The sequence below is a fragment of the Pseudoscardovia suis genome (assembly GCF_002797875.1).
In the GTDB taxonomy this organism is placed as follows: domain Bacteria; phylum Actinomycetota; class Actinomycetes; order Actinomycetales; family Bifidobacteriaceae; genus Pseudoscardovia; species Pseudoscardovia suis.
On record NZ_PGFC01000002.1, the window covers coordinates 115,343 to 173,013 of the forward strand.

Genomic DNA, 57,671 nt, shown 5'->3' on the forward strand with positions numbered 1-57,671 from the left:
TACCTGCCTCTGCCGTATGTCGCGGCGACAAAGCTTGCGGAGCGCTTGGCATATGTGCGCAAGAACGGCATAATCCCGCAGCTGCGCCCGGACGGCAAGACCGAGGTGATCGTGGAATACTCCGAGGATCTGACTCGTGCGTTGCGCTTCGACGCGGTGCTCATTTCCACGCAGCACAGCCCTGAGATCTCGTTGGAGGACGTGCGCAAGCGTGTGCATGACGAGGTGCTGGTGCCGGTGCTCGATCAGTTCGGTCTGGATTATTCCCGCGCCAATATCGTCATCAACCGCTCGACGTTCATCCACGGCGGCCCGCATTCCGATGCCGGCCTGACCGGTCGCAAGGTTGTCGTAGACACCTACGGCGGCATCGGTTCCCACGGCGGCGGTGCATTCTCCGGCAAGGATCCGCACAAGGCCGACCGTTCCGAGGCATACGCGGCACGCTGGGCAGCCAAGAACGTGGTGGCGGCAGGATTGGCGCACCGTGCGCAGGTGACGCTTGGCTTCGTGCTCGGCCAAGGTGCGCCTGCATCCATCGACGTGGAGACCTTCGGCACCGAGACCGTGCCGCGCCAGGCGATTCAGCGTGCAGTGGAGAAGGTCTTCGACTTCCGTCTGCTGTCGATCATCGACCAGCTTGACCTTGAGCGTCCGATTTACTACAAGACCGCGGCTTACGGCCACTTCGGCCGCAACGATCCTGACTTCACGTGGGAGCGCCTCGACAAGGCGGATGCGCTGCGTCAGGCCGCGCAGGAAGCCCTGAGTGAGGCTGCGGAAGTGGAGAACGCGGATGCCGGTGTTGCGGCTTCCGCCAAGTGATCCGCGGGCCATACCCGAGCATTCACGAGAGAAGCACAAGGAGGAGCGCATATGGCAGATTCGTCGAACAATAACCCATGGGACGTCGTTGCCAGCAACGATCCTGCGGGAAGCACTGAGAACACGGTGGTCGAGAATACAGCTGCGGAAGGCGCAACGGATTCCACGAGCACACCGGATGCACTGGGCGCCACGGACGCTGCGGGCACTGCGGGCACTGCCGCCAAGGTATCTACGAAGGCGACGAAAGTGCGCAACAAGCTGCTGGCGGCATTTGCGGCAATCATCATTGTCGCCGCCGGCTTGGTGATCACCGAGCATCGCATCAACGCGCAGGCGGATGCGGCGGCCGCGGGCACCACAATCGTGACGATCGGCATCACCGGCAGCGCGGACGAGCCCATCTGGCAGGCAGTGCAGGAAGAACTCGACAGCGAAAACGCAGGAATCACCGTGCAAATAAAATCCTTCGAGGATGGCACGACCATGAACACGCTCAACGCGACCGGCGAGCTCGACCTCACGGCATTCCAGCACTACGCTTACTTTGAAGACAACATCGCCCAGAACAACCTGGACCTCACATCGATCGGCGACACGTACATCATGCCGCTCAACCTGTATTCCGAGAAATACACCGATGTGAGCCAGTTCAAGTCCGGTGACAAGGTGGCCATACCATCCGACCTCACCAACTCGGGGCGTGCCCTCAAGGTGCTCGACAGCGCTGGGCTCATCAAGCTCAAGGACAACACAAAGGCCAGCCCGACGCTGCTCGACATCGCGTCCAACCCCAGCGGCATCGAAATCGTGCCCAACGACGCGCCGACCATCATCGGCCTGCTGCCTGACTACGCCGGCGGCATCACCAACACGAACCACGTGCAGGATGCCGGGTGGAGCGTGGACGACGCGATCTACCATGAGCCGGTGGACATCAACAACGAGGAATACAAGCCCTACATCAACCTCATCGCCACCCGCACCAAAGACAAGGACAACCCCACGTACCAAGCCGTGGTGAAGGCCTACCACTCGAAGCACGTGGCGGACGCCATCCTGCAGACATACAAGAATGCAGTGCAGCCGGCGTTCTCATACTGAGGTTGCTGACTCGTCTTGTCGCGGATTGCCCTGCGCTTCGTATAATGAGGCGCAGGGCAATTTTGTGCTGCGGCGTGACGATTCATGCGGCAACATGGTGACGCTACGGTGATGGTAAGGAGCAACATGACATCGATGGACGCACCGTTTTACGACGTGAACCTGAGCTACGAAGACAATTACGCCAAGGGGCCGTTCGGTGCGTTCGCGACAGCGCTGGCGCGTGAAGACGCCGCGGATTCGGCGGCTGGGGCTGTGGCGGCGGCTGGGGCTGCGGCTGCGGTTGGGACGACGGCGACGTTCCTTGGGATTCCCGTCGACCTGCCGTTCGGCATTCCTGCCGGCCCGCTGCTTAATTCGCGATACACGCACGCCGCGTTCCTCGAGGGCTTCGACATCGCCGTCTACAAGACGGTGCGTTCGCGGCCGTGGGCATGCAATGCCTTCCCCAACGTGCTTTCCGTGCATCCGCAGGGTGATTCGATCGATCCTGAGGGCACCGAGAAAGACGAAGGCGTGCTCGCCGACTCTGATTTCGGTACGGATGCGGCGCGCATCTCCATCTCCAACTCGTTCGGCGTGCCGTCACAGGATCCGGACATATGGCAGCCGGACATGGCGCTCGCTGTGCAACAGGCGGGTGCCGGGCAAGTGCTCGTCGGCAGCTTCCAAGGGTCGCGCACGCCTGGCATGAGCGATGACGCCTACATCGCTGACTGCGTGACGACCGCGCGTCTTGTGCAAGAGACCGGTGCGAAGATCATCGAGATGAACACGAGCTGCCCCAACGAAGGGCACAATCGCCTGCTGTGTCATAACCCTGAGCTGGTGGGGCGCATTTGTGATGCCGTGAAGAACGAAATCGGCGACACCCCGTTCATGATCAAGCTCGCATACCTGCCAGCCGACGAGCAGGTGGAAACGATGGTGCGCGACACCGCCGCTCATGGTACGGTGCAGGCGCTGTGCACGATCAACACGATTTCATGCAAGCTTGTCGATGCTCAAGGCGGGCAGGCGTTGCCGGGTGCCGGCCGCGATCGTTCGGGTGTGTGCGGCGCGGCGATCCGCCCGGCGGGCCTTGCGATGGTGCGTCGCGTGGCAGCGGTGCGTGAACGCCTCGGAGTGCCGTTCGACATCGTGGGCGTGGGTGGCGTGACGACGCCCGCTGATTATGAGGCGTACCGTGCGGCTGGTGCGGCGGCGGTGATGAGCGCGACCGGTGCCATGTGGAACCCCTCCCTCGCCCGCCAGATCAAGGTCGCGCTGGCATAGACGTTAACTTCGATAGACGGTAGTAACCCGGCTCTTGCGCTCCTGGTTGTGCTTGCGTGTGACACCACCAGTGGTGCAAGAGCCTTTTTTCGGCGTGGCCGTCCCGTCTTTTCTATACGAGTAGTCATATTGCTACTGTTTTTTGACGAATGTGCTATGTTGTATTAACACTGCAAGCGCCGAAGTCAATGGGAGCTTCAGCGGTCGGAGTTAATGGAGACTTCGATATTGGAAAGGTTGCCTCTGGAAAGGGAACTCCTATGAATGATATGAATGAAACAATGGGCTATTTGGCTCTTGTAGGCCAGCAGAAGTTGGATGCTGCATTGCTGCGTTACGACGCTTGGTGGCTTGTGCTCTTCGCCATTCTGCTTGCAGTTGGCGGGACTCTATTGATGGGAATGGCTGTCTGGTGTGTCACTAGGGGGCACGGTTGGTTCACTGGTCAGTGGCACTTTTCTTGGAGCGGCGCTTCCATTGATGTGCGCTGCCGTTCCTAGCGCAGAAGGATTTCGCTGATGAGTGATCGAAACGAGACATCGCTCGAATGCGACCTGGCACAGACGGTTCCTGCCTTGGACGTGCGCGGTGTCTCGTTTCGATACCCCCGTGCCAAGAACACCGTGCTGACGGATATCACGTTTCACGTGCAACCAGGGGAGCTCGTAGGGCTCATCGGGCCCAATGGCTCCGGAAAATCAACGTTGATTCGCACAATGTTCGATATCTACGCCGTGCAGTCCGGCTCCATCTTCGTCTTGGGCGTGGATCATGCGGATTCTCTCGCGCGCATGCAAAGCCTGTATCTGTCGACGAACGATGACCTGCCTGGCTTTTTGACCGGAGAGGAATACGTACAGCTGTTCGCGCAGATGTACGGCGTTGAGATAGACGCGACGCGCTTTTCGGCGTTGCTGAAACGCTATGGTCTTTCCGGGCGCGAGCATGATTTGATCGAGGACTATTCGCATGGAATGCAGAAGAAGCTTCAGCTCATCGTCGCTTTTCTTCTTCGCGTTCCGCTGACGGTCATCGATGAGACGCTGAACGGCATCGATATCGAGAGTCTGTTCTTCGCGGCTCAGGATCTGAGGGATCTGTGCGACGAGGGGCATGCGGCGCTTCTGTGCACACATGATTTTGCAATGCTGGAGCGCGTTGCCGACCGCGTCGTGTTGCTGTACAACGGTTGCATCGTCGAAGACTTGACGGTCTCCCACATACGCAACGAGTATGGCTCCATCGAAAACCTCACCATGGAAGTGCTGGGAGTGGAATGGGGTGACGATGAGCGTTGAGAAGCCTTCCAAGCCATCCGAGGCGAAACGCGTCCGGCTGATTGCGGGACTGTATTGTCGTTTTCTCACCCGAAAGGTGCTGCGCGCGGGCATCCTCAAGCAGAAATCGGCACGCCTCGGCATAGCGGTTCTGCTGGAGCTGTTCATGGTGATGGTGGGCATCGTGTCGTACTCCATGCTGGGGAACGTGAGTGCGCCCCTGATGGATGTGGTCTTGGATTCCTATGGCATCTCCGGTGTGCTGATTGCTTCGCTGATTTTTGCCATCGTCACGCTTATCTTCTCGAAGTCCTCTCAGTTGCAAGCGCTGACCATGCAATTGCCGGTGACGAACCGACACCGTGCCTCGGCGATGGCGGTGTTTGAGATGGGCATGCTGCTTGTGGGGATGGCTATCTTCTTCGGCCCCTATCTCGTGGCGCTGTGTCTGCGCACGGGCAGCCAATGGTTCGGCAGATCCATGCTCGCGTGCGTGTTCCCTGGGCTTTGCGTGTTCTTTCTGTTCGCGGTGGTTTATGCTGCGGCGGACCGGTTGCTGTTGTTCTTGCCATCACGTTGGCGCAGTGTGGTTTTGGAACTGCTGCTTGCCGCCGGATTCTTCGGGGTGTACAGGTGGCAGGTTTGGTCGATTGAGGCACTGGGAAAGAACTATGTGGATGGTGGTCACGAATTCATCGCATCGCGCTCGTTCGTTATGCTCGCCGACAGAACGAACGGTGCGGTTGCTGGGCTTGCCTGGCTCGCGCTGATTGCTGCGTGTTGTGTCGTCTATGTGCTCATCGTGCCGGATGCGGCAATACGGGACTTTCGGTATGTGAAGGTGCCTTGTATGCGTCTTGGGATGCAGTGGGGCGAATGCGCGGGGCAGCGGGGCAGATGGGCTTTGGCGAAGGCCTATGTCATCCGGTCAGTGCGCGCGTATGAGACGATTCAAGCGCTCGTGATGGCGGTTGCGCTCTATGTGGTGCTCGCGGTCAATCGCAATATGTCACCTGTGTATGCCGCGGATGTGATGCTTGTCGCGAGTCTGTTCGCATATGTGGACACGGAACCATTGCGGAATCTGGAGATCTGGGGGCGTGCTGTGTCGTTGCGCACGTCCGTGCGTCACTATCTGCTCATCCTTCTGGGGCAATTCATTCCGTCATGTTGCGTCTTCCTTGCGATGTGCGTGAGCGAAGCCGTGCTTACACGAAACGTGGCATGGGGAACGGACGCAATCGTCCTGGGAGTACTAGCTGCGAGCACATTGCTCTTCGTGCTGGCTGGGGTGCTGTTTCCCCCACATCGCGATAATCCGTTTTCTGTCGGCATCTCTCTGACAGTGGTAATGACATTGCTCATCGTGGTAGCGGTGAGCGTTGTCACCCTGCGTCTTCCATTGTGGGCAAAGACCGTTCTCGGGGCCTGTGCGGTGGGAGTCTGCCTGTATTTTTCGATTTATGGGATTTACGTCAATGAAAGGAACAAGAGAAATGAAGTACGTCACTAGGGTCATCGCATTGCTTTGTGGAAGCGCAGTGGTCACGATGGTTATAGCCGCAATGGGGGCGCTTGTGGCGATGTTCTCGACATCAGGGGATGGCGCTGCCCGTACCGAGGAGCTGTGGGGCGCGGTCTATTTCCAGGTCGTTCCTGCCGCCGATGGCGGCACGGATGTGGATGCCAGCATGGGCATTGCGAACGGCTGGATGCTCTTCGCGATTTTCGCCGTGCTGTTTCTTTTCATGCTGCTGGTGTCAGTCATCTACGACGCCCTGCTCCGCAGGAAACAATACTTGCTCGAAGCAGCGCGGAAAGGGCAGCATGACGTTCGATCAAACGCTGCAACAATTAATGTTGCGGATTCTAAAGCGACACAGAATCAGGTCGACCCTGGTCACAAGGTTCGTTGAATTCTTCTAGGAAAGATACAAAGACGGTGGTTGCACGGCCGAGACGGTGTTGTATTGCTGTGCTTGTGGGAGTCTTGCTGTCTAGTTGTATTGCAGTGATAATGCCAGCTGCCATCGCGGTTCTTGCTGTTGTTTTTGCTGCTATGTCAGCGGATTTGGCGTATCGTGCGATGTGCCCAATCGTTGAGGCGTGGTTGTGGTGGCTGGTGCTGCCCTATTGCATTCATGAATGGATGCATATCTTGGCATTGTCGGCGAGGGGAGGATCCCAAACACTGGAAACACAGGTCACGTGTTATCGCATTTCTGTGCGCCCAACAGAGTCGGTGACTATTCCCAGGTCTTGTCTTGTTGCAATTTCGGGGCCAATGGGAACGGCCATGATGGGTGTGTTTTCATTGCCGATAATCCAGTGGCTGGGCTTCCCTTGGTGGGTGAATCTCCCTTGGTTGTATCATGCTCTATTTCTTGTTCCGTTATTTGGTGATGGGAAGAGTCTTGTGACGGGACTCAGGGCTCTTAAGCAGGTCTGAGCGATGGGTGGCGGGTGGCTTTGCGGATGATCCATCACGCTGGCAGCGAACTTCACCGAACCGCCACACACGTCACGGCACACAGCAGGTAGAGTACGATAACTACCGATGAACATCCTCGGTTTGTAGCGCTATTTCGAATGGGAGCGCCTTGCCGCATTGCGCGGCAATATGCCGGGGAATCGAGAGCAAGGAACAATTGTGAGCGACGTGAACGCTGATAACGATGTGCTGCGCGTGGTGGGCGGCAAGCCTCTGAGTGGGCAAATCAAGGTGCGAGGCGCCAAGAACTTCGTGAGCAAGGCGATGGTGGCGGCCCTTCTGGCGCCTGGCACTTCGGTACTCAAGAACGTTCCGGAAATCCGCGACGTGCGCGTGGTTTCCGATTTGCTGCGCTTGCACGGCGTGAATGTGAACTTCGATGACGCCAAGGGCATCATCACCATCGACGCCTCGCATGTGGACCTGGCGGATGTGGCGGATGTCGATACGCTCGCGGGTTCGTCGCGCATTCCGATTCTGTTCTCCGGCCCGCTTGTGCATCGCTTGGGCGAGGCGTTCATCCCCTCGCTGGGCGGCTGCCGTATTGGTGACCGGCCGATTGACTTCCACTTGGAGACGTTGCGCCGTCTGGGCGCCACCGTTGACAAAGAGCATGCCGACGGCATCCATATCACCGCTCCCAACGGATTGCACGGCGCCAAGATTCACCTGCCGTACCCCTCGGTGGGCGCAACGGAGCAGACGCTGCTCGCCGCAGTGCTCGCGGACGGCAAGACCGAACTGTCCGGCGCTGCCATCGAGCCTGAAATCATGGATCTTATCTGCGTATTGCAGAAGATGGGCGCCATCATCTCCGTCGACGTCGATCGCACGATTCGCATCGAGGGCGTGGAGAAGCTCAAGGGCTACGAGCACACGGCCCTGACCGACCGCATCGAGGCCGCGAGCTGGGCGTCCGCCGCCCTTGCCACGCGCGGCGACATCTTCGTCAAGGGCGCCACGCAGCCCGAGATGATGACCTTCCTCAACGTCTTCCGCAAAATCGGCGGCGAATTCGAGGTGCGCGACGACGGCATCCGCTTCTGGCACCCGGGCGGGGACCTTAAGCCCGTGGCCATCGAAACAGATGTGCATCCCGGCTTCATGACGGACTGGCAGCAGCCGCTCGTCGTGGCGCTGACGCAGGCCAACGGCTTGAGCATCGTGCATGAAACCGTGTACGAGAACCGCTTCGGCTTCACCAAACCCCTTGTGCAGATGGGCGCCACCATCCAGCTGTACCGCGAATGCCTCGGCTCCCTGCCCTGCCGCTTCCAGCAGCGCAACTTCGAACATTCCGCGGTGATCTTCGGACCCACGCCACTCACGGGCCAGGACATCGACGTGCCCGACCTGCGCGGCGGCTTCAGCCACCTCATCGCGGCGCTCGCGGCGTCCGGCCCCTCCACGGTGCACGGCATCTCCCTCATCGACCGTGGCTACGCCGACTTCCGCGGCAAGCTCCGTGCCCTCGGCGCGGAGATCGAGTAGGCAAGCGGCTGACGGTGCGGGTGCGCGCCGGCTGTGGCGTGTGGTTGAGCTGTGGCTATGGCGAAGTAGTTGCGCGCCGTCAGGACTTATGCTGAGCTGACTATGTAAGGGCTTGTAGCAGGAAGAATCCTGCTACAAACCCTTGTTGTTTCTGGTTGTCTCTGCACAATTGTTGTCTCTGCACAATGCCGTGCAGTCGCGACGTTCACCTGACCCCGTCGATGCTTGTTCGGCTGCAAAGAGGTTTCTGTGCTTCAATGCGCGAGTGGTGGCTGGCACATAGGTGGGTTAGGTGATGTGTTTGGTTTGGGGTTTGGCTTGTTTGCTGGGGTTGTGGTGCGTGGGCCTGTCGGTTTGGCTGTTATGTGCACGTGGTGACTCGCACATTAGCGGCAAGTTTGTGTGCCGCTTTGTCGTGTTGCGCAAATCGCATGGGGAAGCGACATGGCACAATGGGAGCATGGCATCCAAAGGCAAACCATCGCCGCGTTCCGCGGTCTCGCCGTTGAGCGACGCTCAGGTCAAGCGCTTGGCAGCTGAGCATACGCTAGTGAATCCGTGCAACAACCATCCGTGCGGTCCTCGCGTCGACAATATCGAGGAGATTAACGCGCAGAATCCCCGTGCCACAGCGGTGCTGCGCGATATGGTCAAGTGCGATTTGCGTTCCCACTCGCGCAACTACGCATGGGGCCTCGAGAACGTGCCAGAAACCGGCCCCTTCATCACCGCATGCACGCATATCACGCTGTATGACGTGTTCATTCCCATGATCGGCCTGTTCGACCAGGGCCGTCGTCCGCGCTTCATGGCCAAGGCCGAGATGGCGCACTGGCCCATCGTGGGCTGGGGCCTCAAAACCGTGGGAATGCAGCCGGTCAAGCGCCATTCGGGGCAGGCCAGGGCCATCGAGGAGGAATCCATCTCCATCATCACCTCCGGCCGGCCGCTCACCGTGTGGCCCGAGGGCACGCTGACGCGCGACCCGAAGAAATGGCCCATGACGTGCAAGAACGGCGCCGCGTACATAGCGCTCGAATCCAGCCGCCGCCTGGGCTACCAGGTGCCGCTGTTCCCGTGCGTCACGTGGGGCGCGGCGAGCATCAACCACCTGTTGCCGTGGCCGCGCAAGAACGTGGTGATGCATTACGGTGACCGGCTGGACTACGCCGATTTGCTCGAAGGCAGCGAAAACTGGGGCGAGGAGCCGCCGTCCGTGAACGTGGAGGTGCTCACCAACCGCATTCGCGCGGTGCTGGAGGCGAATGAGGCGGAGATTCGCGGAGAGGAGCCTCCGGCGGAAGGCGTGTGGGATTATCGTCTGATGCAGCGGGTGCCTCGCAGCCAGTTCCCCGCGGCGCTGGATTAGTTGAATCGGCCGGTTGGTTGAACTTGCCGGTTGACTGAACTGGCTGCTTTGCTGGGAAGCCGAGGCGGGTGGCAAGCTGCTGCGCAATGTGCCAGTGGTGGCTGGCACATTGGTGGGTTGGGTGGTTTGTTTGGCCAGGGGTTTGGCTTGTTTGCTGGGTTTGTTGTGTGTTGGGCTTCCGGTTTTGCGCCTATGTGTGGGTGGCGACTGGCACATTGGCTGGGTGAAGGCTGGCTGTGGTGCAATGTGTGGGTGACGACTGTCACATTGCGGGGGTGGATTGTTGACGGTGACGTTATGTGCGGGTGGTGGCTGGCACATTGCGGGATGGATTGTCGGTGGCGGAGCCGGGCTGATTGGCTCACTCGACTTGGCTGAGGTGCGGGCAATGGGGTGATTGTGAAGCGTGGTGATTTGCGGTTCGCCTAGAGTTTTCTTGGGGCTGTTCTGCATGAATCCGGCTTGAGAATGAGCATGAGAGTCGGCTGACCATTAGCCTGACTATTGTTGACCGGAGAATTATTGCGTCAATAACTATCCGAATTCAAATCGGCCAGAAGGAGCGTCGCATGACCAATGTCACCGTGTTGGGAGCAGGAGCCTGGGGAACCGCATTCGGGCAAGTGCTCGCAGATGCTGGCAACCGCGTGACCATGTGGGCCATCGAACCTGAAATCGTCGAAGGCATTAACACAAACCATTGCAATGACGTGCGCCTGCCAAGCGTCACGCGCCTGCCCGATGCCATGACCGCCACCGGCGATCGCGCCCAGGCGGTCGCCAATGCGCAGATCATCGTTGTGACCATCGCCGCGCAGCATGCACGCGAGGCCTTAGAGCAGTTCAAGGAGCTCATCCCGGGCGACGCCATCGTGGTGTCCCTCATGAAGGGCATCGAACGAGGCACGTACAAGCGCATGGATGAAGTGGTGCGCGAATCGCTGGACTTGCCGGCGAATCGTTTCGCATGCCTGTCGGGCCCCAATCTTTCCGCCCAAGTGGCGGCACGTGAACCGGCCGCAGCTGTGGTGGCCAGTGAAAACCCCGAGGCGGCGCGCTTCGTGGCGCAGACCTGCACCACGGATTACTTCCACACATTTGTGTCGAAGGACGTGCCCGGCGTTGAGATGTGCGGGTCGCTCAAGAATGTGACGGCTCTCGCCGTGGGCATGGTGCGCGGCGCCGGTTATGGCGACAACACCGCTGCCATGGTGCAGACGCGAGGCTTGGCTGAACTGTGTGCGCTTGGTCGTGCAATGGGCGCGGATGAGCGCACGTTCTTCGGGTTGGCTGGCGTGGGCGATCTCATCGCCACGTGTGGCAGCACGCTGAGCCGCAACTTCACGTTCGGCGCGAACCTCGGCAAGGGCATGAGCGTGGACGAAGCTCGCGAGGCGAGCAACGGCGTGGCGGAAGGCGTGCCGACGACGGATGCCGTGGTGGCGCTGGGCAAGCGTTACGGCGTGCCCACGCCGCTTGCCACTGCGATGAGCCATGTGCTCGCCGACGGCATCAGCTGCGAGCAGATGTTGCACGAAATGTTCGGCAGCGGCATCACCGAGGAATGAGGTTTTGAGGATTGCGCGGGTTTCGATCCGGCTGGTACGGATGCTGTGTGACTGAGGCTGTGTGACCGAGGATTGCGCGGCTGAAGATCGAATGACCGAGATTCGCGCGGCACAGACTCGTCCAGTCGGAATCCGCATAGTCGGAATCCGCCCAGCTGGAATCCGCGCAACCGGATTCCCGGTCGGACTCCGCGCAACCGCAATCCGCTCCCATCGGAATTCCTCGTAATCTGAATCCTTCATAATTTTTACGCAACAATCACTCCACTAACAAAGCCCACCAATAAACCCCTACAATCCAATCGCCGCCACCGCGCTTTCGCGCGGCAGGCAGCCATCACCGCCGTGCGCACCGCGCAGCGGCAATCGGAAGGAAACCATCATGGCCAAGAAGCGAATCGTCGTGCTGTACGGCGGCCGCGCTGACGAACATTCCATCTCCTGCGTCTCCACCGCCGGTGTGCTCAACGCATGGAACAATGACAAGTTCGAGGCGATTCCCATCGGCATCACCAAGGACGGCCACTGGGTCTACGGCGGCACCGACCCGCGCACGTTCAAACTGGACGGCGCGCATATGCCGACCGTCGAGATCACGCCCGAATCGCGCCCCGTCGTGCTCAACATCGGCCAGGGACGCGACGGCTTCCTCATTGGCGAGCACGAGGGTTTCACGACTCCCGGCGCGAGCGAGGACCTCGAGTCACTCGGGCATATCGACGCAGTATTCCCCGTGCTCCACGGACCATACGGCGAGGACGGCACCGTGCAGGGCTTGCTCGAAATGATGGGCGTGCCTTACGTCGGCTGTGGCGTGTTCGCGTCCGCCGCTTGCATGGACAAGCATTTCACCAAGACGCTGCTCAAGGCTGCGGGCATTCCCGTGTCGCCGGGCATCACGCTTGACACGCGTTCCTATGATGCGCCGAGCGGCTTCAAGGCCAACGGTGCGGCACTGCTGGACGCGGTGCGCAAGGCCGGCCTAGAATATCCGCTGTTCGTCAAGCCCAGCCGTGCTGGAAGCAGCTTCGGTGTGACGAAGGTCGAGGAGGAATCCGCCGACGCGCTCGCCGCCGCCGTGTTTGAGGCAAGCCACCATGATTGGCGCGTGCTGGTGGAGACCGGCATCACCGCCCGCGAGATTGAATGCGCGGTGTTTGCGCCGAAGCCCGGGGAGACGCCTCGTCCCGCATGGCCGGGCGAAATCGTGCTCGATCACGCTGCGGTCGAAGACCAGTTCTATGACTACGACAGCAAATACACCGATGCCAGCGCTTCGCACGTGGAAGTGCCGGCGAAGCTGCCTGAAGAGCTGCTGCGCAAGGTGCAGCAGACTGCTGTGCGTGCGTTCGAGGCTGTGGATGGTGCCGGCCTGAGCCGTGTTGACACGTTCGTGAAGCCCGATGGTGATGTGCTGGTCAACGAAATCAACACGATGCCTGGTTTCACGCCGATTTCCATGTATCCCAAGGCATGGGAAGCCAGTGGCATTGCGTACCCTGACCTCATCGAGGCGCTTATCGAAGGTGTGCTTGACTGATTAGTCGTGTGGCTGACGGGCTGTGTAGCTGACGGGACGGTTGCCTCTCGGATCGGTTAGCGGACGGATCGGTTGGCTGACTGGTTGTCTGGGTGGTTGGTTTCACGTGGAACATCGGTCTCGTGCGAAACCATTGATTTCGCGCGGCGCATTGGTTTCACGTGGAACATCCGTGACGCACATCCCCATCAATCTCGAACGACGAACGCCCAGCGGCTGGAATGGCCGTCGGGCGTTCTGTATGTCTTCAGCGCGCGGATGTTTCAATCCTTGGGCGTGGGGGCGGCTGCCGATGCCTCCACCGACGCCGCACCATCCATCACCAGGCAATCGAGACCGTTCATCGCGCGCGCCACTTGGTTGCGCACCACCGAGGGAATCAGGCCAGGCTTGGCGAAAATCACCACATTGCCTTCCGCGCCGTATGGTGAGAATCCGGTGTAACGCACCTGGCACGGCCGGCCGTCGAGGCGAATATCTTCGGTGCCGGCATTCGTAGCACGTTCGATTTCGAGAGCTGTGGCATTCAGATCGCGGTCGCCGCGGGCAGTGAACGGCACGGTTATGAATGCCTCGTTCGCTTCCGTCATCTTCGTCAGTCCTGCGGTGTTGAGCACGGAGTTCGGAATCCAGAATTCGTTACCGTCGCGCGAGATGACGATGGTGTTGCGCCACGTGACATCCTTGACGATGCCTGAATAACCGCTCACGGTGATTTGGTCGCCAGGTTGCACGACCTTGCCAGCCATGAGTCCAAAACCGCCGATGATGTTCGAAATCGTGTCTTTCAGGCCGAAAGACAACGCGATGCCTGTGACGCCCAAGGCGGTGACCAGCGTCGTGGGCTCCACGCCGAATACTGGTTTGAGCACAATGAGCAGCCAGAAAAACCAAATGAGGATGCGCGCGCAGTTGACGAAAATCGATGCGCTGGGAATGTTGGACTTGTCGAGTGCCTTTCGCAGGGCCTTGCATACGATTCGTTCAGCCACCCACGCGACGGCGATGGCGACTACGAAGAAGATGATGCGGCTGAGGTTGTTGGTGAGCCACGTAATGGCGATGTTCGTGTTGGTAACGACGGTGTTTGTGGTGTCCATGTCGCTGACAATAGCGGAATTTCTGGGGGAGCGCGTTGGTGTTTTCTGTGGGGGTGGGTTGGTGCTTCCTGTAAGGGGCATGTTGGTGCTTCCTGTGACTGTGCTGGCAGATGAGGTTTGGGCTGGACGGCTGGGGTTCGCTGCGCTGTGCCTGGATGTTTTGGGCGGGGCGGGGTGGGGCTGATGCGGGCGGGGAGGGGGCGCTGCGCTGTGCCTGGACGTTTTGGGCAGGGCGGGGATGGGCGCTTAGATGGGCGAGTGGACGGGCTCGTGGATGGGCTGTGCTGGCGGTTGGGGCAGGTGGCACCGGGGCGGAGTCGCGGGCGTGGCTTGATTTGCGAAAAGTCGTCGGATGCGTTAAAATGCTGAAGTTGTGTGTTCAAGCTCTGCTTGAATGCAGCAGACGTAAGGTTTCAACCGCAAGGTTAACAAGAGGAGTCCATCATGGCAGCTCGTTGCGCAGTGTGTGGCAAGGGTCCGCAGACCGGTTTCAGCGTATCCCATTCCCACATCCGTAATAAGCGCCGTTTCCTGCCGAACCTTCAGACTGTTCGCACCAATGCCGCTGATGGCACCACCGTCAAGGTCCGCGTGTGCACGTCTTGCATGAAGGCTGGCAAGATCCAGCGCGCCAAGGCGTGAATTGCTTTTTGCATTACGCTTCAGCCCCGGGTTCCCGGGGCTTTTTCATTTCCATTCCACATCCCGCTGCCGCAGTGGTAGGTTAAGTGTCCGATTTTTGAGGCGTAACTTCCCTCTTCGGCGAGTGGTTCGTGGGTCGCCGAAGGGGGAGGTTGGGAGTCCTTTTTAGGGGTGTGTAACGTCCATCTTCGGCGACCCTTGAATTTGTCGCCGATGGTGGAGGTTGTGCGGGCTGGGGGTGACGTTTAACGTCCGTTTTCGGCGAGTGGTCCGTGGGTCGCCGATGGCGGAGGTTTGGGTCTCCCTTTAGGAGACTGTATCCTCCGTCTTCGGCGACCCTTGAATTTGTCGCCGAAGGGGAGGTTGGGATTTTGTTGAGATGGGGTGGGCGTAAACAGTGCAGTCTGGTATCCCGACACGCCCACGGTCACAGCGCCTGCGGGGATTAGAAGCGATTACCTTGGTTCTTATATGCTGATGGCGCGCGCACGGGCGTGTATACAAGTAGGTATGCATGCAGGTATGCGCGGAAGGAGAAGCCGTGAAGGTGACTTTGCAGACGGCGATGTCGTCGATCATGACGAACAAGCGTCGCGCCGGGGCGTTGAAATCGCTGGGCGTGGAGACACTGGAGGACGCGCTGCTGTATTTCCCGTTCCGCGTGACGCCCGCCGTGGAGGTCAAGCCGATCAGCGAAATCCATGCAGGGCAGAAAGCGGCGTTCCCCGCATTCATTGAGCGTGTGGCGGTATTCCCAATGTCGCGAGGCGGTTCGCGCGTTGTGGTGAGCGTCGTCGATGATGCCCAGACATGGGAGCGAGGCGCGGTGGCTGCATCGAATCCCGCGCTGCCGCTCGAAGGTTTCGCTGGCATGGCGATTCGCCCAGCCCATGCGTCACTCGTGTTTTTCTCATACAAGAAGCATTATGTGGACTGGTTGTGCAGCAGGCTGCGGGAGGGGCGGCAAATCGTCGTATGCGGTGATGCGAGCGAATACAACGACCGCTTGCAATTCACCCATCCTGCCGTGATGACCATAGCGTCTTCTGACGCTGACTCTGACGTTGACGCCGTTACGAATGCCCATGTCCACGCCGACGCCGCAAATGTCGGCGAGGCATTGCAGCGCGTATGCCGTCCCCAGCCGGTGTATCACGCTAATTCGCGAATCTCATCCGAGCACATCCATGATGCAATACTGGGTGCACTGCGCATATTGGAATTGCAAGGCATGCAGCCTAACGAATCCGAGGAATCCGCCCACGTTTCATCGCAAAATCAGCAAGATCAACCTGTACCACAGATTGCATCCGCAGCCGCTGGACCGACGCTCGCACCGCCTGAACCTGCCGTAATCAATCCTGCTCGGCTAGCCGGCGCCATTCCCGACATCATCAGCGACAGCCTGCGCGCCGACCACGGCTTGCTGCACCGCGCCGAAGCATTTTGCGCCGTGCACAATCCCTCCACCACGGACGAATTTCAGCGCGGCATTGACACACTGCGATATGAAGAGGCCCTCGTATCGCAGGTCTCGCTGCTGCGCGAACGCGCCGACGCGCGCAAAAGCCAGGCATTCGTGTGCGATCCGCCCGACGATGCCGATGTGGAGCAGCGGTTCATAGACTCCCTGCCGTTCGGCCTCACGCAAGGGCAGAAGCAGGTAATCGCCGACATCGACGCCGATATGATGCGCACATGGCCGATGCAGCGCCTGCTCCAAGGCGAGGTGGGGTCTGGCAAAACCGTGGTGGCGCTCGCTGCGATGCTGCGCGCCGTTGGGGCTGGCAAACAAGCGGTGCTGGTGGCGCCCACGCAGGTGCTCGCCGAGCAGCATTTCGAAGGATTACAGCGCATGGTGTCAACAGTGCCGGGCTGCGAAGACGTGCCCGTGGTGCTGCTCACCGGCGGCATGAAGCTCTCCCATCGGCGCAAGGCGCTCGCCATCACGGCCAGCGGCGCTCCGTGCTTGGTCGTGGCGACCCATGCCGCCTTCTCCAAGTCATTCCAAGCGCCGAACCTTGCGCTTGTGGTCATTGACGAACAGCATCGTTTCGGAGTGGAGCAACGCCAGACGCTTTTTGAAGGTGACGGTCCCACACCGCACATGCTGGTGATGACCGCGACTCCGATTCCGCGCACCGCGGCGATGACGTGGTTCGGCAATCTCGATATCTCATGGCTCACTGAACTCCCCGGCGGCCGCAAGCCCATCACCTCCGTGGTGATCAACGAGGCGGACAATGCCACGATGGGACAGATGTTCGTGCACATACGCAGGCGCATAGATGCGGGCGAACGGGCATACATCGTGTGCGCGCGCATCGACGAAGGGGATGCGCAATCCTTCGACGAAGGCTACGATGCGGCCCCGGTGGCGCCGGAAGCCGACCTAGATGGCGATGGCGTGCCCGATGACGCACAGCCGGCCGTGCCTTTGCACTCCGTTGAACAGATGAGCCAACGCTTGGAAGCGCTGCCGCAGTTCCGGGGCGTCACCTTCGCCACTCTCACCGGGCGGGATGGCGACGAGACGAAGCACAGCGTGATGGAACGCTTCTCGTCAGGCGAGGTGCAGGTCCTGGTCGCCACCACGGTGATTGAAGTGGGCGTGGATGTGCCGCAGGCGAGCAACATTGTGATCTTCGACGCCGAGCATTACGGCCTGAGCCAGTTGCATCAGCTGCGCGGTCGCGTGGGGCGCGGCGGCACGAAGAGCTGGGCGTTCTTCATCACGCGCGCCGAACCCGGGTCGCTGGGCGCACAGCGGCTGGATGTGATTCGCACATCCACGGATGGTGCGCACATCGCCCAGGCGGACCTTGAACTGCGCGGCGTTGGCGATGTGCTGGGTGACGTGCAATCCGGCAACCACAGTTCCCTGCGGCTGCTGCGTGTGGTGGCGGACGCCGACGTGATCGAACAGGCGCGCGCGGATGCCGAGAAGCTGCTGGAGTCTGACCCTCAGCTTACGGGCAATGTGGAGCTTGCCGGTGCGGTGGTGGACTTCATGCGCAGCACGCAGGCTGATGCGGCATAGTTCGTAATAGTTCGCAGCGGTGCCTCTTTCGCGGGCGTATTGCCTCGGGCGTGTCTTGGAGCGTGGTTTTCGTGTGCGTTTCTCCTTGCGGCTCCGACCTGGGCGTTATAGGCGCTATGGGCGGTGCGGCGCAATTCGAGGGCAATCCGTACAGTTGAAGCGTGCTTATCGATATCGTCTCCGTGTTCCCCGAGTATTTCTCCGTGCTTGACTTGAGCCTGTTGGGCAAGGCGCAGAGCAAGGGGCTTGTGGAAGTTCGCGCCCATAATCTGCGTGATTGGACCCACGATGTGCATCATTCGGTGGATGATACCCCGGTGGGTGGCGGTGCCGGCATGGTGATGAAGCCCGCGGTATGGGCGGAATGCTTGGACGAGCTGCTGGGATTGGAACCGCAGGATATGCCGCAGGTCGATCCGACGGCGGAATTATGGGACGAGCCTGTGCAGGACTCCGCTGCCGAGAACCTTGATGACGCTGCGAATCCTGACGATACTGTTGATTCCGCCAGCACTGCTGGAATTACTGACGTCGCCGACACCGTGCTCATTTTCCCCAATCCGTCCGCGCCGCTGTTCACCCAGCGTGATGCAACGCAGCTGAGCCATGCCCGTCATTTGGTGTTCGGTTGCGGGCGTTATGAGGGCTACGATGCCCGTGTGCCACGGTATTACAAGGCGCGTGGCGTGGATGTGCGTGAGTATTCAATCGGTGATTATGTGCTCAATGGCGGGGAAGTGGCGGTATCCGTCATGCTTGAGGCAATCACGCGTCTGCTGCCTGGATTCATGGGCAATCCTGAATCGATTGTCGAAGAATCCTATACGGGCAGCAACGCGCTGCTCGAGCACCTGCAATACACCCGTCCCACCACATGGCGCGGCATCACCGTGCCGGCCGTGCTCACCAGCGGTGACCACGGCAAAGTCGACCGATATCGCCGTGACCAAGCGCTCGCCCGCACGGCGGACATTCGCCCCGACCTCATCGAAAAGCTTGATTGCGCGGCCTTGAGCAAAGCGGACCGCAAGACGCTCATCGCATTGGGGTGGGAGGTCAGTGGTCGCAATCCTCGCAAGCTGTAGCACTGGGTCGTCGCACTATTCGAGTAAGTCGATTGATGGCGGACGGTAAACACCGATGATGGGAATGTGGCAGCAGATTCCGCCTGGGAGCCGTCAGTCGGTGTTGGTGGTGTCGGTGTTGTCCGCGTCACCGGTGTTGTCGGTGCTGTCCGTGTTGTCCGCGTCATCGGTGTCGTCGCGATCGATGTAATACACCGTTGTCTCACCGTACTTCTTGCTGTTCGACACTCTCCATCCGGCAGGGGCGGCGGCTGGTTGCGAACGACCGGAACGTTCGAGCACAATCTCGCCATCCGGCGCCACCATGCCATGCTCCACAAGGCCTGCGAGCAATGCTTCGCAGTTGTTGGTTTCATAGGCATACGGCGGATCGATGAACACCACATCGAACGCCTCGCCGCCGGCAGGGAACATGGTGACGAACTTCTCCGCTTTGCTCCGCACGATGCGGGCGGTGCATGAACCATCCCATGCCTTGGAACGCTTCAGTGCCTGCAATGTCTTGCCGATGGATGCTGCAGCTGGTCCGGCGGACTCCACACTCACCAGAGAATCCGCCCCGCGGCTCAACGCCTCTAGTCCCAAAGCGCCGGTGCCTGCAAACAAATCGAGCACACGGGTTCCGTCCAGCAGCCCCCATGATTCCAGATGCGAGAAGATGGCTTCTTTCGTGCGGTCCGTGGTGGGGCGCGTGCCCGTGTGCGGAGCTGCGATTTCGAGCCCTTTGAATCGACCTGAGATGATGCGCATGGCTCCATTATGCCGCACGGGGTGCAGACCAAAGCGCCCTGGCGGGGTTGGATGCAATCGCTTCAGTGAAACTGGCGGAAATGCAGCGATCCCCGGAATGGACAGCGGTTTGCGCGGAATGCGACGCAACAGGTAAGGTTCGTGATATAACGTTACATAATCGCAATGGCAACCATTTAGCATACATTGCGCCACTGCGGGAACTTTGTGGAATGCAACGTAGGACGTGTTGATGCGGCAGGAGGTATGCGCATGGCCAAGAGAGTGACGATCCGTGATGTCGCTCGTGCCGCAGGTGTGTCGGTCTCCGCTGTGTCGCAGGTGCTCAATGGCAAGGGGCGGCTCTCATCCGACACGCATCGCAAGGTTGAGGATGCCGTCGCGCGGCTTGGATACATCCCCGATTCCCGCGCCCGTTCCATGCGATCATCGCATTCGCGCACCATCGGCTTAGTTGTGCCGCAGATTCGCAATGATTTCTTCGCGTCGCTTGTTTCAGCGGTGCAAGATACGCTGTGGCGCCACGGATACGCCACGCTCATCGGTTCATCTTTCGATGACGATGAACGTCAGGATGCCTTTTTGCACACCCTGCTGACGCAGCGCATCGACGGGATTATCTGTGTGCCCACAGCACATGGAACGCCCGGGTTGGAGGCGGTGCTCGCCAACGACGTGCCGCTCCTGTTTGCGGACCGCACGATTGACGGGTTCGAAACGATCCCTCGCGTGCTTGCTGATCCTGAACCTGGTCTTAGCGAGGCGTTGCGCGACATTCATAAGCATGGGCACGCCAAAGTGGCGTTTCTTGCCGGGCCGGCAACAGTCCTGCCTACATTGGCGCATCGGTGTGACGTGTTCCGTGCAGTGGCGACGCCGCTTTTCGGCGAAGACAACATCCTCGTTCGCACCGCGTCAAGCCCCGCGGAACTGCCCGGGCTTGCGGTGCAGGATGCTGTGGAGTTCGGCGCCACGGCTTTGATCTTCGGCCATTCGCCCACCACGCTGCGCACCCTGCCATACTTGGTGAGCACCGGGCTGGAACCGGGGCGTGACATGTCGATCGTCTCATTCGATGAAGTGCAGACCTTTTCTGTGTACCGTCCCCGCATCAGTGTGATTTCCCAGCAGGTCGCCGTCATGGGGGAGAGCGCGGCGCTTGAGATGCTGGCGCTTGTGGAACATGCTGATACCGCAGACTCCAGTGTCGCTTCCGCAGCCGACTCTCATGGTTTCGCTGATGCCTCTGACGCCGATACCGCAGACTCCATATTGACGTCCGCAGAACCTCCCGTACCTGCAACAAAGCTCATCTCCACCCACTACATTGCCCGCGACTCCGTATGTCCCGTTCCCACTCATGCCGCGTGAGTTCCTCGAGGCATGCTTTGCGGAGAATCGTGCTACTGCTGCATTTGTCCCCGGTTTTGAAACTGTTCAGCACTTTTCATGTTTGGGGAACGTCCAACAAATAGAATATGGCACATATGCTGCATTGACTCTTTGTGGTTTACCTGGTGTCTTCTCGCCTGGACTCTGAGTTCTATTTTCAAGGAGAAAATCGTGTCGAATTCTCATAACAGCGGCTCTGCTTCCGGATGGAAGCCATGGGCGGCTGGCGTTGTGGCATTCGTGGCCGCCTGGTGGTTTTTCTGGTTCCTGCTGGTTCCTGTCGGCGACCGCTATCTTCCTTTGATGCTGGGATACCGGCTTACCATGATTGTGAGTAATCCCTTTGTGATGCTTGCCATCATCAGCGTCTGTGCGTTGACGTGTGCACTCGTGGTATTCCAATGCACAAACCGGCGTGTGAATGTCGCCTTCATCACGGCGTTGAGCTGGCTCTATGTGATTGCCGCCGTTGCCGCAATCATGCTCAAGAGCCGAGGAGTGCAGGGAGTCAACTTCAACCCAGGTAATATCGTCGCTCAGTTGCAGGTTTCGCCTGCCGTTGTGCTCTTCAACATCCTGGTGTTCGTTCCCGTGGGGATCATGGCACACTCCCTTCATCACGCCGGCATTGCATATGCAACGGCGGCAGCGGCAATCGTTACGATGGAAGCCGGCCAGTATGCGTTCCATCTGGGTGTGTGCGATATCGATGACATGATAGCGAACGCCATAGGATTCACGATGGGCTATCTCGCCATGTCGCTCTGGCGCCGCGCACACCGCGTGATGCGCGAAGGCGCGTGGTATGTGATTGGCGGAACTTCCGCCGATTGACACGAGCGGGCTTGAGCCGTGGAATCTGCCCGTTTTGCTTTTGTGAGGATTTTGGCAGATCCGTGGAATCAGCCCTGTGCGAAATGTAGTGGTGGAAGTGCAAATTCATTTGATACGAATGACTCATGAACACTGTGAATAACACCGCGGCCAATGAAGCCGCTTCCGATTCTGCACACCACACGCATGATGAGATTGTATCCCGCAACAGCACATTGGATGTGCTGCTTAACCGCCGCAGCATCCGCGCTTACACCGATGAACCGGTGAGCGAACAGGATATCGACGCCATCGAGGCAGCAGCGCAACGCGCCGCCACCTCCCAGTTCTACAACGCATGGTCTGTCATCCGCATCACTGATACGGATCTCAAGAAGAAACTCGCCGAAGTGGCACGCCAGCCATATGTCGCCACGGCGCCATTGCTGTATGTCTTCATCGCCGACCAACATCGCAACTACCGCATCGCCGAGGCCAAGGGCGTGGCGGAAAACGACATCACCTACGGCACGAGCTTCATGCTCGGCCAGGCGCAGAATGACGCCGTGCTCGCACTCCACGCCATGGAGACCGCCGCGGAATCCCTAGGACTTGGCGGCGTGATCCTCGGCTCGCTGCTTAACAACATCGATGAGCTCATTGACCTGCTGCACCTGCCCGAGCACACCTTCCCCGTGCTGGGCCTTGCTCTTGGCCATCCCGCACAGCAGCCGCAGCTCAAGCCGCGCATGCCGCGCAACCTGCAGTTCTTCGACAACGCCTATCCGGCGGATAGCGAGAATCCTGACATTCTGGCGCATTTCACGGATTTCGATGCGACCGTGCACCAGTACTACGATCTGGGCGATAGCTCCAAGCCGGTCGCTGGTTTCACGGACCAGATTGCGCAGGGCGCCACAAGCGATGCGCCAATCAAGAAGGATTTGCATGGCCACGAGGTGAAGCAGGGATTCACTGACTGAATGTGGCTGAATCGGGCTAAAGCTGACTGAATCAGCGCAATCCTCAACAGCGCAATCCTGATAATTCCTCGAGAATGATGCAGGAGCACTAACGCCAATAATGCAGGCCAACCGGAATGAACGCGGTTGGCCTGCATTATTTGAGATTTTTGGGTGGTGTCCCTCTGGGGTGCTTTCGGCTAGTGCAATGGAGGCAGAATTTACAGTTACAGCAGAGATACCAGAGGGGCGATCACAGCAGACCATCGGGCGGCGTGAGCCGCACAAAGCCTGCCTCTAGATCCACTTCGGGCACAATCTGCTCGACGAATGGCACAAGGGCAGTGGAGCCATCCGAATCCTTGCGAACCTCCAACAGGAACTGCGCGGGGGAGTCAAGCACATCGCTCACCGTGCCGATCTTCTCAGCCGTCGCAGCATCGTCGCCCACCAGCACGTCAAGATCAATAAGGTCTTCGGGGTAGAAAGCGTCCTCATCCTCCATCTCTTCAGCAGAATCCGCCTCACAGAAGAGCTCGGTGCCGTTGAGCGCCTCCGATGCATTGCGGTCAGTGACGCCTTCGAACAGCACGATCCAGCGTTCGCGGAACTTGCGGGAGCGTTCCACGCGGAACTCACGCCCGTCCTTGCTTACCAGCACGCTTCCCGGGGCGAAACGCCGATCAGGGTCGTCGGTGAACACCGTCACGTTGACTTCGCCTTTGAGCCCTTGGGCGCGGCCGATGCGGCATACGCGCAGCATGTCAGGCTGCTCAGCGGGTGTGGTGTGCTTGATGGGGGAATCCGAATCCGTCATAACCGCCAGTCTACCGAAACCCCCACCTTGGCGTTCTTTCGCTTGCCCTTGTTTGGTGGACTGGGATAAGAAAAGGACCCCGGCGAACCGGAGTCCTCAAAAATTAAGAAAGAAGCGAGTCTGCGCTTTAGCGGCGGACATCCATAATGTCAACACGCACCCGGTGATCAGACAGCGCTTGGGCGACGGTGCGAATGGAATTCGCGGTGCGGCCGCCACGGCCGATCACGCGACCGATGTCTTCAGGATTCACACGCACGCGAAGCAGTTCCCCGCGATTGTTTTCGTAGGACTTGACCGACACATCGTCGGGAAAATCCACGATATTGCGAATCAGATGTTCCACAGCCTCAGCAAGCATGGTTACTCAGCCTTCTCTTCAGCTTCCTCGGCGGGAGCTTCCTCAGCCTTGTCAGCTTCGGCGGCTTCGGCAGCGGCAGCAGCCTCTGCATCAGCCTTGGCCTTGGCTTCAGCCTTGGCGGCCTTGAGCTTCTGAGCCTTGTTCTCTTCCGCCTGGACGCGAGCAGCGGCATCCGGGCCTTCCTCCACGGTCTTCAGCGTGCCTTCAGCACCAGGCAGGCCCTTGTACTTCTGCCAGTCACCGGTGATGTTGAGCAGCTTGAAGACGGCTTCGGTCGGCTGTGCGCCGACGCCAAGCCAGTACTGCGCGCGCTCGGAATTGATCTTGATCGTGGAAGGCTGCGTGTTCGGGTCGTACGTACCGATGGTCTCGATTGCACGGCCGTCGCGCTGCTTGCGGGAATCAATCACCACAACGCGGTAGAACGCGTAGAACTTCTTGCCGAAACGCTGCAGACGAATCTTGGTTGCCAAAATGGCTCTCCTTATGAATTGGTTTGCTAGCAGACATCGCTGTGTGGGGCACGGAGACGCCTGTTCGCGTTGCTCCCGTACGCACGGTATAGAGGGCCCCGGGCGCACAGATAACAGAGGGAATTATATGCGATGGCATGGATTTGCGCCACCGAATGTCGCATGGCCCGGAATGCGGTGGCGCCTGTGGTTACAGAGCTGGCATGATGACTCTTCGGCTGTATTGCGTCTGCCGCGTTCCGCGTTTCGGATGCCACATTGTTCGTTGTTCCCTGAGTGGACGTATCTATGCGGCGCCATCGATGCGGAGCGTGACGATCTGCGCTTTGTGGTCCGTGCGCGGCACCGTGAGCGTGTGTTGGTTCAATGTCGTGATGCCTTCGGTATGGAACACATGGTCAAGTTCAAGCATGGCAGGCACGACTCCCCACGACGCCGGCCACGATACATGCGCGCCGCTGTGCAGCTCATAGGAGGAATCCACGAAGCCGCCGTCCTTGAGCGCGGCACGGAACGAAGGCAGTGCCGAGTTGCTGTTGAAATCGCCCATGGCAATGACCGGCGCGTTCGCTCCTGCTCCGGACGGCGCGCCTAGGCGGGCGATGCCGGCCAGTCCCGCCGCCCAGCGTTGGGCACCGCGATGGGGGGATGCCGTGTGCACGTTTGCGAAGGTGACATTGACCCCTCCGACCTGAAGCGTTTGCGCGGGAATCGTGGCGGCATCGATATCGGTGGCATCGCTCACTTGCGCGATGGGTGTGACGCGGCTGTAGAGGATGTTGAACCCGCCGTTGTCTTCGTCCGTGGGGTTGCCTGCGGTCATGTGTGGTAGCTCGTCGGCGATTCCCTCTGCTTGCAAGCGTTGCTGCAAGTCAGCGCTTGCCTCTTGCACGGCGAGCACATCCACGCTGTATTGCTTGACCGCGTGCACGATGGCGCTGGCGTCTGCATTGCCATACCGCGTGTTGATCGTCATCACAGTGACGCATGATGCCGCGGTGCCGGCCTGCTGTGTGGTGTCTGTGGCAGTGGTGGAGTTAGCGGTATCGGGTGCGGCGTTGGTGGATGCCTTGGTGATTGATGTGCAGGAATCCAACGCCGTTTGCCGTTCGGTGACGCTGAGCGTTTGGGATTGTTCCGGCATACCAAGAATGTGGTTCACGGTATCGGGGAGTGCGATGAAGTATCCAGCGGAGAACAACACGTCGATTGCCAATGCCACGAATGAGCAGATGGCCTGGGCGGGGTAGTGTTTTGCCACCGAGACCACGAGCAACACCGCAAGCGGGATCCATAGCAGGGGCACCAGTGCAATGACATTGATGAATGTGGCGTGAAGATGGTCGACGCTTGCCGGGAGGAATCGTGTTGCCATCCACAGCACGAGGATGGCGAGCGCAATCCACAAAATGATTCCGAATGCCGACATATGGCCTCCTGCTTGGCGGGGTTTGGATGAAAGGGTGGAAGACGAACGGGCGCTGGATGTGCGAGTGTCGGATGCGAGGGTAGTGCGGGTAGTGCGATTAGCGCGGCCAGTGCTGTTGGTGCGGCGACGGGTGGGGTGTTGAGTGCGCGATTCCGTGCTTCGCGAATTTGCATCGCTGCGTGCTGTTTTCTGACGGTATGTGCGTTTGCTGGTGGTGCGCTGAGTGCCTCGGGATGGCGAGTTTTTCGCTAAGCCCACAGATGATGAGGTTGCAGATGATGAGCTTCGCGATGATGTGCCACGCGACGACGTGCTCTTCGAGCGAGCCCGATGGATGGCGTTGTTCGTTGCGGTCTGGTAGGAGGTGGCTTCGTCGTCGCTGCTTGCGGCGGTGCGCTTGAGCAGCACGTCGCGCGCTTCGGCGGTAGCACGATTGCGCGCGTTGGATTTCCTCTCGCTCATGCGGTCTCCTCCATCTTCGTTTCAGTGCCGGTTTCGTTTCAGTGCTGGCGCTTGGCGCTTAATTTTTTGTATTCAGCGCACCACGCAGTTCAATACCCCAATGCACAATAACGGTCGATCAATTCCAGTAAATCGCCCTGATAATGAACTCACGCGAGCGACAAGCCAACCAGATACAACTCATTAAAAACGTGGCATTGCTGTGCTTGATGCCCCTACAGACCGCCATGATACGCCAATCGGGTGTGCAGTGAAAGAACCACCACACACCCGATTGATCGGATGGCTGGGATTTGCAGCCGCAATCATGGCAATCAGCTGCACAGTCTCAGCGGCACAACCTCAGTTGCCCATGAGACCGTTGAGCCCGCCCATCGCGCCAAGCTGGGACTGCAGGTCCTCCAGGCTGGGCATCTGCTGAGCGGCTGGCTTGGCGAACGCGCTGCCGCTGGAGTTGCCTTTGCCAGCGAGCTTGTTGCGCAGCGCTTTCTCCTCAGCTTCGCGCTTCATCGGATTGCCGGACTTGCTCTTACCCTTGCGGCCCTTCTTGGAGGACTTGTTGTTTTTCTTCGAGCTGCCGTAGCCGGGCACTCCGGGGATGCCACGCGCACCGCTGCTCATGCGCTTCATCATCTTTGCCGCTTGCTCGAAACGGTCGAGCAGGTTGTTGACATCGGTCACGGTGCGACCGCAGCCGTAGGCGATACGGGCGCGACGCGAGCCATTGATGATGGAGGGGTTGCGACGCTCTTCCGGGGTCATTGAGTAGATGATGGCTTCCGTGCGGTCGATTTCACGCTCATCCAAGGCGTCGATCTGCTGACGGTATTGTGCCATGCCAGGAATCATGCCCAGGAGTTTCTTCATGGAACCGAGCTTGCGCACCTGCTCAAGCTGCTCGATGAAGTCGTCAAGTCCGAATTCGCCTTCGGACATCTTCGTCATCGCCTCGCGGGCCTGCTTTTCGTCGAATTGACGTTGCGCCTGCTCGATGAGCGTGAGCACATCACCCATGTCGAGAATGCGGGAGGCCATGCGGTCGGGGTGGAACACCTCGAAATCCTTCAGACCTTCGCCAGTGGAGGCAAACAGGATGGGCTTGCCGGTCACGCTCGCCACGGACAGCGCGGCACCGCCACGGGTGTCGCCATCAAGCTTGGAGAGCACCACGCCGGTGAAGTCAACGCCTTCGTCGAACGCCTTTGCGGTGTTGACTGCATCCTGGCCGATCATCGCATCGATGACGAACAGCACTTCATTGGGGTTCACGGCGTCGCGGATATCGCGCGCCTGCTTCATGAGCTCCTCATCCACGCCCAGACGGCCTGCGGTATCGATGATCACCACGTCATACAGCTTGCGCTTGGCGTATTCGATGGACTCGCGAGCGACCTTCACCGGGTCACCGGTTGCCTGACCGGGGGAGACGACGTCGGAGCTCGCCGTCTGCACGCCCGGTTCAGGAGCGAACACCGGTACATCGGCGCGTTCACCCACGACCTGCAGCTGCGTCACAGCGTTAGGGCGCTGCAAATCGCAAGCTACCAGCAGAGGCGTGTGACCTGAATCCTTGAGCCAGTAACCGAGCTTGCCTGCGAGCGTCGTCTTACCAGCGCCCTGAAGGCCGGCAAGCATGATGACCGTAGGTGGGTTCTTCGCGAAATTCAGCGGACGGTCGACGCCGGCGCCCAAGATGTTCGTCAATTCTTCATTGACGATCTTGACGACTTGCTGGGCTGGATTCAGCGCTTCGGAAACCTCAGCTCCCAACGCGCGTTCGCGCACGCGGGCGGTGAAAGAGCGGACCACGTCGAGCGAGACATCGGCGTCCAGCAAAGCGCGGCGGATTTCGCGAATCGTGCCATCAATGTCCGATTCGGTGAGCTTGCCCTTGGAGCGCAGGTTCTTGAAGGCTCCGGTCAAGCGGTCGGTGAGTGAACTAAAAGCTGCCATAGCTCTCTAGTCTATTGCAAGGCGTGGAATCGGAAGGTGCGCAATAGACAGCGCCGTCGCACTATGGCAGATAGCCTTCGATCCTGTGCCCCATCGTGGCGGGGCACAGGACCGAAATGGAATCAGCCTGGAGTGGAATCAGCCCAGCTTCCACGTCGAGGGTGCGGCGGGCTTGTCTTCGATAGAGATGCCAGCTGCCTGCAAGGCGTCGCGAATGGCGTCCGCTGTGGCGAAATCCTTGGCTTTGCGCGCCTGGGCGCGTGCCTGGAGCTGCGTGTTGACCAAGGCGTCCAAAGCGGCGTGCTCGGCGTCTGCGTTCCCGTTGACCGATGCTCCGCCTTCCGTGGCGTCGCCTGCCCACGGTTGTGCCAGGGGGTCCAGGCCAAACACATCAAGCATGGCGCGCACTTGCAGCAGCGCGTCCTCCACGCCAGTGCGTGCAGACTCGTCGCCGGATTCCACTTGCGAAAGCAGCGTGTTGCCGTTGCGGATCGTGCTGAACACCACGCCCAGTGCGGTGGGGACTGTGATGTCGTTGTTCATCGCGGCCACGAAATCAGCGGGCATCTGGTCGGCGTTCAGTGCGGCAATCGCCTCAGCGGTGGGTTGCGCGCCCACGGCATCGCCGGCGCGTTGCACGAAATTCACAATGCGATCATGCGCTGCCTCGGCCTCGGTGAGCGACTGCTCGCTCCATTCCAACATCGAACGATAATGCGCGGAAGCGAGGGCATAACGCACCACCCAGGCGCTGTGATTTGCCATGACGGCTTGGATGGAAAGGCCGGTGCCCAGCGATTTGCTCATCTTCTCGCCCTTGGCGGTCACCCATGCCAAATGCATCCAACGGTGGGCGAATCCCCAGCCGGCGGCGCGGGATTGCGCCATCTCGTTCTCGTGATGAGGGAAACGCAGGTCAAGGCCGCCGCCATGGATATCGAATTCGTCGCCCAGATAGCGGTGCGACATCGTGGAGCATTCCAGATGCCAGCCCGGACGTCCGTCACCGAACGGCGCATGCCAGCGGGCGTCCAGTGGATCGGATGCCTTGGGTGCCTTCCATAGCGCGAAATCGCGGGGATCATGCTTGTCGGGGGAGGCGTCCGCATCGTTCACGGGATTGTATTTGTCGGGGCCGGTGGCGTCCACGGAGGGTCCCATGCGATCGGCCACCTCGGCGTCCTCGTCGGCGGCCTTGGTGCCCTGCTCCTGGTGCGTGAGCTCGCCGTAGGCCGGCCAGCTGGGAACGTCGAAATACACATTGCCACTGGGGGTGCCGTCTGCGTTGGGCACCACATAGGCGTGGCCGCGGTCGATGAGGCGCTGCACGAGGTCGATCATGTCGTTCATGTGGCCGGTGGCGCGCGGTTCGTATGTGGGCGGAATGACGCCGAGTGTGTCGTAGGCGTGGCTGAATTCGCGTTCGTAATGGTAAGCGCGCGCCCACCAGCGCTGGCCGGCGGCGGCTGCCTTGTCAAGGATTTTGTCGTCGATGTCGGTCACGTTGCGGATGAGCGTGACGTTGTAGCCGAGCTTTGTGAACCAACGGCGAATCACATCGAAAGCGACGGCTGCACGCAGATGGCCGACATGGGGTGAGCTGTCCACCGTGGCGCCACACACATACATGCTCACTTCGCCGGGCTTGATGGGCTCAAACGGCGTGATGGAATGCGTTGCGGTGTCATAAAGCTTCAGACCGGCGGCAGCTGCCGAGACGGCCTGAGGCGTGGTGTTTTCGGTGTTGCTCATAGTGCCGAGATTACTTACGTTGTGTGACATAGAAAACGTTGTTTCCATAACTTTTTCTGATGAATCGTGCAAATGGACGAGTCGAATCGCATGAGCCGTCTGCCTGCGACACCACATTTTGCACGAGGTTACGTCTCCGTGCCACAATGGGGGCTATGTCTCAGTCTCAGGTGCTTATCTTGACGCATGCCCCTTGGGAACGCCCCGGTCGCATTCTCGACTCACTTGATACATGCGGTGTTCCTTATACGACGCTTTCAATACTCAAGGATTCCAAGCCGGATTTGCCGGATTTTGACTCACTAGCGGGCCTTGTGCTCATGGGCGGCCCGATGGGTGCGCAGGATTTCGACCAATACCCTGGTCTCAAGGCCGAAGCCAAGCTTGCGAAGGCCGCGATCGTGGCCGGCAAACCGACGCTGGGCGTGTGCCTGGGGCACCAGATCATGGCGACGGCCTTGGGTGGCAAGCTCAAGCCCGGCAAGGCTCCGGAGATTGGTTTCGGCACCATTACGCGCCTTGAAAACAGCCACGAGTTCCTGCCCATGTGGGGCAAGAAGGCGACGGTGCTGCACTGGCACAATGACTGCGTGACGCTTCCCGCTGGTGCCACGCCGCTCGCCAAGTCCGATCTGACGAAGGTGCAGGCGTTCCGTTTCGGTTCCGGTCTGGGTATGCAGTTCCATCTCGAGGTCAATCCGACGCTGTTCGATGAATGGATGAGCGAGAAGGAGATGACGAAGGACCTCAAGAAATCCGATGTGGCGCGCCTGCGCGAGGAATATCCGCAGAAGGACGCCCTCATCAAGCCTTTCGCCGAAGCCGTGTTCACGGGATTCGCCGCGCGGTGCCGCAGTCAGATCCAGACGATGGAAGCGGACGAGCCGACGGAAGAGAAAATCGTCATCAGCTGACAGCGCCTGCAGACTGTGTGGCACACTATGGTGCCCCATGAGGCGCATCGGTGAGATTGCGCTAGATTGCGCTAAATTGTGCCGGATTATGTCCCCCTGTGCCATGCGCGCATATGCGGCATGTACGGGGCGATGCATACGGCATGCCTCGGTTGCGCCGTAAGCGTGCGGAGGGGCTTACCGTCACGCCGCTCACGTATCCTATGAATCACTATGCCAAGCACTCCAACATTTGATCTCGGTCTCGAGCACGTTTCCCTGTCATTCGCAACAAAAAACATCTTCACTGACGTCACGCAGGGCGTCAACGAGGGCGATCGCATCGGCATTGTGGGTCGCAACGGCGATGGAAAATCCACACTGCTTAAGCTTTTCAGCGGCGAACAGACGCCGGATGACGGGCGCGTGACGCGTCGCAATGGTCTTACTTTCGGCATTCTCGAGCAGCGCGACCACCTCGACGACAATGCGACGGTGCGCACCGCGGCATTGGAGGACCGCGCCGATTACGAATGGGCGGCGGATGCGAAATCCCGAGAGGTCGTGGAGACGCTGCTTGCTGGCATTCCGCTCGATGCAAAGATCGGACAGCTTTCCGGCGGTCAGCGTCGTCGCGCCGACCTGGCGCGGCTGCTGCTGCGTGACTGGGATATCCTTGCGCTCGATGAGCCGACCAACCATCTTGACATGCTCACAATCCATTGGCTTGCTGAGCATCTGAAGAACCGCTGGCCCGCAGGTCAGGGCGCTCTGCTCATCGTCACACACGACCGTTGGTTCCTTGACGAGGTGTGCGAGAGCATGTGGGAAGTGCATGACGGCATGATCGATCCGTTCGAAGGTGGATACAGCGCCTACATCCTGCAACGTGTGGAACGCGACCGTCAGGCGGATGTGATGGAGACAAAGCGGCGCAATCTCGCTCGCAAAGAGCTCGCATGGCTCACGCGCGGCGCCAGGGCACGCGCCACCAAGCAGAAGTTTCACGTGAAACAGGCGCGTGAGCTCATCGCGGATGTGCCGCCGGTGCGTAACACGCTTGAACTGAAGCAAATGGCGACATCGCGTTTGGGCAAAGACGTGGTGGACCTCGTTGACGTTACGAAAATCTGGCCAGCCGCCGACCCGGCCAATCCTGGTCCTGATGCTGTGAGCGTGCAGGTGGCGGTCGATCCCGCCGCTCGTCCGCTCGACGCAGACGGCAACCCGATGGGGCCGGACACCGCTGCTGCGCAAACCCGCACGATTACTGGCAAACGTGTGCTCGATGATGTGACATGGCTGATCGGGCCGGGCGACCGCTTCGGCATCGTGGGGGCAAACGGCGCGGGCAAATCCACGCTGCTGGGCATCATTGACGGCACCATCGAACCGACGCTCGGGCATGTGAAAATCGGAAAAACGGTGAAGTTCGCTGTGCTCTCGCAGCAGCTTGACGAGTTGGAGAAGCTGGGCAAATACAAGATCAAGGAAGTGCTCAGCCGCTACAAGCCTTCATACATCGTGGATGGCAAGGAGACGACGCCGGCGCAGATGATGGAGCGTCTCGGTTTCACGTCGGCTCAGCTCATGACGCCCATCGCCGATCTTTCCGGCGGGCAGAAGCGCCGCATGCAATTCCTGCTCATTTTGCTCGATGAGCCCAATGTGCTCATCATGGATGAGCCGGGCAATGACTTGGACACCGATATGCTCGCTGTGATGGAGGATGTGCTTGATACGTGGTCGGGTACGCTCATTGTGGTCTCTCATGACCGGTATCTGCTTGAGCGCGTGACCGATCAGCAGTTCGCGCTCCTTGACGGCAAGGTGCAGCATCTGCCGGGCGGCGTGCAGGATTACATTGACGAGATGGAACGCCGTGGAGGTGCCGCAGCGCGCTTTGACAAGACGCAGTTCGACAAGCAGAGCGCATCGCAAGCTGGGGAGCAAGGTGGGCGGCAGGATGCCGCGGGCGTTGCGGATTCATCGGATGCCGCTGAGCCTTTGGATCCTGCGGAAGCCAAGGCACTGCGCCAAAAGAAATATGAGGCGGGCAAACGCATCAGCGCTATCGAACGCAAGCTCAAGAAGCTCGAGGCGCAGATCGCCGGCATCGATGAGCAGATGGCGGCGCATGACCCCAGCGATTACGAAGGTTTGAACGATCTCAATCAGCAGCGTCAGGCAGTGGAGACCGAGAAATCCGGGCTGGAAGACGAGTGGATGGAACTCAGCGAACTCGTGGAAAGCTAAGCGGGTCTGCAACAGCAGATGGCGTGCGGCAGACGGAACCGACGCCCTGGTGTCAGGCACTGGCTGAAAGACGCACGTAGCCAGTTGCTTTGAGCGTGAAACGGATGCGGGAGGCGACGAACAGGTCCACTGCATGTTCCACCGGAGTGCCATCCGATGTGTAGGCATCGCGGCGGATGCGCACGAGTGGCGAGCCGGTCGGCACATTGAGCAGCATTGCATGCTCCTCCGATGCTTCGAGGATGTCGAGGTTCTCTTCGGCGTCGCTTACCTCCACGCTGAATTGGTTGCGCAGCGTTCCGTAGAGCGACTTGCCGAAATTGGGGATTGTGAGCATGTTGGGGAAGAGGCGTGCCGGCAGGGCGCTTTGTTCCAAGGAAAGTGGCGTGCCGCTGAGCTTGCGCAGCCGGCTCAGCGCATATACCGGTGTGCCTTCCACAAGCCCTAGGTGGCGGGCCGTGACCGGAGAGGCGACGGTAAGCGTGGCGTTGAGCACCGTGGTGTCAAGGGTGAAGCCCTGCCGTCTGGCGATGGCGGGCAGCGACTCGATGGTGTCGATGTTGCGAATGAGCTTGCCATCCGAGACAATGATTCCGCCTTTGCGCCCGATGAGGCGCACGATTTCATGGTTGCGCTCCATCGTATCGAGCGCAGAACGCAATGCCGCCCGCGTGACGCCCAGCCGTTCGGCGAGCGCTCGCTCAGTGCCGATGCGCTCGCCGCTGATGAGCTGGTCGGTGCGGATGATGGTGCGGATCCGTCGGATGATTTCTGTGCGTTCTTGCGCGGGCGTTGCCGTTGGCGTTTTAGGCGGCGCCTTGCTTGGCGTAATGGCCGTCAGCGTGGTGGCTGGTGCGGTGGCCATCAGCGTGGTTGTCGCCATCGCCGTGTTCTTTGGGGTTTTCTTCGTGGTGTTCAGGTGAATGTCTCCCATGATGCCGCTCCTTGTTCTCTACCTATTCCGCATGCTATGGGTCGAATGTGTTGTGGGAATTTCCAGTACATTCCCACAACACATGCAGGCGCGTGGGCGGCATGGAACGAGTCCTAGGCGCTACAACCCCAGCGTCGTGAGTGTCTTGGTGAACGCGTCCATGAACCAGTCCACGTCGTCTTCGCTGAACACCAGCGGTGGGCGCAGCTTAAGGATGTTGCCGAATCGTCCACACACAGAGGTCAGTACATGGTTGTCGCGCAGCGTCTCGAGTATGTCGAGTGCCGCCTTCTGGTCGGGGTCGGTGGTGCCGGGGCGCACGATTTCACAACCGATGTAAAGACCGGCCCCACGAACATCGCCGATGCATGGGTGTGCGTTTTGCAGGCTCTGCACGGCGGTCTTGAACACGGCGCCGACTTTCTTTGCATTGCTCATTGTGTCTTCGTCGCGCATCACGTCGAGCGTCGCTTGCGCCGCTGCCATGCACACCGGATTGCCGCCGAAGGTGTTGAAATACGGTATGGAGCCTGCGAAGGGTTCGAGCACTTCGTGTCGCGCCGCCATGAGCGAGGTGGGAAGGCCATTTGCCATCGGTTTGCCGGACGTCACCAGGTCCGGTACGATGCCTTGGCGTTCGAAGCCCCAGAAGGCGTCGCCGGTGCGGGTGAAACCGGGCTGCACTTCATCGGCAATCCACACGCCGCCCAGTTCATGGACGGTGTCGATGACCGGCTTCAAGTATCCCACGGGGTCAGGGTACACGCCGTCGGATGAGAAGATTGAATCGGCAAGCAATGCGGCGAACTTGATGCCATGCCGGTTCATGTCGGCGACGGCTTTGCGCACTTCGTTCGCCACCCAGGTGCCGAATTCCTCGGCGGTGCATTGCGAAGCGGGTTTTCCGTTGATGACGAGGCGATAAGTGTCGGGCGTGGGGATCATGCGCATCGTGAGTCCTAGTGTTTGTGCGGTTCCCAAGGCAGGGGAGAGCTTGGATGTGAGCGCAGAGTTGCCGTGGTATGCCTCATGCGTCACAATGACGCCCTCACCTCCCGTGTATGCTTGCGCCACCCGTACCGCGAGATCGTTTGCCTCCGATCCAGTGCACTGAAACATGACGCGGTCGAGGGGAGCAGGCATCGTCGAGAGGATGTCTGTTGCGTAATTGAGGATGTTCTCGTGCAGGTAGCGCGTGTGCGTGTTGAGCAACGAGGCTTGGCGCGCTATGGCTTCCACGACGCGCGGATGGCAGTGCCCCACGGATGCGACGTTGTTGTATACGTCGAGGTATTCAACACCATCTGCGTCCCACAGATGGCTGCCCTTGCCCTTCAACAGATGAACGGGGTGCCTATAGAACAAGCGATATGCCGGTCCCAGGACCTCGCGTTCCTCGGTGAGTTTGCGGGTCTGGGGGTCGAGTGCATCCGCCATCTCGGGGCGGAAGCTGTTGGTATCCATGATTGTGGAACGTGTTGCCATGACGTGCTTCTTTCCTGTGTGTTGTGTCCTATCTCAACGGTTATGCCCGGTTTCATGGGGCCTGGGACTAGGCGTGTGCTTCATAAGCGATGGAGCCATGCAGACCGGGCGGTTCCGCCAACAGTTGCACTCTAAGAACGTGCGGCGGGAGGGCGTGCGGCGGTGCATTACCGCGATGTAACGGTATGAGGTTCTTGCGTAAATGGTCGTCGCTTCTGCACGTGTGACATCGATGGGGAAGTGTGGCGGCGCAAGGGTTTCATGCGGTGCTGAAATGTGCCCTTAACCGTGCATGCGCCTGAATTTACTGCGGTGTAACGCTGCGCCGTGATGTCGAACATTCATCAAACTCACAATGGCATCGAAAGCTTTGAAACCTACCGGCACCAAGTTCGGCGGTTCATTCATCCTCCACATTCCCATACAGCGGACCAATACAGCGGCAGAAACGGAAGGAGACAGTTCATGCTCAGCGTCAGTCAGTGCCGAGCGGCATATCTCAAAGGCGATCTCAAACCGAGTGCGGTGATTGCTGCCCATCAGCAATATGCACAATCCGTAGCGAAGGCCACGAATGCCATCAGCGTGCTCAACTCCCATGCCCCCGACCAAGCCAAGGAAAGCGACAAGCGGTATGCGGCAGGCAAGCCCAAGGGGCCACTGGACGGTGTTCCGGTGATTGTCAAAGACAGTTACCATGTCGCGGGGTTTCCGCGCTGGCATGGCAGCGCCATCCATGACGGCGACCCGGTCTCGGCGTTCTCCTCCGAGCCAATCGAACGGTTAGAAGAGGCCGGCGCCATTGTCATTGCGAAGGGCACGATGCCCGACATGGGAATGCTTGCCAGCGGCATCAGTTCCCAATTCGGCATCGTGCGCAATCCGTGGGATGTGCGCATGAGCCCCGGTGGCTCGAGCTCCGGCGTGGGCGCCGCGCTCGCCAGTGGACTGGCGACATTCGGTTTGGGCACCGATATTGCGGGGTCTGTGCGACTTCCCGCCGCGCATTGCGGACTTGCTGCAATCAAGCCGACCCAAGGGCGCATCGCCTATTCGCCGGCAAGTGTCATGCGATCATCCGGTGTGTTGGCGCGCACGGTGGCTGATGTTATCGAAGGTCTGGCCGTTGTTGGTCAACAGTCGGCAAGCGACCCTTGGTGCCTGCCCGGCAGATTCGTGCCGATCCCGGCGCAGCAGGTGTTGGCGCGTGCTCCGCGAGTCGGCATGCTGCTTGACATGGGGTATGGCGTAGCGCCTGGACCGCAGATTGTGGCAGCCGTCGAGGCGGCAGCCCGTAGGCTCAACGACATGGGGTGCATTGTGGAGCCGATTTCGTTGAGTCTCACCGATGCGGATTTCGATAACGCGGATCGTGTATTCAAAGCGCATGCAGCAGCGGAGATTCGCGGCTCTCGGCATCCCGAGGCGGTGTTGGGGCTGGTCGCCGAATGGGTTAAGGAAGCTGAATGGCTCTCCATGGCTGACTACGAGGATGCAATGAACGGTTTGTTGGTCACGGTTGCGCGCATCCAGAAAGCCATTGAGCAGTTCGACTATCTCGTCACTCCGGTGATCCCTGTTGTCGGTTTCCCTGCGGAATCGCCTGGTCCAGGCGACGATACGGAATTGCTTCACCACACTCAGTTCACCGCGTGGTGGAACCAGACAACCCAGCCAGCCGCCGTGTATTGCGAGACGATGGACGAAGCGACCCACCTGCCGATTGACGTGCAGGTGGTGGGGCGGCGCTTCGATGACGCCGGAGTATTGGCACTCGCTGGCGTGCTGGAATCCACTCGTGGGTTCGACATGGAGTTCCCGACGTTCGAGGAGGCACCTGATGGCAACGAATGACATGGCAGTGAAGGAAATAGCCACAGAGACAACAACTGCGGCGGAAGTCGCTGTGAAACAGACGGTTGCAAAGGCGGTGCCTGCGAACCAGATCTGGACGTGGGGCGACGTTAAAGAAACAGACATCACCCCCAGCTGGGTGGGCGGCGATGGAATCTTTACCGAAGGCACATCCGCGGATGGCGCTGCCGTGTTGCGTCGCGTGTTCACTAAGGAAAGCCGCCCCTACGCTTCGCCGTTTGAGAGCATCGCCACGATGATGCAGATTGCCGGCAATGCGGGTATCTCACCGCAGGTCATCTCGGTGGGTGAAGACGAAATCATCATGCGCAAGCTCCCTAGCACATGGCGCAATGCGAAGCTCGATGAGTTGCGCGACCCGTATGTGCTGTGGGCTGTGCTTGAACAGCACCGGCGCGTGCATGAGCTCACGATCCCACAAGGGCATGAGGTCATGGAACGTGACCTCATCGAAGACGTGTTCGGTATGCGTGACCTGTACCGCCACACCGGCAAGCGTATGCCAAGGGACGTGGACCGCCTGCTCAAGCGACTCGATCCCTTCATCCGCCGCGTGGATGAATTTCATGAGCCGGCTGTGCCATGCCATGGCGATGGCGCGGCATCGAATGTGCTCCTCAATCCCCAGATTCGCCCCGGCGACGTGGCACAGCCCCTGCTGTGTGGCTGGACGGTGAGTGGCGTCATGGATCCATTGGAAGAGGCCGGTTCCGTGCTCTCCGAAGTCGGGCCCTTCTGCGGTGTGCCCTCCATGCTGATTAACGGCTTGGGGCTGCCATCATCGGCGCTGCCCGTCGCACAAGTTTTCGGAATCCTCGGCGACCTGTATTGGGCACTCATTGGCTTGTGGCGCAGCGCCACGACGGATACCCCTCAGATTGATTTTGCCAAATACGGCTTGTGGCGACTTGTCAAAGCCAATAACCAGCTGCTGCTACCGACCGGACCAGCGGAATGGCTCAACAGCCTGTGAATCGGCAATCATACGGGGTTCACTTTGCATGAAAGGAGTTTGAGATGAACGTGAAGATCTACCAGCCTTTGGCACAATCGGGAACGGCGGCTGCTGACGACGGGAAGACGCTGCAGGAAGCCGCCCCATCACATACACCGATGGTGACTGAAGATCGCGTACGCCACTCGCAATACGTCGTGGTACCTCAGGATGTGCTCGCTGCCATCGAGGATGCCACGATATGGCAAGGACAGACGGTGACCGCCAAGCCGATGAGCGGAGGGTTGACCAACGAGAATTGGAAGGTCATCGATGCCCAGGGAACGCCATATTTCCTCAAAGTTCCTGGCCAAGGAACCGGCTTTATTGACCGCAGCAATGTGGATGCCGGTACACTGCGTGCCTCCGATCTAGGGATTGGTGCCGCAGTATATGAGTTCGATCCCGACAGCGGTGTGGAGATCACCGAATTCCTCGACGGCTGGCGCACCTGCACCACCACATCTCTGAGAACCCAGGAAGAGGGGCTGCAGGCGATGGATATCTACCGCAAGCTCCACGGAGGGGAGCAGTTCACGAACACAAACACCCTGTTCGATCAGATTGATCTTCATCTGGATCAGCTTCGGGAGCATTCCATCGATGTGCCTTCGTGGGTGAATGGGTTGATTGATGAGTACCACGATGTCAAAGCACGGTTTCTGGCGTCTGGGCTTGACATCGTGCCTTGTCACAACGATCCCATGCCAGGCAATTTCATGGTCAAAGATCACCAGATGCGTATCATCGATTTCGATTTCTGCGGCAACAACGAAGAAAGTTGTGAAGTGGCGCTTTTCATTGCTGAGATGTTCTACGACGATGAAGACATGTTGCCACTGCTTGAGGAATACTTTGGTGCGGTCGACGAGCGTCATCTCGCCCGTGTTCGCGCTGCCCGTGTCATCGGCGACATCAAATGGGGCTTGTGGGGAATTATCAACTCCGTCGTACGCACTGTGCAATTCGACTACTGGAAGTACGGCATCTGGAAACTGATGCGTGCGTACACATACAAGAACCAGCTGGATTGGCCAAAAGTCAAAGAATTCATCTGATTCACCTATCCATCCACTAATCATCCATTTACACACTCGACTCTGGGGCCTTGCGCAAGCCATGCCTTGTGCAGACGCTGTCTGCCACAGGTCGGTCGCACGGCCGCAGAGGGAAGGGTCATCATCATGAAGGAATTCATTCGTTCATGGACGGCGAAGACCAAGATTATGGTTTTCGCAGTCCTGTACACCATCGTTTTGGCATTCGCCGTTCTGCCACCACTCTACCTGTGGGGGAGCGGCCGCACCGCACTGTTCTTGGGTGCGCCGATGTCGGTCTGGTACTGGTTTTTCGACTTCTTCGCCCTGCTCGCCATCATGGGACTGCTCTATTGGGTCGAGGATGTGCGCGGGGAGGTCGATCCTGAGGAAGACGCTCCCGCAGACAACGCAACGCTCCCACCGACATCCGGAACTATCACCGCTGCTGCAGGTGCCACTAGCGGCAACATCAACTGAGAGGAAGTGACACATCATGGCAATCATGTTTGGCATGCTGGCATTGTTTTTCGCTGGCATCATTTTGATTCTTTTCATCACCAATAAGAACTCCCGTACATTCAATGACTATGCGGTCGCCGGCCGATCCTTCGGCCCATGGTACGTAGCCATGTGCTACGTGAATTCGTGGTGGCCGGGCACCGTATTCATCTCGTTCGCCGGCCTCACCGTAGCCTCTGGCGTCTTCGGATTCTATGGACTCGCGTATTCCACCCTCGGTCTGGCGTTTATGTATTTTGTCGCGACACGGGCGTGGCGCTGGGGCAAGCAATACAATCTCGTTACCCAACCTGACCTCATGCGCCTGCGCTATTCATCCAAGGCAGTGGGCGTCGTCACATCCATCATCGGTGCCATCGCCATCTTGCCGTGGACGATTCTAGGCATGCAGGCGCTCGCCACCGTGTTCCACATCGCTTCACGCGGCAGCTGGGCACTGCCCGTGTGCTTGGGCGCCGGTCTGCTGGTCATTCTGGTCCGTCAAATCTGGACCGTGCAGATGGGCATGCGTGGCCTCATCTACACCGACATGTATCAGGGGCTATTCGCTTATGTGCTTGCCGCAATCGTATGCGTCTACCTGCTCGTGGCGCCTTCTTCGCCCGCGAACTGGGGCGATCTGTCAACGATTTCCGCCGACCTGCTCAAGGTGCCTGGCGACGGCGGCTCCTATGGCCCGTGGTACCTGTTCTGCCAGGTGTTCACTGGTGTTGTGGGCGCACTGTGCTGGCCGATGAGTTTCGTGCGCATCTACACGGCTAATAACGTGCGCGCTGTCAAGAAGTCCACGAACCGCGCCATTATCATCGCTGGCGGTTTCTACGCGTTGCTCACGCTCGTGATGCTTGCCGCGGCGCATATCCCCGAAGTGGCGGCAAATCCCCAGTCCGGCTGGACAACGCTGCTCCAGCAGTATGGTGGTGTATGGTTGCTCGGTCTGGGACTCGTCATGATTTTCGCTGGTTCCATCGGTCACATCGACGGTAGCGTGCAGGCAGCAGGAACGCAGATTGCCAACGATATCATTGGCAACCGCGTGCACCTCGACGATGCTGCCAAGACTCGCGTGTCCAAGATTTGCATGGTCGTGTTCGTGCTTGTCTCCGCCGTGCTTGCGTATTTCACGAACGGCATGTCACGCTTGCAGTTGCTGGCGCAGTTGTCGTATCAAGGCATTGTGCAGATTGCAGTGCCGCTGTTTTTCGGTATCTTCTGCAAGTTCGGTAACAAGTATGGTGCGCTCGCTGGCATGATTTCCGGTTTTGCCGTGGCGGCAGTTCTCACCGTCATCTACCCTGATGACATTGCGGCGCTGGGAAGCCTCACGTCTGGCGTGGTGGGCATGATCGTGAACCTTGCTGTGTATGTAGTCATTTCCCTGGCGACGCGTGGCAAGATGAGCTCTCAGGAGCTTGCTCACATCGAGGAGCTTTTCGCGGTTGCCTCTGCCCGCAGGTCCTCCGTGGCGGCGGTGGAGAGTGCAGCTGTGGAAACCGAGGTCATTGTCACCGAGGATGCCGTGGTGCAGTAAGCATCGCATCGCAGACTTCATACAACAAGAGGCGGCCCTCCGGAATCGGAGGACCGCCTCTTGCGTACCTTGCTGCGGGATTCACCGGCCTTGGCTATGCCAGCGACGTGTGAATCCTGTGCATGCGCACGTACTAGTCGGCAAGCGCCTTGTCGACCACCTGGGTGGCTTCTTCGAGCACCTTGTCAAGCGTCTCGGGGGAGTCGAAGGACTCGGCGTAGACCTTGTAGATGTTCTCGGTGCCGGAAGGACGAGCGGCGAACCAGTTGTTCTTCGTCGTCACCTTGATGCCGCCGATCGGGGCGTTGTTGCCCGGGGCCTTGGTGAGCTTCGCGGTGATGTCCTCGCCGCCCAGCGTCGTGGCGGTCACGTCGTCGCCGTTGAGCTTGGCGAACTTCTGCTTCTGCTCAAGCGTGGTCGGGGTGTCGATGCGCTTGTACCAGCTTTCGCCAAAGCGGGCGACCTGGTCCTTGTGCAGTTCGGCCGGGTTCTTGCCGGTCTTTGCGGTGATCTCTGCGGCCAGCAGGTCGGGGATCAGACCATCCTTATCGGTAGTCCACACGCGGCCGTCCTTGCGCAGGAAGCTCATGCCGGAGCTCTCTTCGCCGCCGAACGCGACCTCGCCGGTGAACAGCGGATCCACGAACCACTTGAAGCCGACCGGCACCTCGACGAGCTTGGCGCCGATGGAAGCGGCCACGCGGTCGATCAGCGAGGAGGAGACGAGCGTCTTGCCGATGCCCGTGCCCTTGGGCCAATCCGGACGGTTCGGGTTGCCGTTCTTATCCTTGCCGAACAGGTATTCGACAACCACTGCGATGTAGTGGTTCGGGTTCATGACGCCCCAGTTCGGGCACACGATGCCGTGGCGGTCAGCGTCAGGATCGGTGCCGCCCACGAGGTCGTACTTGTCCCATGCGCCGTTGTTGAGGGAGTCCACGAGTCCCTTCATTGCGTACGGGGAGGACGGATCCATGCGGATCTTGCCGTCGTGGTCGATGGTCATGAAGCGCCACGTCGGATCGACCTGCGGGCGCACGACCTCGATCGTGGTGCCGTAGATCTCATTGACGAGAGGCCAGTAGTTGACGGACGCGCCGCCGAGCGGATCGATGCCCAGGCGCACGCCGGAGGACTTGATCACGTCGAAATCGATGACGTTGCCGAGGTCCTCGACGTAGTGCTGACGGAAGTCGAACTTCTCGATGAGGTCGGAGTTGATGGCCTGCTCGAACGGGACGCGCTTGATGGACTTCCAGCCGGGGAGCAGCTCGTTGGCGCGGTTGGCGATCCAATTCGTGGTCTCTGCCGGTGCTGGGCCGCCGGTCGGCGGATCGTACTTGAAGCCGCCGTCGGTGGGCGGGTTGTGGGAAGGCGTGACGACGATGCCATCGGCGATGTCGTCGCCTTCGAAGCGCTGCGTGCCATCGGCCGCGCGGTTGTGGGTCAGGATGGCCTGCGACACGACCGGGGTCGGGGTGAAGTCGTCACGGGAATCGATGCGCACGCGCACGCCGTTGGCGACGAGCACCTCAATGGCGGTCTTCCATGCCGGCAGGGACAGCGCATGCGTGTCGCGGCCGATATAGAGCGGGCCGGTGATGCCTGCGGCCTTGCGGTTTTCCGCAATGGCTTGGGCGATGGTGACGATATGCGCTTCGTTGAACGACGTCTTGAGGGAGGAACCGCGGTGGCCCGAGGTTCCGAAGCTCACGCGCTGCTCAGGCACATTCACGTCGGGGACGAGGTCATAGTACTTGCCGATGACCTCGTCGACATTGATCAGATCTTTTTCGGTGGCGGGCAATCCCGCATTCTTTGCAACCATACTTCTAAGTTTGCCACGATTCCATGACGTAGCGCGACACGGCACGCTTGGGAACAGCGTTGTGGCGCGGTGCAACGCGGCGCGATGCGACACGCCGCTTGCCGTCGGTGAGAGGACGCGCTTTGGCGGTTTTAGAACGGTTCTTCGTCGGAGCATCCGAAGGGTTTGCACGTCGTTGAAATCTGTTGTATCTTAACGGTGTTAAATGACAGGGTTGTTACTCGGCCAGAGGCAAGACCTGGGACGCGCGAAGCATTGTGCTTCAAGCAACGCCATTCGGCATTGCTTGCGAGACATTGGCTTTGTGGTGTCTTCGTAGCATTCGAAGCATCGTGCGCATCCCAGGTCTTTTTGTTTTTTAGCCGGTTTCCCTGCCCCGTCCCATTTAAGTCAAGGGAGATTCACATGGGCAAGAACCAGGAATCTGCGAAGGCGATAGTCAAGGGCGTCGGCGGTGTAAACAACATCAAGATGCTCACGCATTGCGCTACCCGACTTCGTTTCACGTTGGGCAGCACTGACAAGGTCGATGTGCCGGCGCTGGAGGCAACCAAGGGGGTGCTGGCTGTTGTCAAGCAGTCGGACACCGCGTTGCAGGTCGTCATCGGCGGTGGCGTCGAGCAGTTCTACGACGAGATCATGTCGCTGCCTGAAATGGCGAATGTCAAGGGCGGCGAAGTCGAGGACGACGCTGACAGCGAGCTGACGAACGATCAGGTCAAGGCGCAGGAACGCGCCAAGACCAAGGGCAAGAACAAGTGGGTGGATTCGTTCTTCGAGTTCCTCTCCGATTCGTTCCGCCCGATCATCGGCGTGCTTCTGGGCGCATCGCTCATCATCGCCATCATCAATGTGCTCATCGCATGCCATGTGGTCAGCAACGAGACACAGTCTCCGACGATGCTGTTCTGCAGGGCGATGTACCGCGGCGTGTTCTACTTCCTGCCGATCATGATCGCTTACAACGGCGCCAAGAAGCTCAAGGTGGATCCGTGGGTGGGCGCCGCCATCATGGGCGCTGTTATGACCCCCGAGTTCTTGGCGTTGGCTGACCCGGTCAAGTACGCGTCCATATTCTCCACGACTGACGGGCAGAATGCCGCTCAGTCCGCGCTCAACTGCGTGACGAACTCCACTCTGGGCACCGATTCGTGCACCACGCAGGTGTTCGGCATCACGATGCAGCTCAACGACTACTCCGGCAACGTGTTCGTGCCGTTGCTCATGGTCGCCGTGCTCGCCCTGATTTACAAGGGCCTGCAGCGCATCATCCCCAACTCCGTGCAACTCGTGTTCGTGCCGTTCCTCTCCATGCTCGTCATGATCCCGATCACCGCTTTCATCATTGGCCCGATCGGCGTGTGGCTGGGCAATGGCTTGGGCATCGGCCTCGCATGGATGAACACCAACGCACCGTTCGTGTTCGCAATCCTCATTCCTATGCTGTATCCGTTCCTCGTGCCGCTGGGTCTGCATTGGCCGCTTAACGCCCTGATGCTCATGAACATCGACACGATGGGCTACGACTTCATCCAAGGCCCGATGGGCACCTGGAACTTCGCCTGCTTCGGCGCCACGCTCGGCGTGCTCATCATCGCCATCCGCGAAAAGGACACGCAGATGAAAGAAACCGCAGGCGGCGCTCTCGCTGCCGGCCTGCTCGGCGGTGTCTCCGAGCCTTCCCTCTACGGCATCCACCTTCGTTACAAGAACGTGTACAAGCGCATGCTCGTCGGCTGCTTCGCAGGCGGTCTCAGCATCGCCATCCTCGGCTGGCTCTTCCCGGCGACGCTCGCCAACGGCCAGGTTGTGCGCGGCGTGACGACCACGGCATTCGCCTTCACCTCGCTGCTCACCATCCCGGTGTTCAACCAGATGTGGGTCTACGCCATCTCCATCGCTATCGCATTCGTGGTCTCTGCAGTGCTCGTTGCCACGCTTGACTACCGCACCCCGGAGCAGAAGGCCGAAGCCCATGCACGCATCGCTCGCGAGCAGTCCAAGGCATCCGGTGCCGCTCCCGCCGCAGCTCCAGCTGCGACTGCCACTGCTGTGAAGGCTGCTCCCAAGGCCGCTCCGGCTCAGGACGCTGCAGTTGCGACGAACGAGATCCTCGCTCCGATTGCCGGCCATGCCGTCACCTTGGAGGAGACCGGTGACGCGGTCTTCTCGTCGAAGGCACTGGGCGAAGGCCTGGGCATTGCTGACCCGAAGGATTCGAAGGTCGTCGCCCCGGTGGCTGGCGTGCTCAAGACCGTTGCCAAGACGGGCCATGCCTACGGCATCAAGACCGATGATGGTGTTGAGGTGCTTGTGCACATCGGCATCGATACGGTTAAGATGAACGGAGAGGGATTCACCGTCGCGGTCACGAAAGGGCAGCGTGTCAATGCCGGTGATCTCCTTGCCACCGTTGATTTCGACAAGGTTGCTGCAGCCGGTCACCCGACCGTGACCGTGATGACCGTGACGAACACCAAGAAGCTCGCCGCCGTCACGCCGCACACCGGCATCGATGTCGCCGCTGGCGATGCCGTGATTGACATCGCGCATTGAAATCGGTTGACCCATCCGGATTCCATGCGCGGCCTGTCCAAGGAAGTGCAGGGAAGATGGTAGGTCAACAGCATGAAGACATGAAGGTGCTACGTGTGTTCAACAACAACGTGGTGCTTGCCCACAGGACTGGATCAGACGAGGAAGTGATCCTCACCGGTCGCGGCTTGGGATTCCAAGCCCGGCCGGGTGATCTGGTCGACATGAACAAGGTCATTCGCACCTTCGTGCCTTCCCAAGGGCGCGACCCCGACCACGTCGCACAGATGCTGGCAGGGATTCCGCCCGAGATAATTCAAATCGTCTCCGACAGCCTCGCACCTGCAGGATTGCAGCAGATGGCGCAGGACAGTCCGTCGCTCGTGGTGGCGCTCGCCGATCACACGGAGGGTGCCATCCAGCGTCAGGAGCGGGGAATCAACGTGGAATATCCGCTGCAAGGAGAAGTCGAGAACCTGTATCCCGGCGAATACGCCCAGGGAAAAGCGTTCATCGACGCTCTCAACAAGCAGCTGGATAATCCGATTCCTGCGCAGGAGGCGGTTGCAATTGCGTTGCATCTTGTGAGCTCGGGTTTCGCAAACGGAGACCTGACCTACACCTACCAGATGACGGGAGTCATCGAGCAGGTGCTCGCGATAATCGAAGAAAGCTTTGGCGTGCGCCTTGATCGCAGTTCAGTCAACGTAGCGAGGTTCATCACTCATATGCGTTACCTGTTCGTGCGGATTTACCAAGGCAAGCAGCTTCATGAAGAACCATCACCGGTCGTGGAGGCCATTCGGGAATCCTTCCCCGAGGCGCTGCGATGCGCCGATGACTGTGCGGCCGTGATAGGGCTGAGGCTCGGCTCTGAGCTTTCGGCTGACGAAGAGTCATACATGACGCTTCATATCGCGAGGGTCGTCGGGGACGCGAAGGCGTCTCGCTGAGGTCGCCTTCGGCAGGTCGGTGTTGATGCCGTCGCCGGTGGGTAACCGCCGCGTGCGTGAGGCGATGAATCGGGCATGAGACCATGTCACACATGGAAAACCGGACATTGATTCGGTTGACATGACCATCGCGGGCATAACACCCGTGTTGCGAACATGCATGAGTCCATGGCCGGGACGATGCAACGGTGAACATTGCATAACTGAACAAACCACATAGATTTTGGCGCTGGCGCAGGGGAATGCGCCGCGCTGGATCGCACCCCACTTGGCGTGCGATGGGACGCTGGCAATCGCCAGCCTTATGAAAGGAACCCTCATGATTACTCGTACTGCTGTTATCGGTGCTTCCGTTGGCCTTCACGCTCGTCCGGCGGCTCTGTTCGCTCAGGCAGTGGATGACAAGGGCATCGACGTGACGATGGAGTTCAACGGCGAGGAAGCCGACGCCTCCAGCGCTCTGGAAATCATGACGCTCGGCGTCAAGGGCGGCGACACCGTCACCATTTCCACCGACGATGATTCTGCAGACGCAGCCATGGATGAGCTCGCCCAGATGCTGACCCGCGACCTGGACGCGGAGTAAACGGACGGCGCAACATGACTAGCGAACACAAGGTTCTTCATGGCATTGGCGTGTGCGCAGGCACCGCTTCCGGTCCGGTCGCTTTCGTTGCGGAAGCCCCCGGCGTGGACGAAGCGGAGCCCAAGTGCACCGATGTCGATGCGGCAGTTGCCAAGCTCGACGAGGCGCGTGATGCCGTCGTGGCGCAGCTCAAGGCGCGTGCCGACAAGGCAACCGACGAAAAGTCCAAGGGTGTGCTGGGCGCAACCGCTCAGATGGCTGCGGACAAGGGCTTGTACAAGAACATCGTCAAGCGCCTCAAGGCTGGCGACGGCATGACCCACGCAGTGGCGGGTGCTGCCAGCGATTACGCTGCCAAACTCGCCAAGCTGGGCGGTTACTTCGCCGAGCGTGTGACGGACGTCAACGATGTGCGTGATCGTCTCATCGCACAGCTGCGTGGCCTGCCCGCACCGGGTGTGCCCGACATCACGACCCCGGTGATTGTGGTCGCTCGCGACCTGGCTCCTGCCGAGACCGCGACGCTCCACCCGGGCAGCGTGCTGGGCATCATCACCCAAGAGGGCGGTCCCACGAGCCACACGGCAATCCTTGCCGCGCAGCTCGGCATCCCCTGCTCCGTCAAGACGAAGGGCGCGCTTGACGCCATCGCTCCTGACGACACCGTGGCCCTCGATGGTGGTGTGGGCGAAGTCATCGTCTCCCCGACGGATGAGGAAGTCTCCCAGCTCAAGGACCGTGCCGAGCGCCGCGCTCGCGCGCTCGCCGGCTCCAGCGGCCAAGGCTCCACCCGTGATGGCCACCGCGTGGCATTGCTCGCCAACATCGGCACCGTGGATGACGCTCTCAACGCCGCGAAGTTCGACCTCGAAGGCTCCGGCCTGTTCCGTTCCGAGTTCCTCTTCCTCGGCCGCGACGAAGCTCCGACCGTCGAAGAGCAGACCGACACCTACACGAAGGTCCTCAATGCCTTTGGCAAGGATCGTCACGTTGTGGTGCGCACGCTCGACGCCGGCGCCGACAAGCCGCTCAAGTTCGCCAACCAGGAGCATGAGGACAATCCGGCCCTTGGTGTGCGCGGTCTGCGCCTCGGCATGCGCCGTGTTGACCTGCTCGACACCCAGCTGCAGGCGCTCGCCAACGCTTACAAGGCGACCGGCGGCGACCTGTGGGTCATGGCCCCGATGGTCTCCACCGTGGATGAGGCCGAATGGTTCGCCACCAAGGCGCGCTCCTATGGCCTGCCCAAGGTGGGTGTCATGGTCGAGGTGCCGGCTGCTGCAATTCGCTCCGCACAGATTCTGTCGGTCGTGGACTTCTGCTCCATCGGCACGAACGATCTGTCGCAGTACACAATGGCAGCCGACCGCTTGAACGGTGAGCTCGCCAACCTGCTCACTCCGTGGCAGCCTGCGGTGCTTCACATGATCAAGGCCGCGTGCGACGGTGGCGCTGCGACCGGCAAGCATGTGGGTGTGTGCGGCGAAGCCGGTGGTGATCCGCTCATGGCTCTGGTGCTCGCTGGACTTGGCGTGCAGTCGCTGTCGATGGCCCCCACCAAGGTCAACGCTGTGCGCGCCGCCCTGCGTTTGCACGACTTCAGCACGTGCCAGCAGATGGCCGCCTACGCGCTCGACGCCCGCACGGCAGAGGATGCCCGCAAGGCTGTCATCGCGCTGGCCGACCCGACGCTGCTCGACCTGCTGTGAGGCATGCCCTGATGCTCTGATGCTCTGATGTCCCGATGCGCTGCTGCGCTGACGGCTGGCTGCAAATGCCAGCTGCGTTGGTGACAGAAGCGCTGACGGCATCGGCGGCATCGGACGGATATGGATATGGTGAGGCCCCGGGACCTTAACGCCCCGGGGCCTCACCATATCCATTCACTGTCTTGTTGCTATCTGCAATCGTCAGACGGCAACAAGACAGTGAATGCGGCGCCTGTTTATCTCACGCTTCCCATGCGTGGGGTTCGATGACCTCAAGGCCGCCCATGTAGGGACGCATGGCCTTCGGCACATCGATGGAGCCATCCGGATTCTGGTGGTTCTCAAGGATTGCAACGAGCCAACGGGTGGTTGCAAGCGTGCCGTTAAGCGTGGCGACCGGACGGGTGCCGTCCTCGGTGCGCTCGCGGATGTTGAGGCGGCGTGCTTGGTATTCGGTGCAGTTCGACGTGGACGTCAGCTCGCGGTAGCGGTTCTGCGTAGGCACCCATGCCTCGCAATCGAACTTGCGGGCAGCGGATGCGCCCAGATCGCCTGCGGCGGTGTCGATGATGCGATAGGGGACCTCGACCTTGCCCAGCATCTCCTGCTCCATGGCAAGCAGCTGCTGATGCTGGTCGCGGGAATCCTCCTGCTTGCAGTAGACGAACATCTCCACTTTGTCGAACTGGTGCACACGGATGATGCCCATCGTATCCTTGCCGGCTGCGCCAGCCTCGCGGCGATAGCAGCTGGACCAACCGCAGTAGCGCAGCGGCCCCTTGGACAGGTCAAGGATCTCATCGGCGTGCATGCCGGCGAGAGCCACTTCGGACGTGCCGACGAGATACTGGTCATCGGGCTCGCGCAGACGGTAAATCTCGTCTGCGTGGGAGTTCAGGAAGCCGGTGCCCGCCATTGCCTCGGGGCGCACCAGCGTCGGGGTAATCGTCGGGATGAAGCCATGCTCCACCGCTTGGTCAACCGCCATCGTGAGCATGGCGATCTCCATGCGGGCCACATCGCCACGCAGGAAGTAGAAGCGCGATCCGGAAACCTTCACGCCGCGCTTCATGTCGATTCCCGCTACGCCTTCGCCCAGCTCAAGATGGTTCTTGGGCTCGAAACCTTCGGCGGCGAAATCACGGATCGTGCCGACCTTCTTGACGACGACGTAATCATCCTCGCCGCCCTCAGGAGCCTCAGGCTCCACGATGTTGGACAGCTTCCACATCGCGGTCGTGTATTCCGCGGACGCCTTGTCAGCGGCTTCCTTGTATTCGGAGACCTTCGCAGAGAGTTCCTTCGTCTGAGCGATGATGGCGGCCTTCTGATCGGCGGGGGCGGAAGCGACCTTCTTACCCATTTCCTTTTGCTCGGCGCGCGCTGCCTCGAACTGGCGCAGCGATTCACGGCGGGCTTCGTCGGAGGAGAGGACTTCGTCGACGAGCTCCACGGACTCTCCGCGCTTACGCTGGGAATCCTTGACGATATCCGCATGTTCGCGAATGAAATTGATATCAAGCATGACTCCAAGTTATCGTGTTTGCCCGACATGGGAGGGAGTCTGAACGAGCGGTGGAACGGTCGCGGTAGCCTTATGCGCATGGAGCGCAAGAATCGCGCATTGTCAGCAGAAATTGTCAGCATAATATGGGCAAATTCTATGAAAATTATTCCGATTGTTTGGTCAAACCGCAGGTTGAGTGCACAATAATAGGTATGCCCAGTCCTTGGAATGTCATCGTGCCCATCGCAATCTGCATCGTCGCAGTGGTCGCCGTGGTGCTTCTTGTTCGAGCTTTGCGACGCCGACGTGTGGCGAAAGCCGCCCAAAGCCGTGCTGATGACACCCGCGGATCCTACGCTTTCATCGTCAATCCGTCGAAGCCCGGCGCGGAGATGACCCGCACCTTCATCCAGGAATATTGCGCCGACCATGGCATCACCGACCCCATTTTCATCGACACGAAGCTCGACAAGGATGGTTCGGTGTGTGCTCAGGAGGCGTTGGACCGCGGCGCCCAAGTGGTGGTTGCCTGTGGCGGCGATGGCACCGTGCGCACCGTGGCGCAAACCATGGCTGGCAGCGGCCGCGCCATGGGAATCGTGCCCATCGGCACCGGCAACCTGTTTGCCCGCAATATCGGCGTGCCGCTGGGCGACCTTGAGGCGGCGATGGCGGTCGCCACGTCGCATGGTTCACGCACGGTGGATGCCGGATACCTGCAAATGCTGGATTCGCCGAATCCTGAATTCAAGCATCGCTTCCTGATTGTGGCAGGCGTGGGTTTCGACGCCGACATGATCGACGACACCGATCCCGAGCTCAAGAAAAGTATCAGTTGGATGGCGTACTTCGTGGGCGCGGTCAAGCATTTGTTCCAGCCCAAGGTGAAGGGGACCGTGCAGCTGGTGGATTCCAAGGGGCGCGTGCATGCACAGCCTGACCTGGAGTTCCGCACGGTCATGGCCGGCAATTGTGGGCAGATTCCTGGCTTTTCGCTCATGCCCGAAGCGCTGTTCGACGATGGGCTGCTTGATTTCGAGATGATAGACACCAGCGGCGGCATGATCGGCTGGATGAATCTCTTCGGTGACGTGGTGCACCAGACCGTGGTGAAGAAGGCCAAGCAGAGCCCGTTCAGCGTGAGCTCCACGGTCGAGCAATTCCAAGGCATCGAGGCGACGGTGACGCTTAACACGCCGCAAACCGTGGAAGTGGATGGCGACATCTTGGGGCAGACGCGGTGCGTGCGCTTTGGCCTCGACCATCGCGGGCTGATCGTACGCGTGCCTGAGCTGCCTGAAGGTGATGTGACGGGAGTGATGCAACCCCTGACGCCCAGTGATATCTCTGCCCTCAAGCGTCTGCACGGCGGTGAGTATGCATCCGCATGATTCGCACGGGCTATCAGGCGCCATGTGACGGGCGACGATGGCGATGGGCGACGATGGCGACGACAGCGGTAAGCGAGGTAAGCGAAATGAGCAGATGATGAAGCGAACAGAGTCGTCGTACTGAGTTCCGCGTGGCGCTGTGTATAATCAATACGTGTTTTGCGCTTGCCGGTGTGCATCCGGTGGGATTGCAAGACAATCATGGACAGGTGTCCGAGCGGTCTAAGGAGACGGTCTTGAAAACCGTTGGGCGTAAGCCCCGCGAGTTCGAATCTCGCCCTGTCCGCCATCAGGCTCTGTGAGCGGCGCTGGTTTCGGTGCCGCCCACAGAGCCTTTTCGTTTTCAGGTGTGCCCCGGCGGATGTATGGGTTCCAGGCGGTGCGGTGCGCTGCATTCGGGGATTGCCGTGTCTGCGCCAGGGTGAGGCCCGCCGCAGACGGGGTAATCAAACAAGGAAGATGTCCCAGAACATGAACATGAAGAAGCTGAGGATTATCGCGAGCGCGTAAACGGCAATCCACACATAGTGACCGATGCCCGCGACGGCGGGGCGTGCCTTCCACGGGTTCTTGCGGTGGCGCACCGCGGTCTGCGTCATCGTGACGAGCAGCGCAGCGAACGCTATCGTGCACAGCACAGCGAGCACGCGCACAGCATCCTGCCACACGGTCATCACGGTGGAGTTCGCAGTGAGGCCGAACACGCCGAGTGCCACATACACGATGTATCCCAGCCATGCGAGTGTGGTGGCGAATGTCAGTGCACCCAGCGTCCACAACCTTGTTGCCATGCCGGGGGCGAAGCCGGGGCGGCGGCGCGATTCCTTGGCGAGTTCGTCGTATTTGACAACGACATTGCCGGTTTCGGCGCTGTCGGGGGAGCAATTCGCCGCAAGCTGCGCCACGGCCATTTCACGGTGTATGTGTTTCTTGCGCGAAGCATGCAGGGCGGGCACGGTGAGCCCGCACACGATGAGCAGCAGCAACGCCCCTACCTGCAGCACGGCAAGGCGGTCGACCGAATGCACCATGCCGCCGCCCACGCCGTTCTCCGATAAATCCGTCATGACGGCGCTCGCTTGCCATGGGGTGTCGTCGCCGGCGGTCATGGCGGTCGCCCATCCCTGCGTGGTGGAGTCCTGCGCATCAAGAGCGAAATTGGTGATGTCTCGTTCAAAATTCTCGGCAAGAGGTAGCGATTTCTCTGCTTTGGCGTCGCCCACGCGCATTTGATGATTGGCGCCTTTGTAATAGCGCAGCAGCGTGTTCGTGTTGCCAGCATCCGCCATGAGGCTGCGAGCGGTTGCTGGCGCTTCGATCGTGGGCATCGACAGGTCGTTCGTGCCGTAGATGAACAGCGTGGGCTGTGTTTGCGCCTTGAGGTACGGGGTCACGTCAAAATCGCCGTAATTGGGACCGATCGAGCCCATGTCAAGCGTCGTGAGACGACTGATGATGTGGTTTGTGGGGAATGGCACGTTGAGTTTGCGGAAGTAATCATCCATCGCATACGTCATTTGCTCACGTGGCGTGAACACCGGGGCGGACGTCATGATGGAGAAGCTGACGTCGCTGCGCTCGCTGGCGATGATGGGCGTGATCCAGGTGCCTTCCGATTCCGCGTACAGGCCGACATTCGTTTTGCTGACGTGCACGGCGTCTACGCCATCGCCGATGCCCACCCAATTCTCAAGCACATCGAGGGATTGTTCGTAATCGTGTGCCATCTGCACGTAATCGCGATGCTGCCATGAATAATTGTCCATGCGCTTGTCCGGCACGATTGTCGCCACGCCTGCGGAAGCCATGTCCCACGCGAGGTCGCCATACACGTCGGTGGCCTTCGCCAGACCGGCCCCGGTGATGAACATGCACCCGGGGATTTCGCTGGGAAGCCGAGGGTGCTCGGCGTCAGGCCATTGCGGTTGCCGCGGCGTGCGCACGATGGCATTCACGGTCACACCGTCCCCCACATGCACGGTCACGGTCAGCTCGTCCACGTCATAAGTGCCAATGGCGGCATTCACTGCGTTGTTGGCTGCAATAGACGTGTCGGAGCTATCAAGCGCGACGGTCGCGGTGGAATCCACCGGCTGCCATGAAGGCGCGATAATGCGCCCCAACAGGCTGAATGCCACGAGAAGCACCGCCGCAACGGCGACGATGATCAGGGTTTGCTTCCTTTTACGCATACTCATACTGTATCCAAATGCGGTGAATGCCATGCATGGATTATGCTTATGGTGCGATTTACGCTCGCGGTCAATCCGGTTGCGGCGCATGAAAGACGCTGCGAAAGACGCTGCAGTAAACAAGGAAGTGATTGCAATGTCAAAGACGACGATGAAATCAACGATTTATTACGGGCCGCGCGATGTGCGCGTGGAGGAACGTCCCATCCCCGAGCCTCAAACGCCGGAGGATGCAGTGATTCGCGTTGTGCGCACATGCGTGTGCGGGTCGGATCTGTGGCCATACCGCAGCAAGGATGTCAACACGCCAGGCACTCCGATTGGCCATGAATCCATCGGCGTTGTCACTCAGGTCGGTGCGGATGTGACGGTGGCGGCGGTGGGTGATTTTGTCATTGTGCCATTCCCCATCAGCTGCGGTGAATGTGCGGCATGCAAGGCGGGTTTTGAATCCAGCTGCCTTAACGGCGGGTATTTCGGCGGTGGTGCCGAGGGCGAAGGGTGCCAGAGCGAATACTTGCGGGTGCCTCACGCCAATGGGACTATTGTCAACGTTTCCCAAGCGCTTGCGGCAGGCGACATTCCCGGCGCGCCTGCAAGCTCGAAGGCATTCAGCGATGAAATGCTTGCTGATTTGCTGACCCTTTCTGACGTGATGGGCACGGGCTACCATGCGGCGGTCAGCGCGGAAGTCACGTCTGGATACACGGCTGTTGTGTTTGGCGATGGCGCCGTTGGCCTGTGCGGTGTGCTGTCTGCCAAACTGCTGGGGGCGTCGCGCATTATTGCGATGAGCCGCCATGAAAATCGTGCCGCAATCGCGCGCGAATTCGGAGCCACCGACATCGTGCCGGAGCGTGGCGATGACGCCGTTGCGCGGGTGATGGAACTGACCGGTGCCGGGGCTGACGCGGTGCTGGAATGCGTTGGTTCCGCCCAGTCGTTCGACACTGCGCTGAAAGTGGGGCGTCCGGGTGCCGTGATTGGGCGCGTGGGGCTGCCCCACGGGGTGCAACTTCCGGCTGAGGCGACCTTCTACCGCAACATAGGCATCAAAGGCGGCCCCGCGCCTGTGCGCACCTACGCGCGCCAGCGTTTGCTGCGGGAAGTGCTGAGCGGAAACATCCATCCTGGTCGCGTCTTCACGAACACCTATACGATTGACGAAGTGCCGCAGGCTTACGCCGACATGGATGCCCGCCGCGTCATCAAGGCGCTCGTCACAGTCAGCGAAGTGTGATTAAGCGAGCGGTGATTCGGCGAGCGGTGATTCAGCACGTGGATTGAACGCTTGCAAGGTAGCTCCTTCTGTTTTGCTGAGAGCTGAGAAAGAGCGACCTGAAGTGCCTTTCCCGCGTACAGGAGAGTGTGGTACCTTTGGTAAAGGTAATGGATTGTGCTATGTTTATTTTCTTTGCTAAGTGTGAGCATAGTTCAAATCATATGTAAGGTGTGCAACCGGTGAGATGGCGATGACAGCCGTCTCACCGGCGATGAAACGGAGCGATCCATGGGATGGATACGGTGGCCAGGTACGTCACGAGACAATCTGTCCGCACAGGGCGAGGGGCGGATGTACGAAGAGCCCCAGTCAGAAGCAGGCCAAGCGCGACCGTATGCCACCACTCGCCATGGGAAGGCACCGAGTCACCGGCTGTTGTCCGTCATATGCCTTCTCGTTGTCGCCTGCATGGTTCTTCCGCTGACCAGCGCTGTGGATTCCCACCGCACTGCGACTGCCGCTGACTCCACTGCCGCCGGTTTGTGCGATCCTTCCACGACCGTGCATTACGGCGACGGTAGCTCCGACATCACCGCCGACGACACCGGCATAGCCACCTACGTGGGCGGCAACATGTACATTGGCTCCCCCAAGAGCGGAGCCACGTGGAGCGCCGACGCCATCAACGGTTCGTACGCTGTGGAAGCCGAAGGCCAGACCGTGGTCAGGGGAGACCTGCTGGCGCGACCCATCAAGACGGGCTCGGATGGCAAATCCTTCTTCACCCTCGGCATGGTGGCGTTTGGTGCACAGTACCTTCCCGCTGCCGGCACCACCATCCTTGCCGTGGGAGGAAAGGTAGGCAGCAATCCGGGAGCTATTTCCACCCTTGGCGGTGGCGACACCGACCACGCGCAGGCATGGAACGCCGGCGTCGGCATCAAGAGCAAGGCGACGAACACCTCCACGGAATACGGCTACAAGGCCTACATCGCGGGCAATAAATCCACCGTGTGGGGTGATGACACCACGCCGTCGGTGAGGGCATACACGAACACCGCGTCTAATGCCGTCACATGGAGCGGCACCACGGGGCTTGACAAGAGCGGCATCACAGGTGCGGCGAACTATCAGAAAACCATCGCCAGCTTGTCTGAGAACCTTTCGTCTCTGACCTCCACCGGCGTCGTCACCACCGGTGTGGCACCCACCGGCTCGTACACGCGCTACAAGTACGACAGTTCGCGATCCTATGGCATGACCTTCACCAACGATACCGTGAACTACACGGTAGGCTCCCAGACCTATTCGGGCATCAACAACGAGAAGGTGCTGTTTTTCGCCGGCGACGGCCACTCCAACAACCAGGTCTTCAACGTCACCGTCAGCCAGTTGAATTCCGACGGATACCGCGGACTTGATTTTGCGTTTTCCAACATTCCGGCCAATGCGAGTGTCATCATCAATGTTGTCAAGGACGATGGAAGCTCGCTGGAAAACACCGATACCGTGAGCTTCAACACGGGTTGGCGCTTCTGGTGGAACAATGACGAGATTTCCAATGGTTATGTGACCTCTGGGAAGCATGCCGTGGATTCGTCAATCAGCAATGCCTATGCGACCGCAGGCGAAAGCATCATGTGGAATTTCGGCGACGCAGGATCGGTGACGATTGGCGGCGGCAAAGCATATGAAGGGTTGAAGGCTGCAGGCGGCCTCGACAACAACGCATCGCTTGATGATCCGGCAGCCGCCATGCTCGGATCCATCCTCATTCCCAGCGGATCCTTCGACGACCACGCGACGACGAATGGCCGCGTATGGGTGGGCGGCGACTTCATGATGAACAACCCCACGGGCAACGCCAATGGCGCGAGCACCGCGTCGGTCATCGACATGGATCAGGAGCGTCACAACCTTCCGTGGGGCATGAGCAGCAGCAGCTGCTCTGCAATCGGCTGGTGGAAGTACGGCAGCGATGTGAGCGGTGTCCCCGTAGGGGGTTCGTCATGGGGCGTGTTCGCTACAGAAGATGATGCCAACAACGATACGAACGCCATCCTGTATGTTACTGACGATGCGAGCAATGATTGGGCATCGGCGAACGGCCGCCTCGAAGTGCACGGCCTGAACATCAACGCCACCTATTACGTGCGGGAGGTGTCGCCGCCGGACGGCTATAAAAACAACGACAACGTTTACACTGTGAAAACAACGTCCGAATGGGCGGCAGACAGTAACAAATACGTC

The 57,671-nt window shown here is 59.8% G+C and carries 46 protein-coding genes and 1 tRNA gene (2 of these 47 running past the window's edge); 33 read left to right on the forward strand and 14 right to left on the reverse strand.

Annotation, left to right across the window (positions count from 1 at the left end; all coding sequences use genetic code 11):
- The 11 genes from metK to CLV65_RS03190 all read left to right on the forward strand — a co-directional run.
- Window positions 1-825: the 3' portion of a methionine adenosyltransferase gene (metK, locus tag CLV65_RS03145; protein ID WP_094691352.1), read on the forward strand. The gene continues 426 nt to the left of window position 1, outside the view; only the last 825 of its 1,251 coding nucleotides appear in the window; the start codon falls outside the window, past its left edge; it ends in the stop codon at window positions 823-825.
- Window positions 826-876: 51 nt separating this feature from the next.
- Window positions 877-1,929 carry a MetQ/NlpA family ABC transporter substrate-binding protein gene (locus CLV65_RS03150; protein WP_094691351.1) on the forward strand — a complete coding sequence of 351 codons (1,053 nt, stop codon included), beginning with the start codon at window positions 877-879 and terminating at the stop codon, window positions 1,927-1,929.
- Window positions 1,930-2,055: 126 nt separating this feature from the next.
- Window positions 2,056-3,204, forward strand: coding sequence for a tRNA-dihydrouridine synthase (locus tag CLV65_RS03155; RefSeq protein WP_094691350.1), 1,149 nt, complete (start codon window positions 2,056-2,058; stop codon window positions 3,202-3,204).
- 260 nt (window positions 3,205-3,464) lie between these two features.
- On the forward strand, window positions 3,465-3,704 hold the full coding sequence (locus CLV65_RS03160) for a hypothetical protein (protein WP_211278417.1): 240 nt from the start codon (window positions 3,465-3,467) through the stop codon (window positions 3,702-3,704).
- An 18-nt stretch (window positions 3,705-3,722) separates the two neighbouring features.
- Complete coding sequence (locus tag CLV65_RS03165) at window positions 3,723-4,502, forward strand: ABC transporter ATP-binding protein (RefSeq protein WP_094691349.1); 780 nt, start codon at window positions 3,723-3,725, stop codon at window positions 4,500-4,502.
- On the forward strand, window positions 4,492-5,994 hold the full coding sequence (locus CLV65_RS03170; protein ID WP_094691348.1) for a hypothetical protein: 1,503 nt from the start codon (window positions 4,492-4,494) through the stop codon (window positions 5,992-5,994). The genes CLV65_RS03165 and CLV65_RS03170 overlap by 11 nt, the downstream gene beginning before the upstream one ends.
- On the forward strand, window positions 5,978-6,397 hold the full coding sequence (locus tag CLV65_RS03175) for a hypothetical protein (protein ID WP_094691347.1): 420 nt from the start codon (window positions 5,978-5,980) through the stop codon (window positions 6,395-6,397). The genes CLV65_RS03170 and CLV65_RS03175 overlap by 17 nt, the downstream gene beginning before the upstream one ends.
- 101 nt (window positions 6,398-6,498) lie before the next feature.
- A complete protein-coding gene (locus tag CLV65_RS08700; protein WP_144441883.1) occupies window positions 6,499-6,930 on the forward strand; it encodes a hypothetical protein in 432 nt (143 codons plus the stop codon).
- 171 nt (window positions 6,931-7,101) lie between these two features.
- Entirely contained in the window at window positions 7,102-8,463 is a 1,362-nt protein-coding gene (gene murA / locus CLV65_RS03180; protein WP_094691346.1) for a UDP-N-acetylglucosamine 1-carboxyvinyltransferase, read from the forward strand.
- A gap of 460 nt (window positions 8,464-8,923) precedes the next feature.
- Window positions 8,924-9,832, forward strand: coding sequence for a lysophospholipid acyltransferase family protein (locus CLV65_RS03185; protein WP_094691345.1), 909 nt, complete (start codon window positions 8,924-8,926; stop codon window positions 9,830-9,832).
- Between the two features lie 569 nt (window positions 9,833-10,401).
- Window positions 10,402-11,400 carry an NAD(P)H-dependent glycerol-3-phosphate dehydrogenase gene (locus CLV65_RS03190; protein ID WP_094691344.1) on the forward strand — a complete coding sequence of 333 codons (999 nt, stop codon included), beginning with the start codon at window positions 10,402-10,404 and terminating at the stop codon, window positions 11,398-11,400.
- On the opposite strand, the gene CLV65_RS03195 is transcribed toward CLV65_RS03190, so the two are convergent.
- Window positions 11,387-11,614, reverse strand: a complete 228-nt coding sequence (locus CLV65_RS03195) for a hypothetical protein (protein ID WP_094691343.1) — start codon at window positions 11,612-11,614, stop codon at window positions 11,387-11,389. The genes CLV65_RS03190 and CLV65_RS03195 overlap by 14 nt on opposite strands.
- A gap of 168 nt (window positions 11,615-11,782) precedes the next feature.
- Between CLV65_RS03195 and CLV65_RS03200 the strand changes: the two genes are divergently transcribed.
- Window positions 11,783-12,940, forward strand: coding sequence for a D-alanine--D-alanine ligase family protein (locus CLV65_RS03200; RefSeq protein WP_094691342.1), 1,158 nt, complete (start codon window positions 11,783-11,785; stop codon window positions 12,938-12,940).
- A 263-nt stretch (window positions 12,941-13,203) separates the two neighbouring features.
- Here the strand turns inward: CLV65_RS03200 and CLV65_RS03205 are convergent, their stop codons facing one another.
- Window positions 13,204-14,040 carry a mechanosensitive ion channel family protein gene (locus CLV65_RS03205; RefSeq protein ID WP_094691341.1) on the reverse strand — a complete coding sequence of 279 codons (837 nt, stop codon included), beginning with the start codon at window positions 14,038-14,040 and terminating at the stop codon, window positions 13,204-13,206.
- Window positions 14,041-14,484: 444 nt separating this feature from the next.
- Here CLV65_RS03205 and rpmB point away from each other — a divergent pair, with 444 nt between their 5' ends.
- From rpmB to trmD, 3 genes are all read left to right on the forward strand, one after another.
- On the forward strand, window positions 14,485-14,682 hold the full coding sequence (gene rpmB / locus CLV65_RS03210; RefSeq protein ID WP_094691340.1) for a 50S ribosomal protein L28: 198 nt from the start codon (window positions 14,485-14,487) through the stop codon (window positions 14,680-14,682).
- Between the two features lie 541 nt (window positions 14,683-15,223).
- Window positions 15,224-17,722: an ATP-dependent DNA helicase RecG gene (locus tag CLV65_RS03215; protein WP_211278416.1), complete on the forward strand. Its 2,499-nt coding sequence runs from the start codon at window positions 15,224-15,226 to the stop codon at window positions 17,720-17,722.
- A 161-nt stretch (window positions 17,723-17,883) separates the two neighbouring features.
- Window positions 17,884-18,807 carry a tRNA (guanosine(37)-N1)-methyltransferase TrmD gene (trmD, locus tag CLV65_RS03220; protein ID WP_094691339.1) on the forward strand — a complete coding sequence of 308 codons (924 nt, stop codon included), beginning with the start codon at window positions 17,884-17,886 and terminating at the stop codon, window positions 18,805-18,807.
- Between the two features lie 93 nt (window positions 18,808-18,900).
- Here the strand turns inward: trmD and rsmD are convergent, their stop codons facing one another.
- Window positions 18,901-19,575, reverse strand: a complete 675-nt coding sequence (gene rsmD, locus CLV65_RS03225; protein WP_275542119.1) for a 16S rRNA (guanine(966)-N(2))-methyltransferase RsmD — start codon at window positions 19,573-19,575, stop codon at window positions 18,901-18,903.
- A 234-nt stretch (window positions 19,576-19,809) separates the two neighbouring features.
- Here rsmD and CLV65_RS03230 point away from each other — a divergent pair, with 234 nt between their 5' ends.
- From CLV65_RS03230 to CLV65_RS03240, 3 genes are all read left to right on the forward strand, one after another.
- Window positions 19,810-20,928: a LacI family DNA-binding transcriptional regulator gene (locus tag CLV65_RS03230; RefSeq protein WP_158216100.1), complete on the forward strand. Its 1,119-nt coding sequence runs from the start codon at window positions 19,810-19,812 to the stop codon at window positions 20,926-20,928.
- Between the two features lie 192 nt (window positions 20,929-21,120).
- The gene (locus CLV65_RS03235; protein WP_157847206.1) at window positions 21,121-21,783 is read left to right on the forward strand and encodes a VanZ family protein; all 663 of its coding nucleotides are present in this window, start codon (window positions 21,121-21,123) and stop codon (window positions 21,781-21,783) included.
- A gap of 125 nt (window positions 21,784-21,908) precedes the next feature.
- Window positions 21,909-22,745: a nitroreductase family protein gene (locus CLV65_RS03240; protein ID WP_094691335.1), complete on the forward strand. Its 837-nt coding sequence runs from the start codon at window positions 21,909-21,911 to the stop codon at window positions 22,743-22,745.
- A gap of 232 nt (window positions 22,746-22,977) precedes the next feature.
- Here the strand turns inward: CLV65_RS03240 and rimM are convergent, their stop codons facing one another.
- From rimM to cysS, 6 genes are all read right to left on the reverse strand, one after another.
- Window positions 22,978-23,541 carry a ribosome maturation factor RimM gene (gene rimM, locus CLV65_RS03245; protein WP_094691334.1) on the reverse strand — a complete coding sequence of 188 codons (564 nt, stop codon included), beginning with the start codon at window positions 23,539-23,541 and terminating at the stop codon, window positions 22,978-22,980.
- A 127-nt stretch (window positions 23,542-23,668) separates the two neighbouring features.
- Window positions 23,669-23,902 (reverse strand): RNA-binding protein, encoded by a 234-nt coding sequence (locus tag CLV65_RS03250; protein ID WP_094691333.1) that lies wholly within the window; start codon window positions 23,900-23,902, stop codon window positions 23,669-23,671.
- 2 nt (window positions 23,903-23,904) lie between these two features.
- Entirely contained in the window at window positions 23,905-24,375 is a 471-nt protein-coding gene (rpsP, locus tag CLV65_RS03255) for a 30S ribosomal protein S16 (RefSeq protein WP_094691332.1), read from the reverse strand.
- A gap of 286 nt (window positions 24,376-24,661) precedes the next feature.
- On the reverse strand, window positions 24,662-26,266 hold the full coding sequence (locus CLV65_RS03260; RefSeq protein ID WP_094691331.1) for an endonuclease/exonuclease/phosphatase family protein: 1,605 nt from the start codon (window positions 26,264-26,266) through the stop codon (window positions 24,662-24,664).
- Between the two features lie 342 nt (window positions 26,267-26,608).
- The gene (ffh, locus tag CLV65_RS03265) at window positions 26,609-28,219 is read right to left on the reverse strand and encodes a signal recognition particle protein (protein ID WP_094691330.1); all 1,611 of its coding nucleotides are present in this window, start codon (window positions 28,217-28,219) and stop codon (window positions 26,609-26,611) included.
- 138 nt (window positions 28,220-28,357) lie between these two features.
- Window positions 28,358-30,001, reverse strand: coding sequence for a cysteine--tRNA ligase (cysS, locus tag CLV65_RS03270; RefSeq protein WP_094691329.1), 1,644 nt, complete (start codon window positions 29,999-30,001; stop codon window positions 28,358-28,360).
- Between the two features lie 125 nt (window positions 30,002-30,126).
- Here cysS and CLV65_RS03275 point away from each other — a divergent pair, with 125 nt between their 5' ends.
- Both CLV65_RS03275 and CLV65_RS03280 read left to right on the forward strand, forming a co-directional pair.
- Window positions 30,127-30,885 (forward strand): type 1 glutamine amidotransferase, encoded by a 759-nt coding sequence (locus CLV65_RS03275; protein WP_094691328.1) that lies wholly within the window; start codon window positions 30,127-30,129, stop codon window positions 30,883-30,885.
- Window positions 30,886-31,098: 213 nt separating this feature from the next.
- Window positions 31,099-33,120 carry an ABC-F family ATP-binding cassette domain-containing protein gene (locus CLV65_RS03280; protein ID WP_094691327.1) on the forward strand — a complete coding sequence of 674 codons (2,022 nt, stop codon included), beginning with the start codon at window positions 31,099-31,101 and terminating at the stop codon, window positions 33,118-33,120.
- A gap of 52 nt (window positions 33,121-33,172) precedes the next feature.
- On the opposite strand, the gene CLV65_RS03285 is transcribed toward CLV65_RS03280, so the two are convergent.
- Together CLV65_RS03285 and CLV65_RS03290 are read right to left on the reverse strand one after the other, a co-directional pair.
- Entirely contained in the window at window positions 33,173-34,054 is an 882-nt protein-coding gene (locus tag CLV65_RS03285) for a GntR family transcriptional regulator (protein ID WP_094691326.1), read from the reverse strand.
- A 120-nt stretch (window positions 34,055-34,174) separates the two neighbouring features.
- A complete protein-coding gene (locus CLV65_RS03290; protein ID WP_094691325.1) occupies window positions 34,175-35,539 on the reverse strand; it encodes an aspartate aminotransferase family protein in 1,365 nt (454 codons plus the stop codon).
- 465 nt (window positions 35,540-36,004) lie between these two features.
- Between CLV65_RS03290 and CLV65_RS03295 the strand changes: the two genes are divergently transcribed.
- The 5 genes from CLV65_RS03295 to CLV65_RS03315 all read left to right on the forward strand — a co-directional run bounded on the left by CLV65_RS03295 (window position 36,005) and on the right by CLV65_RS03315 (window position 41,498).
- On the forward strand, window positions 36,005-37,393 hold the full coding sequence (locus tag CLV65_RS03295; RefSeq protein ID WP_157847207.1) for an amidase: 1,389 nt from the start codon (window positions 36,005-36,007) through the stop codon (window positions 37,391-37,393).
- A complete protein-coding gene (locus CLV65_RS03300; protein ID WP_094691323.1) occupies window positions 37,380-38,387 on the forward strand; it encodes an aminoglycoside phosphotransferase family protein in 1,008 nt (335 codons plus the stop codon). The genes CLV65_RS03295 and CLV65_RS03300 overlap by 14 nt, the downstream gene beginning before the upstream one ends.
- A gap of 44 nt (window positions 38,388-38,431) precedes the next feature.
- A complete protein-coding gene (locus tag CLV65_RS03305) occupies window positions 38,432-39,466 on the forward strand; it encodes a choline/ethanolamine kinase family protein (protein ID WP_094691322.1) in 1,035 nt (344 codons plus the stop codon).
- A gap of 126 nt (window positions 39,467-39,592) precedes the next feature.
- Window positions 39,593-39,925 (forward strand): hypothetical protein, encoded by a 333-nt coding sequence (locus tag CLV65_RS03310; protein WP_094691321.1) that lies wholly within the window; start codon window positions 39,593-39,595, stop codon window positions 39,923-39,925.
- Window positions 39,926-39,941: 16 nt separating this feature from the next.
- Entirely contained in the window at window positions 39,942-41,498 is a 1,557-nt protein-coding gene (locus CLV65_RS03315; protein WP_094691320.1) for a sodium:solute symporter family protein, read from the forward strand.
- A 133-nt stretch (window positions 41,499-41,631) separates the two neighbouring features.
- On the opposite strand, the gene pgm is transcribed toward CLV65_RS03315, so the two are convergent.
- Window positions 41,632-43,326 (reverse strand): phosphoglucomutase (alpha-D-glucose-1,6-bisphosphate-dependent), encoded by a 1,695-nt coding sequence (gene pgm, locus CLV65_RS03320; RefSeq protein WP_094691319.1) that lies wholly within the window; start codon window positions 43,324-43,326, stop codon window positions 41,632-41,634.
- A 405-nt stretch (window positions 43,327-43,731) separates the two neighbouring features.
- Here pgm and CLV65_RS03325 point away from each other — a divergent pair, with 405 nt between their 5' ends.
- The 4 genes from CLV65_RS03325 (at window position 43,732) to ptsP (ending at window position 49,109) form a co-directional block, all read left to right on the forward strand.
- Window positions 43,732-45,882, forward strand: a complete 2,151-nt coding sequence (locus tag CLV65_RS03325; RefSeq protein ID WP_094691318.1) for a glucose PTS transporter subunit IIA — start codon at window positions 43,732-43,734, stop codon at window positions 45,880-45,882.
- A gap of 80 nt (window positions 45,883-45,962) precedes the next feature.
- Entirely contained in the window at window positions 45,963-46,814 is an 852-nt protein-coding gene (locus tag CLV65_RS03330; RefSeq protein WP_094691407.1) for a PRD domain-containing protein, read from the forward strand.
- A gap of 319 nt (window positions 46,815-47,133) precedes the next feature.
- Window positions 47,134-47,400 (forward strand): HPr family phosphocarrier protein, encoded by a 267-nt coding sequence (locus tag CLV65_RS03335; RefSeq protein WP_094691317.1) that lies wholly within the window; start codon window positions 47,134-47,136, stop codon window positions 47,398-47,400.
- Window positions 47,401-47,414: 14 nt separating this feature from the next.
- Window positions 47,415-49,109, forward strand: coding sequence for a phosphoenolpyruvate--protein phosphotransferase (gene ptsP / locus CLV65_RS03340; protein WP_094691316.1), 1,695 nt, complete (start codon window positions 47,415-47,417; stop codon window positions 49,107-49,109).
- A gap of 241 nt (window positions 49,110-49,350) precedes the next feature.
- Here ptsP and serS read toward each other — a convergent pair whose 3' ends face one another.
- Window positions 49,351-50,634 carry a serine--tRNA ligase gene (gene serS, locus CLV65_RS03345; RefSeq protein WP_094691315.1) on the reverse strand — a complete coding sequence of 428 codons (1,284 nt, stop codon included), beginning with the start codon at window positions 50,632-50,634 and terminating at the stop codon, window positions 49,351-49,353.
- A gap of 194 nt (window positions 50,635-50,828) precedes the next feature.
- Between serS and CLV65_RS03350 the strand changes: the two genes are divergently transcribed.
- Window positions 50,829-52,007 carry a diacylglycerol/lipid kinase family protein gene (locus CLV65_RS03350; protein ID WP_094691314.1) on the forward strand — a complete coding sequence of 393 codons (1,179 nt, stop codon included), beginning with the start codon at window positions 50,829-50,831 and terminating at the stop codon, window positions 52,005-52,007.
- 203 nt (window positions 52,008-52,210) lie between these two features.
- Window positions 52,211-52,296 (forward strand) — tRNA-Ser (locus CLV65_RS03355).
- Window positions 52,297-52,453: 157 nt separating this feature from the next.
- Here CLV65_RS03355 and CLV65_RS03360 read toward each other — a convergent pair.
- Window positions 52,454-54,205, reverse strand: coding sequence for an alpha/beta hydrolase family protein (locus CLV65_RS03360; protein ID WP_157847208.1), 1,752 nt, complete (start codon window positions 54,203-54,205; stop codon window positions 52,454-52,456).
- Window positions 54,206-54,350: 145 nt separating this feature from the next.
- Here CLV65_RS03360 and CLV65_RS03365 point away from each other — a divergent pair, with 145 nt between their 5' ends.
- Complete coding sequence (locus CLV65_RS03365) at window positions 54,351-55,439, forward strand: zinc-dependent alcohol dehydrogenase family protein (RefSeq protein WP_094691406.1); 1,089 nt, start codon at window positions 54,351-54,353, stop codon at window positions 55,437-55,439.
- A gap of 450 nt (window positions 55,440-55,889) precedes the next feature.
- Window positions 55,890-57,671, forward strand: the 5' end (the start) of a protein-coding gene (locus CLV65_RS03370) for a SpaA isopeptide-forming pilin-related protein (RefSeq protein ID WP_158216099.1). Its footprint extends 3,147 nt past the window's final position; the window shows 1,782 of its 4,929 coding nt (coding positions 1-1,782); the start codon lies at window positions 55,890-55,892; its stop codon lies beyond the right edge, outside the window.

Excerpts from the sequence above, each read along its gene's own strand:
- CLV65_RS03365 (WP_094691406.1), top strand. The coding sequence starts at position 54,351 with ATGAAATCAACGATTTATTACGGGCCGCGCGATGTGCGCGTGGAGGAA.
- CLV65_RS03155 (WP_094691350.1), top strand. The coding sequence starts at position 2,056 with ATGACATCGATGGACGCACCGTTTTACGACGTGAACCTGAGCTACGAA.
- CLV65_RS03275 (WP_094691328.1), top strand. The coding sequence starts at position 30,127 with ATGTCTCAGTCTCAGGTGCTTATCTTGACGCATGCCCCTTGGGAACGC.
- CLV65_RS03190 (WP_094691344.1), top strand. The coding sequence starts at position 10,402 with ATGACCAATGTCACCGTGTTGGGAGCAGGAGCCTGGGGAACCGCATTC.
- CLV65_RS03330 (WP_094691407.1), top strand. The coding sequence starts at position 45,963 with ATGAAGGTGCTACGTGTGTTCAACAACAACGTGGTGCTTGCCCACAGG.
- CLV65_RS03290 (WP_094691325.1), bottom strand. The coding sequence starts at position 35,539 with ATGGCAACACGTTCCACAATCATGGATACCAACAGCTTCCGCCCCGAG.
- CLV65_RS03335 (WP_094691317.1), top strand. The coding sequence starts at position 47,134 with ATGATTACTCGTACTGCTGTTATCGGTGCTTCCGTTGGCCTTCACGCT.
- CLV65_RS03195 (WP_094691343.1), bottom strand. The coding sequence starts at position 11,614 with ATGGGAGCGGATTGCGGTTGCGCGGAGTCCGACCGGGAATCCGGTTGC.
- CLV65_RS03280 (WP_094691327.1), top strand. The coding sequence starts at position 31,099 with ATGCCAAGCACTCCAACATTTGATCTCGGTCTCGAGCACGTTTCCCTG.
- CLV65_RS03285 (WP_094691326.1), bottom strand. The coding sequence starts at position 34,054 with ATGGGAGACATTCACCTGAACACCACGAAGAAAACCCCAAAGAACACG.
- cysS (WP_094691329.1), bottom strand. The coding sequence starts at position 30,001 with ATGTCACACAACGTAAGTAATCTCGGCACTATGAGCAACACCGAAAAC.
- CLV65_RS03200 (WP_094691342.1), top strand. The coding sequence starts at position 11,783 with ATGGCCAAGAAGCGAATCGTCGTGCTGTACGGCGGCCGCGCTGACGAA.
- ptsP (WP_094691316.1), top strand. The coding sequence starts at position 47,415 with ATGACTAGCGAACACAAGGTTCTTCATGGCATTGGCGTGTGCGCAGGC.
- CLV65_RS03230 (WP_158216100.1), top strand. The coding sequence starts at position 19,810 with ATGGCCAAGAGAGTGACGATCCGTGATGTCGCTCGTGCCGCAGGTGTG.
- CLV65_RS03185 (WP_094691345.1), top strand. The coding sequence starts at position 8,924 with ATGGCATCCAAAGGCAAACCATCGCCGCGTTCCGCGGTCTCGCCGTTG.
- CLV65_RS03315 (WP_094691320.1), top strand. The coding sequence starts at position 39,942 with ATGGCAATCATGTTTGGCATGCTGGCATTGTTTTTCGCTGGCATCATT.
- rimM (WP_094691334.1), bottom strand. The coding sequence starts at position 23,541 with ATGACGGATTCGGATTCCCCCATCAAGCACACCACACCCGCTGAGCAG.
- pgm (WP_094691319.1), bottom strand. The coding sequence starts at position 43,326 with ATGGTTGCAAAGAATGCGGGATTGCCCGCCACCGAAAAAGATCTGATC.
- serS (WP_094691315.1), bottom strand. The coding sequence starts at position 50,634 with ATGCTTGATATCAATTTCATTCGCGAACATGCGGATATCGTCAAGGAT.
- rpmB (WP_094691340.1), top strand. The coding sequence starts at position 14,485 with ATGGCAGCTCGTTGCGCAGTGTGTGGCAAGGGTCCGCAGACCGGTTTC.
- CLV65_RS03150 (WP_094691351.1), top strand. The coding sequence starts at position 877 with ATGGCAGATTCGTCGAACAATAACCCATGGGACGTCGTTGCCAGCAAC.
- CLV65_RS03360 (WP_157847208.1), bottom strand. The coding sequence starts at position 54,205 with ATGAGTATGCGTAAAAGGAAGCAAACCCTGATCATCGTCGCCGTTGCG.
- CLV65_RS03310 (WP_094691321.1), top strand. The coding sequence starts at position 39,593 with ATGAAGGAATTCATTCGTTCATGGACGGCGAAGACCAAGATTATGGTT.
- ffh (WP_094691330.1), bottom strand. The coding sequence starts at position 28,219 with ATGGCAGCTTTTAGTTCACTCACCGACCGCTTGACCGGAGCCTTCAAG.
- CLV65_RS08700 (WP_144441883.1), top strand. The coding sequence starts at position 6,499 with ATGCCAGCTGCCATCGCGGTTCTTGCTGTTGTTTTTGCTGCTATGTCA.
- CLV65_RS03295 (WP_157847207.1), top strand. The coding sequence starts at position 36,005 with ATGCTCAGCGTCAGTCAGTGCCGAGCGGCATATCTCAAAGGCGATCTC.
- CLV65_RS03325 (WP_094691318.1), top strand. The coding sequence starts at position 43,732 with ATGGGCAAGAACCAGGAATCTGCGAAGGCGATAGTCAAGGGCGTCGGC.
- CLV65_RS03165 (WP_094691349.1), top strand. The coding sequence starts at position 3,723 with ATGAGTGATCGAAACGAGACATCGCTCGAATGCGACCTGGCACAGACG.
- murA (WP_094691346.1), top strand. The coding sequence starts at position 7,102 with ATGCCGGGGAATCGAGAGCAAGGAACAATTGTGAGCGACGTGAACGCT.
- CLV65_RS03160 (WP_211278417.1), top strand. The coding sequence starts at position 3,465 with ATGAATGATATGAATGAAACAATGGGCTATTTGGCTCTTGTAGGCCAG.
- CLV65_RS03250 (WP_094691333.1), bottom strand. The coding sequence starts at position 23,902 with ATGCTTGCTGAGGCTGTGGAACATCTGATTCGCAATATCGTGGATTTT.
- CLV65_RS03170 (WP_094691348.1), top strand. The coding sequence starts at position 4,492 with ATGAGCGTTGAGAAGCCTTCCAAGCCATCCGAGGCGAAACGCGTCCGG.
- CLV65_RS03260 (WP_094691331.1), bottom strand. The coding sequence starts at position 26,266 with ATGAGCGAGAGGAAATCCAACGCGCGCAATCGTGCTACCGCCGAAGCG.
- CLV65_RS03305 (WP_094691322.1), top strand. The coding sequence starts at position 38,432 with ATGAACGTGAAGATCTACCAGCCTTTGGCACAATCGGGAACGGCGGCT.
- CLV65_RS03175 (WP_094691347.1), top strand. The coding sequence starts at position 5,978 with ATGAAGTACGTCACTAGGGTCATCGCATTGCTTTGTGGAAGCGCAGTG.
- CLV65_RS03300 (WP_094691323.1), top strand. The coding sequence starts at position 37,380 with ATGGCAACGAATGACATGGCAGTGAAGGAAATAGCCACAGAGACAACA.
- CLV65_RS03350 (WP_094691314.1), top strand. The coding sequence starts at position 50,829 with ATGCCCAGTCCTTGGAATGTCATCGTGCCCATCGCAATCTGCATCGTC.
- CLV65_RS03240 (WP_094691335.1), top strand. The coding sequence starts at position 21,909 with ATGAACACTGTGAATAACACCGCGGCCAATGAAGCCGCTTCCGATTCT.
- CLV65_RS03205 (WP_094691341.1), bottom strand. The coding sequence starts at position 14,040 with ATGGACACCACAAACACCGTCGTTACCAACACGAACATCGCCATTACG.